The sequence below is a fragment of the Alteromonas sp. Cnat3-28 genome (assembly GCF_022348265.1).
Lineage (GTDB): Bacteria > Pseudomonadota > Gammaproteobacteria > Enterobacterales > Alteromonadaceae > Alteromonas > Alteromonas macleodii.
In genome coordinates this window covers 1-51426 of sequence record NZ_JAKREY010000024.1, presented here as the reverse complement: position 1 = coordinate 51426, position 51426 = coordinate 1, and the positions used below count along the sequence as shown (strand labels likewise).

Genomic DNA, 51426 nt, shown 5'->3' with positions numbered 1-51426 from the left:
TTGCCGAATAAGATTCACTATGCGACAGTGGAAAACTGCACTCAAATGGTACAGCTCCATAGTCGACGGGGCCTGGACCGCAGGCACATGGAATTAAATTCGTGGGGATCCCTCAGGGTCAGAGTACATTTAGGGCCAGAAAAGTACTCTGACCCCATTAATTTTTGCTGTGGTAACCCATCGGCATAAGCTTGATAGAGTGAACTAAGTTTTCACTATGCAATGAAAGGTACGGCACAACCGCTTAATATGCTATCATTGCCACTTGAAATCACCACATTTTGAAAGAATTTTAATACCCTATGGCTTCACTACTCGGCAACTTATTCATTCTTGCAGCTCCTTCTGGAGCAGGAAAATCAAGCCTTATAAAGGCGCTAATGGAAAAGTATGAAAGCAATACAGCTACGCCAATGCAGGTGTCTGTATCTCATACAACACGTCAACCTCGTCCGGGTGAAGTCGACGGCGTGCACTACCATTTTGTGAGCCGAGAGCAGTTTGAAGCGCTGATTGAACAGGGTGTGTTTTTTGAATACGCAGAAGTATTTGGCAATTATTACGGCACATCCCGCGTGACAATTGAACAAACTTTGCACCGTGGTATTGACGTATTTTTAGATATCGATTGGCAGGGCGCGCGCCAAGTCAAAAAGCTTATGCCAGACACATGCGGTATTTTCATTCTTCCGCCTTCACTCGACGTGCTAGAGCAGCGTTTAAACAATCGCGGTCAAGACAGTGAAGAAGTCATTGCAGGGCGTATGGCGCAAGCCGTAGCTGAAATGTCTCATTTCAATGAATTCGATAGCGTAATTATCAACGACGACTTTGCGACTGCGTTAAACGATTTGGAAGCCATCGTGACAGCACAGCGACTTCGCACGGGAAAACAACAAATGCGCCATCAAGTGCTATTGGACGAACTGCTCGGTAGCGCGTAAGCTTAACTTAACAATACGTGTTTTGTTTTAGCATCGAACGATCGCTGCATAAATTGCATGATCTGACTGCTTCAAATTCAAACAAAACGCTAGGATCGCGCCACGTATCTGTGTATACTACGCGGCCGTTTTTTGAATAACTTGCTCAACCTAATTTTCGGAGAAATACATGGCTCGCGTAACTGTAGAAGATGCCGTAGATAAAATTGGTAACCGCTTTGACCTAGTGCTTGTTGCTGCACGCCGTGCACGTCAAATTGCCACTGAAGGCAAAGATCCTATGGTTGACGTTCAAAACGATAAGCCAACTGTTACAGCACTTCGTGAAATTGAAGAAGGTTTGGTAACGGCTGCTACGCTTGAACAAGCAGAACTTCAAGCTCAAGAGCAGCAAGAACATGCTGAATTTGCATCAGTAGCAAACATCCTATCTGATCAATAAAACCTCTTTTTAACGGTTTTATCGGTATTTTAGCGCCAGTGCTTTGAAAAAAGCACTGGCGCTTTGCTTTTGGCGTATTGGCTTCTCGCACAATTAAACGTATTCTTAGGGTTGTAACGTTAGATAAGGGTCACGCTTCACCGTGTATTTGTTTGAAGGTTTAAAGCAGAAAGTTTTAGAGTACTTACCAGCCGACCGCGTTCAGTTGGTACAAGAATCTTTTGTGCTTGCGCAAGAAGCGCATGACGGACAAATGCGTTCAAGCGGCGATCCGTACATTACTCACCCAGTTGCCGTCGCCGGTATTTTGGCTGACATGCACCTTGATCACGAAACGATCATGGCAGCACTCCTTCACGACGTTATTGAAGATACCCATTACAGCAAAGAAGACTTAGCCGACGCTTTTGGCGATACCGTTGCTGAACTGGTAGAAGGGGTAAGTAAGCTAGATAAACTCGCGTTTAGCACTAAACAAGAAGCGCAGGCGGAGAACTTCCGTAAAATGATGATGGCCATGGTGCAAGACATCAGGGTTATTCTTATCAAGCTTGCTGATCGCACGCACAACATGCGCACACTCGGGTCATTACGACCAGACAAGCGCCGCCGCATTGCGCTAGAAACGCTAGAAATCTACGCGCCAATCGCCCACCGCTTGGGTATTCACGACATTAAAAATGAGCTTGAAGATTTAGGTTTTCAGGCCATGTATCCTATGCGCCATCGCGCACTAAAGTCTGCTGTGCGCCAGGCCCGCGGTAATCGTAAAGAGATTATCGAAAACATTCGCGAAGAGCTGAACACTCGTTTAGACGCCTACCAAATTGAGTCGAATGTATTGGGTCGCGAAAAACATTTGTATTCCATTTACCGCAAAATGAAAAACAAAGAACTTATGTTCAATGAGGTAATGGATATTTATGCGTTTCGCATCGTTGTTCAATCGGTAGATAACTGTTATCGCGCCCTCGGTGCTATGCATGGGCTGTACAAGCCTATTGAAAACCGTTTTAAAGATTATATCGCTATCCCTCGAACCAACGGCTATCAGTCGTTGCATACGTCATTAATTGGCCCGCACGGCATTCCTGTGGAAATTCAAATTCGAACCCAGGAAATGAACCAAATGGCAGACAAAGGAGTGGCGGCGCACTGGCTTTACAAAGAGCCTGGCGATAATGGCACCACTGCACAGCTTCGAGCGCGCAAGTGGATGCAAAGCCTGCTTGAGCTTCAGCAATCGGCCAGCTCATCCTTTGAATTCATCGAATCGGTAAAAACCGATCTGTTCCCTGATGAAATTTACGTATTTACACCAGACGGACGTATTATCGAGTTGCCAATGGGCGCAACCGCCGTTGACTTCGCTTATGCCGTGCATTCTGATGTAGGTAATACCTGCGTAGGTGTGCGCGTAGAGCGCAGAAACTTTAGCTTAAGTAAGCCGCTTGAAAACGGTCAAACCGTGGAAATTATTACCTCGCCGAAAGCGAAGCCTAATGCGAACTGGCTAAACTTTGTGGTGAGCGCTCGTGCTCGCACCCGTATTCGCCAGTATCTGCGTAAACAGCATTCTCAAGAAGCGGTGAACATGGGTAACCGTCTACTTCGTCATGCGTTAGGCAGCGTTAAACTAGACGATATTCCAAACGAAGATATCGAACGTGTGGTGGCCGAAACTAAGCATGCTAATTTTGACGATTTGCTAGTAGATATTGGCCTTGGTAACGAGCTAAGCGCAATTGTAGCGCGTCGTTTATTGGGTGAGAGCACAACTGACTTATCAGACAAGAAAGGTAATGTGGCTATTCGCGGCACAGAAGGCCTGCTTGTTCACTATTCTCGTTGTTGCCATCCTATTCCAGACGATGAAATTGTTGCGGTTTTAAGCCCAGGTCGCGGCATGACTATTCACCAAATTGGGTGTAATAATATTCGCAAGCTAACACGCGAAGAACCTCAACGCGTATTGCCCATGCAGTGGGACGACAACCCGCAAGGCGAATTTAAAGCGTCACTGCGTATAGAGTTGTTTAACCATCAGGGCACACTGGCAACTTTAACGAACACCATTTCAGGGTGCGATTCCAATATCATTGGTCTGCAAACTGAAGAGAAAGAGAGTAATATCTACTTTATTGACCTTGAACTTACCACGCACAACCGTGTGCACTTGGCTCGCGTAATGAAGAAAATACGTACCATGCCGGAAGTTCAAAGAGTGTCTCGTCATAGTCAATCACGACACTAATTACTACACTATTTAGGAACTACTATGTCTAAGTCTATTATTCAGACCGATAAGGCACCTGCTGCTATTGGTACTTACAGCCAAGCGGTTAAAGCAGGTACTACCGTTTATCTTTCAGGTCAAATTCCTCTTGTTGCTGAAACTATGGAAATGGTTTCTGACGACTTTGAAGCGCAAGCTGTACAAGTTTTTGAGAACATTAAAGCGGTGTGTGACGCTGCGGGCGGCACTACAAACGACTTAGTGAAGGTGAACATCTTCCTTATCGACCTAGGTCACTTTGCAACGGTTAATGAAATCATGAGCCGTTACTTCACCAAGCCTTACCCAGCACGCGCAGCCGTTCAGGTGTCTGCATTGCCTAAAGGTGCACAAATTGAAATTGATGGTGTAATGGAACTGCCGGAGTAAGCCATGTCACCTGAGCGTTACCAGCGCATAAGACAAGTGCTGGAAAGAAGGCAAACTGATCTTACGGTTTGCCTTGAAAATGTACACAAGCCGCATAACGTATCTGCAGTAGTGAGAACCTGTGATGCAGTGGGTATTCATCGCGTTCACACCGTGTGGGAAAAGAAATATCAGTTTCGTCGCGGCACTGCTATGGGCAGCCAACAATGGGTGCGTCAAACCAATCACGATAATATCAACGACGCGATGGCTGAACTAAAAGGCCAAGGCATGCAGGTGCTGGTAACCCACTTATCTGATACCGCTGTCGATTTTCGTGATATTGATTACACCAAGCCTACGGCTATTTTGTTTGGTCAAGAGAAATACGGTGCCTCTGATGAGGCGAAAGCCGTTGCCGATCACGACATTGTTATTCCTATGATGGGCATGGTGCAGTCGTTGAACGTATCGGTAGCCGCAGCGCTAGTACTTTACGAAGCCCAGCGCCAACGTACTATTGCAGGTATGTATAACACCCAGCAGTTACCAGAAGAAGAGTGCCAAGCATTGGCCTTTCAAAATGGTTACCCGCGTTTGTATAAACTTTGCCAACGCAAAGGTTTGCCTTTGCCTGCTATTAACGCCATTGGTGAAGTGGATGCCGACGATAGCTGGTGGAAAGAAATGCAGATCACAAAAGCAGAAGCAAACGCGCTAGAGGCCGACTAGGGCCTAACCTATTGGTAGCACTTTTAGTTTTGCTCTTACTTGTATAGGGGCCAGCGTAAAAAACTGGCCTAAAGCGTACTCGCCAACCCCTCAACAATCCTTTACACTTCTTTTCCTATAACATGTTGAATAACACCAGCTTGTGCCAATTCAAAGGTTAAATAGTTAATGTTCCAAAAGAAGGATATCGCTTGATGCAAGCACTGGCCACTACACCCATTACTGCGCTTAAAGGCGTAGGCGCAAAGGTGGCAGAAAAGCTTAACAAAATAGGTTTGTTTACCCTTCAAGATATTCTGTTTCATCTTCCTCACCGCTACGAAGACAGAACCCGTATTTATAGCGTGGCAGAGTGCCGCCCGTTTACCCATGTAAGCGTGCAGGGCGAGGTAATGAGCGCCGACATTCAGTACGGCAAGAAGCGCATGCTAGTTGTTAAGCTTAGCGACGGTACGGGTACCATAACCTTACGCTTTTTCCACTTTGGTGCAGTGCAGCGGTCTATTATGACGCCGGGAAACACGGTGCGCTGTTTTGGAGAAGTGCGTACTGGCAAGTGGGGCATTGAAATGATGCACCCCGAATTTAAATTAGTGGATGAAGACGCGCCACCATCAGAAGAATCACTAACGCCAGTTTACCCCACCACAGACGGTGTTAAGCAGTTAACCCTTCGCAATTTAACTGATCAGGCCTTAAAACTACTAGATAAAGGCGCGCTGGCCGACCTACTGCCCGACGGCATTTACGATGACCAAATTAGCCTTAATGAGGCGCTTCATTTGGTGCATCGCCCACCACCCGATGTAGACGTACACGAAATGGAAGAGGGGCTGCACCCTGCTCAGTATCGGTTAATTCTGGAAGAGTTATTGTCACACCACCTAAGTGTGTTGAAAGTACGTAAGCTATCTGACGCGCAGCCTGGTATTCCTATTAAGGTGAATCAGCCGCTTATCGATAAAATGCTCGCTCAACTGCCATTCTCACCAACTGGTGCGCAGGCTCGGGTAGTGGAAGATATTCAAAAAGATATGCAGCATGCGCGGCCTATGATGCGCCTTGTACAAGGCGATGTAGGGTCGGGCAAAACCTTAGTTGCGGCACTGGCCGCGCTATCAGCCATTGGTGCAGGGCATCAGGTAGCGTTAATGGCACCTACTGAGCTGTTGGCTGAACAGCATGCCAATAACTTTCGTGGCTGGCTAGAACCTTTAGGTATTGAAGTAGGTTGGCTTGCCGGAAAGCTGAAAGGCAAAGCCCGCAATGAAGTATTAGCCCGCTTAGAAGCTGGCGATATTCAAATGTTGGTGGGTACTCACGCCATCTTCCAGGAAAGCGTAAATTACCAGCAGCTAGCGCTAGTTATTGTAGATGAACAACACCGCTTTGGTGTGCATCAACGTTTGGCCCTGCGAGATAAAGGCGAGCAGCAAGGTCGCTACCCTCATCAGCTAATTATGACGGCGACGCCTATTCCAAGAACGTTGGCCATGACAGCCTATGCCGATTTAGACACCTCGGTTATTGATGAGTTGCCACCGGGCAGAACACCGGTGCAAACCGTGGTATTACCCGATACACGCCGCGCCGATGTGATAGAGCGCGTACGTCAGGCCTGTAAAGAAAACGGCCGCCAAGCCTACTGGGTGTGTACGCTAATTGATGAGTCGGAAGTGTTGGAGTGTCAGGCAGCAGAAGACGCTGCGGTTACCCTTCGTACTGCGCTGCCAGACCTACACGTTGGTTTGGTACACGGGCGTTTAAAGCCTGCTGAAAAAGCGCAGGTTATGGCCGACTTTAAAGACGGAAAGCTGGATTTATTGGTAGCGACTACCGTTATTGAAGTAGGCGTAGACGTACCTAATGCCAGCATCATGATCATTGAAAACCCTGAACGATTGGGTTTAGCACAGCTTCACCAGCTTAGAGGCCGAGTGGGGCGTGGTGCGGTAGAAAGTCAGTGTGTACTTATGTACCAGAGCCCACTATCGAAAACCGCTACTCAGCGCCTTGGCGTATTGCGCGAATCTAACGACGGGTTTTATATTGCCCAGCGCGATTTGGAAATTCGTGGCCCGGGTGAATTTATGGGTACTAAGCAAACGGGAATGGCCGAACTTAAAATAGCAGACCTAGTACGCGACGCCGCTCTTATCCCTAAGGTTCAGGAAATTGCCTATACCCTTTGGGACAAATACCCCTCTCACGCTCAAGCCATCATTAATAGATGGATAGGGCATAAGGAGCAGTACGGTCATGCTTAATCATGTGCCTTTAATTATTTGTGATGACACCAATAGCGATGACGCTGCATTAATTAGTGCAATCAGCGAAAAGTGGGGTTTTCCTGTTGTTAGCAGCAGTGAAAAGCCTAGCGAAGGCTTGTATTTGCAGGTACAAAACGGCGTGCTAGGGCTTGCCGACGCAGGTGAGAAAAAAGTGAATCCGGTAGAGGTTGATTTTGCTTCGCCGGCAAGTTTGTATCGCAAGCAGTACGGCGGTGGGCGCAAAGAGCCCATTGTTAAGGCCATTGGTCTTAAAGGCAATGAAGCATGGCACGTAGTGGATGCAACGCCTGGGCTAGGTCGTGATGCCTTTGTTTTGGTAAGCGTTGGCTGTAAGGTCACAATGATAGAGCGATCGCCTGTGGTTGCCGCCTTGCTTGAAGATGGTATTCGCAGATTAGCGCTTAGTTTTCCGGAACTTGCAGCTAAAATGTCGCTTCAACATGGAAATAGTGCTGAGGTAATGCAATACTTCACTGGTGAGAATGTGAACGCTATTTACTTAGACCCCATGTTCCCGCACAAAAAGAAGTCAGCCTTGGTGAAAAAGGAAATGCGGCTGTTTCAGCAACTGCTTGGTCATGACCCAGACGCAGATGCGCTGTTACCGCCAGCACTAGAGCTAGCCACGCATCGGGTAGTGGTGAAACGCCCAAACAGTGCAGACGTGCTGGCAGGAATAAAAGCATCAATGGCTATTGAAAGCAAAAAACACAGATTTGATGTGTATTTGTGTCACAAAATCTAGGAGAGTAGCATGATACAAATTGGGGGCACTTTGCCTGAAGTAGATTTTAGCCTTTTAGTAAATGGCGAGATAACCAACCCAGGAACTAACGAGTTGTTTTCAGATAAGCGCGTCGTATTGTTTGCGGTACCCGGTGCATTCACGCCGACCTGTTCTCAAGCCCACTTGCCAGGCTATGTAGCGCTTGCTGATAAGCTTAAAGCCAAAGGTATTGATAGTATTATTTGCTTAAGCGTGAACGATGCATTTGTTATGGATGCATGGGGCAAAGCAAGCAATGCTGAAGAGATCATAATGCTGGCAGACGGCAATGGTTTCTTTACCAAGCAAATTGGCTTAGACATGAACACGGGCAATTTCGGCGGCTTGCGTTCGTTACGTTATTCAATGCTTGTGGAAGATGGCGAAGTGAAAAAGCTAAACGTTGAAGACCCAGGTCGTTTCGACGTTAGCGATGCGCAAACCATGCTAGATAGCCTGTAACACCGAAATTACTGCGTTAATAATATCAAGAGCCCGCAACTAAGGTTGCGGGCTTTTTTCGTTCAGATGTTTGTAAAGATTCGTTAATACCAGTCCGCATAGATAATTACCAGCGCCTTCTGAGTGGGCAACTATCTATGCGAATTGGTATTCTTTACTTATGTGTATGCTGGTCGGGATTTTCATTAAAATGTAATCTATGTATGATCTGGCGCTCTGTAAATAGCGTTGAATATCAGTACGTTCAGTGAAGGTTAATGAACTAACATGCAGTATTCTGTGTCGAAAGTGCAGAAAAAATAAGGGCTAACACACTACGTTACTTAGCATGTGGGCTCGTTCAGTTACCTTTACTTGATTAATGATAATAAGTATCATTTGCGTGAAAAGACAAACGTTTTAGGAATAATTATGACAACAACACTGAAAAAAATGAGTGCTTTGGTACTGGCTTCTGCGGTCACTTTCTCGATGCTATCTTCTCAGGCGCTTGCTAACGGTGCCATTGGCGATCACGTGAACAATCTTCACGCGCACATCGGCGAATATACGGAAGAGGTACATTGGTTAGAAAGCAAGTTTGGCAGTGTTGTTGATGCGTATGAAGCAAAAGATAAATCGCTTAAGACCGATGCACTGATTGAGTATTGGGAAGAGGTTGATTTTCACTCTGCTATTGAAACCCAGTATGTGCCTATTTACGCCTCTATTTGGCAAGGTATTTATGGTGTGAAAGTCGCCATTGATGAAGGCAAGCCTGTTGCAGACGTACGCGTAGAGCAAGAGAAGCTAAATCATGCCTTGTGGCAGGCGTTAGGCGCAGTTAAACTTGCGTCCCAGTATCAAAAGAAAGGCTTAGTGAACAAGGTTCAAACCACCGAAAAAGAACCTACCACAGGCCCTGAAGTTATCGACGATATTAAAACACGTCTTGATCGTGTTGTTGCTAAGTACGCGGAACAGCTTCACGAAGTAGCAACTACACTCGTTCACGATACTTACCTTCAACGATTTGAAGGTGTGGAAGGTGACTTGATTGCGAAAAACGCAGCTTTGGTTGAAGACTTGGAGAAAGACTTTAACGTAACGCTTCCACAAGCTATCTCAAAAGACACTGGCGTTGATTCAGTTCGTAAGGTCGTAGAGTCTATGCAGGCCAAACTTGACCGCGCTCGCGCACTTTTGGTTGAAGTAGAACAAAGTCGTAAAGACGTATTTTAAGGAAGGTGTATGCAACGTAGAACATTCTTACAAGGCTTAGCAGCGGCCGGTGCATTATCTGGTTTGCCGTTTAGTTTTGCTCACGCTATGACACAAACAGGCAGTGTGTCAGTTGAGTCACTGCCTAAATTAGAAGGTGATCTTACACTTTACTTAGGTCGTGGTGAAGGTGGCTTGTACGAGAATGTTCTTAAGGCCATCGAAAAGCGCAACCCAAAGCTTAATCTTAAAATAAGACGCGGCGGCTCTGCGGCATTAGCCAACACCATCGTAGCTGAGACTAAGGCAGGCGTTAAACGCGCCGACCTTTTCTGGGCCGTAGACACGGGCTCGATTGGCATGGTTACTGATGCTGGTGCGGCCAAGCCGTTGCCAGACGACCTTACTGCGCAGCTGCGCGAAGATTTTCAGTACCCGAGCTGGTCACCGGTAACAGGTCGTGTGCGTACACTGCCTTATAACACTGAGCGTGTTAAACCGGAGCAAATCCCTGAAAGCGTTATGGCGTTAGCCGACAGCGATTTAAAAATTGGCTGGGCGCCAGCCTACTCATCGTTTCAGTCTTTTGTCACTGCAATGCGCATTTTAGAGGGCGATAAAGCCACTAAAACATGGCTTAAAGGCATTAATAAGCACTCGAAAAAGTACGCAGGTGAACTTGGTGTAGTGATGGGCGTTGAACGTGGTGAAGTCGATATTGGCTTTGCGAATCACTACTACACCCTTCGCCTTAAATCAGGTAAGCCGAATGCAAACGTAGCGCTTGCGTACAGTAAAAGCGACGCAGGATGCCTAGTAAATGCGTCTGGTATTGTGACATTGAGCGACGGCGACTTGCCGGTTAACTTTATTCGTTACCTGCTTTCGCACGAAGTTCAGTCTTATCTTGCTCGCGAAGCCTACGAAATACCTCTGGTTCAAGGGGTTGAACAGCCGCAAGGCTTAGCTGACCTAAGCACGCTGTCACCGCCTGAAATGGACCTTCGTAAACTGGCTGACTTACGCCCTACACTTAATCTTATGAGGGAAGTTGGCGTACTGTGACAAATTGGCCAAAGTCGTATCCACTGGCACTTCTTATCGCGCTGATGGCTTTATTGCCCGTCGGCGTTTTGTTTTCTCTAGCTCAAGATAGTGCGCAACTTTTCGATACCCATAACCTAAGGGTACTAGCGAACACGGTGTCATTGGTGGTACTTACCATTATTGGCTCTGTACTTATCGGAGTACCGCTTGCCTTTTTAACCGCTTATGTGCAGATGCCATTTAAGCGGTTTTGGCTCATTTTACTTGCCGCGCCATTAGCACTACCAAGCTACATTGGCGCATTTGCGATGTACTTTTCATTTGGCACAGGTGGCGAAATTGAAAACGTACTGGGAATTAGCACGCCACCTATCAGCGGCCTTTGGGGCTCTGCGCTGGTCATGAGCCTTTATACTTATCCATTTGTCATGATGACAACCCGTTCAAGCTTACTGAGTTTAGATGCAAGCTTAGTTAACGCGGCGCGTACGTTAGGGTTAACCTTAGGCGCAAGCTTATGGCGAGTGGTTTTACCGCGTGTTGTGAATAGCGTTGCCGCAGGGGCACTCCTTGCTGCACTTTATGCGTTATCCGATTTTGGTACGCCTGCAATAATGGGTTTTGACACTTTTACCCGTGTTATCTTTGTTGAGTATAACGCCTTCGGTCTTAGTCAAGCCGCTATGCTGAGCCTTCAGCTTATGGTTATTGTTGGGCTTATTCTATTTATAGAAAGTCGTATTAGTGGCGCTCAAGAGCGCCCAGGTAAGCATTTATCGTTGTTTCCTGCTCGCTGGCAGCGAAACCTAATGTTGCTGGCTACTATGCCGGTGGTATTTATGGCTATTGTGCTTCCCCTTGCTATTTTTACGCTGTGGTTAGTGCGAGAAGGCGCCGGCGGTTTTGAATTTAGCTATGCGTGGAACTCAGCTCATGCGTCATTTATTGCAGCGATTGTTGCTGTATTACTCGCCATTCCGGTGGCTCATGCCGCTATTGCCGGAAAAGCTGGACGCTTTATGGAGCGCATTACTTATTTTGGCTTTGGGGTTCCGGGTATCGTAATGGGGACGGCCCTTGTTTATGTTGGCCTGCAGTTGCCCGCGCTCTATCAAACGTTAAGTCTGCTTGTAATGGCTTATGTACTGCGCTTTATCCCACTTGCTGTGGGAAGTGTAAGAAGTACGGCTGAGAATATTGATTCAGGTCTGGTAAAAGCCGCTCGTGTGCTAGGCGCTAGCCCGCGTGAGGCATTTATGCGAATTACGCTGCCGTTAACCCTTCGTGGTATGATAGCGGGCGCAGCGCTTGTGTTCTTAGAAGCCATGCGCGAACTACCTGCAACGCTTATGTTAGGACCTACAGGATTTGAAACCTTAGCTACCTATATGTGGCGAGTTTACGAAGCGGGTTACTTTGGCCGCGCAGCCGTGCCAGGGCTTTTACTTGTTTTATTATCAGGTGTGGGGTTAATTCTCATGCTGTCGGGCGAAAGAAAAGCCCAGTTTACCGTTACCGAGGATGATCGTTCGTAATGCTTAGTGTAAATAATTTGTCTGTGAATTATGGGTCTACCCGCGTTGTCGACAAGTTAAATCTTGAGCTTGGACAAGACGAAATCCTGATGCTGGTGGGGCCAACCGGCTGCGGTAAAACCACCATTTTGCAAGCGTTGACTGGGCTTATTCCTATTTCAGAAGGTGCTATGAGCCTAGGTGAATGGGAAAGTACAGCAAACAAACATGTTCCGCCTGAAAAGCGTAACGTGGGTATGGTGTTTCAAGACTTTGCGTTGTTTCCTCATCTTACCGTTCAGCAGAACGTTTGCTTTCGTTTAAAAGACACTAAGCTGGCCGATCATTGGCTTCAATTATTAGGCCTAGATAACTTCCGCGATGCAAAACCTGCACGTCTTTCTGGCGGTCAAAAGCAGCGCGTTGCGCTAGCAAGAACGCTAGCTCACGAGCCTTCCTTTGTATTGCTAGACGAACCCCTTTCAAACCTTGATGCTGCGCTAAAAGACAGCTTGCGCTGGGAAATTCGCGATGCCTTAAAAAAAGCAGGTGTACCTGCTATTTGGGTAACGCACGATCAAGAAGAGGCGCTAAGCGTTGGCGATAGAGTGGGTATACTTAATAAAGGTGTGCTTGAGCAATTAGACACACCTGAAGCCTGTTACTCTTCTCCTGCCAGCCGTTTTGTGGCGCGTTTTATGGGCGAGGCGAGCTTCTTAAGTGCGACGTTCGATAGCAGCGCAGCAAATACAGACAAAACAGTGGTTACTGATATTGGTAATGTGCCAGGCACACCGCTTCAAGGTGCAAGCGGCAACGTAGACTTGTTGGTACGCCCTGACGATTTAAGCTTAGATGCTACACTTAGTGAAACTAACTGTACGGTTGAATGGGTACGCTACGAAGGCGAAAGTCGGCTTTACGCGGTTGTCTTGGATTGTGGCGACGAGCTTAAAGTACGAGTAAGCCACGAAAATGCTATAAAGCCCGGTACTCGCGCTTTCGTACAGCTAATAACCACACATCCATTGGCCGTTTTTCCTAGAGGTTAATTGTGATCAAGCGCGATGTAATTGTTATTGGTGCAGGAGCTGCAGGGCTTTTTTGTGCGGCGCAGGCCGGCGCGCGCGGACGCAGCGTAGAAGTGCTCGATCACGCTAAAAAAGTGGGCCGAAAAATCCTGATGTCAGGCGGTGGCCGCTGTAACTTCACTAACATGTATGCAGGCCCTGAAAACTTTCTTTCGCAAAACCCTCACTTTTGTAAGTCGGCGCTAAGTCGCTATACCCAATGGGACTTTATTGGCTTGGTTGCCGAGTATGGCATTGCCTACCATGAAAAAACCTTGGGCCAACTGTTTTGTGATGATAGCGCCAAAGAGATCGTCGATTTACTGCTTAATGAGTGCAACAAAGCGGATGTGACAATTACTACTCGTTGCGAGATTCTAAGTGTTGAAAAGAATGAAAGTGGGTACTCACTTACAACCTCGAATGGTGAGTATGAATGTGAATCCCTTGTAATTGCTACCGGCGGTTTAAGCATGCCCAAGCTAGGTGCTACGCCATTCGGCTACAAAATAGCGCAGCAATTTGGTCTTAACGTATTACCTACTCGTGCAGCACTTGTTCCCTTTACCTTGCACGATAAAGATAAAGACACACTGGCAGAGCTTAGCGGTATCGCAGTTGATGTATATGCCAGCTGCAACGACACTACGTTTAAAGAAGCGATGTTGTTTACCCACCGAGGGTTGAGCGGCCCTGCCATGCTACAAATTTCCAGCTATTGGGAAGCGGGTGACAGCTTAAGTATCAACATGCTACCTAACGACGATGCTACGGCGCTTCTACAAACTGCACGCACAGAGACGCCAGACGCATTGCTTGCTACCTGTTTAAATAAAGTATTTCCAAAGCGTATGGTACAGAGCCTTATTGAGTATCATAGTTGGCGCAACGTGCCGGTGAAACAGCTGACTCACGGCGAGTGCGACGCCATTGCTGACACCCTAGAGAATTGGCAAATAAAGCCAAACGGCACAGAAGGATATCGCACCGCCGAGGTTACTATAGGCGGTGTTGATACCAATGACCTATCATCAAAAACCATGATGGCGAAAAATGTCGAAGGCCTGTACTTCATTGGCGAAGTGGTTGACGTTACTGGTTGGCTAGGTGGCTTTAACTTCCAGTGGGCATGGAGCAGTGGTTGGGCAGCAGGGCAGGTGGTTTAGAACCGCACCTACATAGGGCTGAAAAGTACTTGATGGATCGTTAAAGTAATAGTTAACCGTCACTGTGGGCGGAAGGTGGGTTACTTCGCCTAGCTGGTTACCTGTTCCTAATGGGTTATCGATAGCGAAATTAACGTCATGTGTGAACGGTGTTGCGGCTAATACTTCTACGTTAACTCTATCCGTGATGAAATAGGCCGCGGTGAGGCCCAATTGCGTGTTGTTATCAATGGTCAGGCCAAAGCCCAAGTCGTCACCCACGTTAATGTTTGAAGACGATTCATCAGGTGCAACCGTGGCAAAGCCCCCTCGGACAAGAATGTCGCCTTTTTCAAATGCAACTGCACTGGATGCTGAAGCAATAAAGGGAAGGGCGGTTAGTGCTAAAGCTAAGTTTTTCATCGTAGTCTCTCAGTCTGATAATTGAACACAGATAAGACTAAACAGACTTACTTAAAAAGAACTTTCTAGAAGATTAACGTTAGATTAAAAGCCTTCGTTATATAAAAAGCTAAAAACGGCGCAGTATTGCGCTGTAATCAAAACGACATACCAATTGCTAGACCAGCAACCACTGCACTTTTATGATTTCGATGATAGTCGTAATGAAGCTGCGGCGATATGGTAACCCCCGATACTTCAAACTCATACAAAAAGCCTAACCGGGCCACCTCCATTTTATGGCTGCCGTGGAACTCAACGCCAGGGCCTATTTGTGCAATAAAATTATTGGTAATGTGCAGGTCAGCAACAAGCAAGTAGGTATAAGCGTCTAAGTCTTCAAACGCGTATTCAGCCACAAAGCCTACGCCTAAAAAGTCGCTCACACGGTATTCGTAATCGATACCTAGTGTAAAAGCGTTTCCGCACTCTTTTGTGTAAGTGGTACCTACCAATGCAGATAAATGATGGGGTGACGTTTCCCAATGATGAGCATTTCCCTTTGCAACAACAACGGGGGCAAATACCAAGGCAGCAACCAAGCCTAACGCTATTTGAACTCGCATAGTGATGCTCACATAAATTTAACGGTGACTACCTAGAAAGTTTCTTTCTAGCACTAATGAGAGCGTAGGCATCAAACGGCTATTTCACCAATGAACTTTAGTTGAAGTAATCGATAGGCCTAACTTAGTCGGCGTTAGGCGCATAGTTAAGCTTACATCTACCCATAACATCAAAATCTCGCTAAGGTGTCTGAATACAAGCCACCGAAGGAAAGAATAAGATAATGATTGATGAGAAACAGAAGGTACGTTTTTTAGATGCTTGTTCCGAACAGCTTATCGCGCTTTATACAGCCAGCAAAAACGGTAAAAAGGTCGATGCTGAGAAATATCGAGTACAAGGGTTTATGCACGCTGGCGAGCTTCTAGGGATAATTACCAATGAACAGGGCAAGGCGCTGATTGCCGACTTACATGTACAGGTTTTTGGTGAAACTATTGATGAGCGAGCGACAAGAAAACGTAAACTTAATGCGCTAAAAGAATCTGATCCCGATGCATATATTGAGATTCCCGCCATTGAAAGACGTTAATTTAAGTTAAGCAAAGTTACCTAAACCGACTTTGCGAGATTCTCGTTTCTAAGACTATACTTTGCCCCACACTATGATAAAAAAGCTGTAAAAAGAGGTTGCAGCTAGTTCGAAGCAGGGATGAAAACAAAGTTTAACAAGAGGCAACCCGTGCTTAAGCAGTTAGTTTACAGAAGTCAGTCGATGGTAAAAATTGATGAAAATGAACTTCTTAAAATAACAAACGATTCACTGCCATTTAATGCGAAAAACCACATTACAGGTATTCTTTTGTTTGATGGGGAATACTTCTTTCAAGTGCTTGAAGGAGATTGTGAGAAGGTAACGGGCTTTTCGAACATATAAAAACAGACAGTCGTCACAGCAACATTATGAAAGTGACCGAAATGGTCATTCACAAACGCGATTTTGGAGATTGGCATTTAAGAACGCTTTCTGTCGCAGAAGGAAGCCGCTGCTATTGGTTACCTTCGGACATTAATATTAGCCGGGAAAGCCGGATATTTGCGCTTCTCAACAGCTTTGCTTCTGGGAAATGGCGAACTTGTTTAAGTGATAACGCGCGCAAAAACGTAAGAGCTAACGTTGCGACGTCAGAGAAAGCAGTTAAACCCTTCGAAAACTCTGACATTCAGTTTGCCTTTCAGCCTATTGTGGATACCTACAGAGCTCGTGTCTCTTCAATTGAAGCCCTAATCAGAAGTAACGATGGGAGATACCCTGAGACTATTTTGGAGGAGCTGGTTGGGCCGGAAAAGTACGATTTTGACCTGAAAAGCAAAGCTATAGCAATTAAGCAAGGCGCTGCGTTGCTATCTTCAGACCAGTCTTTATCCATCAATTTATGCCCCAGAGCGATTACCTCCACCGTCAACGTCGCAGACTACCTTCACGAATTGGTTAAACGCAATAAATTGAAACCACAGCAGCTTGTTATTGAAGTTACCGAAACAGAAATAATCAGCGAAAGTGACACATTTTACCAAGCAATAGAGCAGATCCGTTCACGAGGCATGAGAGTCGCTATAGATGACTTCGGCGCAGGGTACGCAGGGTTATCGTTACTCGCAGACTTCACACCAGACAAAATTAAATTAGATAGAAAAATAACGACAGGCATTCACGAAAGCGGGCATCGACAAGCAATAACCGAGGCTGTACTCGAGTTTGCCAACTCTATGGGAATTCCCTTGGTGGTAGAAGGCGTCGAAACGATTGATGAGTGGCTGTGGTTGCAGCATGCGGGTGTACAAAGATTTCAGGGGTTCTTGTTCGCAAAGCCCAAATTAAATGGTGTTAGTGGTATTGATTTTTCCTTCGACGGCGCTAGCAGCTAACTCCGCATAGGAAAAATATACATTTCTTGTCATTCCGCAGGATATTTTTCAGCGTTCTCACATTTTTAAACTAAGCTTAATGGGTGTGAGTTTTTATACCAGAATATAAATACTCATAACTCATCTTTGTGTAATAGCCGTACAGGGATATTTTTGCTACACGGATTTAGCTGCGGTACCAGTAGGAAGCAAATCTATGGCATGTGGAGTGTCGCGTAATTTTGTTCGCTTGTTGTTTGGGTTGATTTTGCTGACGTTCGGCACGTTTGCCAATGCAGCGTGCGTCATTAATGCTGAAAATGGTACTTCTGATACTGATACCGATAGTGCTCTGTCTATCGTACTTAAAGAAGGTGCACAGCGACTTTCGTTAAGCTGCGATGTCAACGCGACTCACGTTCTCTATTTCCCAAGAAACTACCTTTCTTATAATCAGCTGTATGACAGCGAGATGCAAAAAGTCCCCAAGTTAACCGGCGCATTTGAGTCCTATGCAATAGATAATACCCATAAGCGTCTATTTTTGGATATTAACTCTCAGGTAGAGCGACCTGTCAGGCTAAATATCGCTACGTTAAATGATTTTCAGACGTTGGCGTCAATACATACCTTCACATTGAGCTTGTTCATCGGCTTTTGCTTAGCGTTAACCTTGTACGTTGGAATGCTGGGAACAAGTATGCGCAACTACGGCTTTTACTCCTACAGTTTCTATGTGCTCAGTGCGGCAATTTTCTTTTTGCTTCAAGAAGGGTTACTGAACATTGCGTTTCCCCATGTCGCCTTTTTCTCGAACTTTAAACTGCATCTGTTATTCGCAGGGATCACGGTATTTGCTGCGGTAAAGTTTCTTGATCAACTACTCGATTTCAAAGCACTGCTAAAAGTATGGCAGCGCCAGTTTATTCTGGGAATGGCGTGTTCGGCACTGGCACTTTCATTTGTGCAGATCATTCTGTCCACTTCTGATGCGATGAGAGTAAATAGTACGCTAAGTCTTATCACGCTGATAACAATGACCTGTACGCTATCAAGCTGTGTTTACGCCGCCTACCGCAAAGTACATTGCTCAAACTTAGTATTAATGGGTATTGCTGTCATGGTGTTTTCCATGATGTTTCGATTGGTTTTTTCAGACGTGTCAGCGTTTATGTACCGCTACGGACTTATTGTGGGAATAACTATTGAAGCGTTTATTTTTGCTATTGCCACGTCGAGAAAAGTAAAAAAGCTCGATGACGACAGGCTTAGTGCATTCAAACGTGCGTCTACAGATTCCCTGTGTAAAGTGCTAAACCGCAGTGGATGGGAAGGAATAGCACAAAGTCTGCTTACTAACTTCAACAAGGAGGGAGGATATTTGACCTTGCTATTTATCGACGTTGATAACTTCAAGGAGATTAATGATCATTACGGGCACCATTGCGGCGATAAAGTGCTGCAGGTTATTGCTAAAATTCTGCTGAGCCGATGCCGAGACCAAGATGCAGTAGGGCGCCTTGGCGGCGATGAATTTGTGGTGCTAAGCCACTGTTACAGTGAAGGACAATCTGAGCGCTTGGCTGCGCGCATAGAAGCCAGTCTTCTGGAAAGGGATATTAGAACCGATAACGTTGTTATTTCTGTTACGGCAAGCGTAGGCACATACATCACAAATGAACGCTGCAAAGATCTCACCACTCTGTTAAATAAAGCAGATAAACTGATGTACAGCGTTAAGGAGAAGCATAAGACGGCTCAATTGGCGTCTTCTTAATTAACCTTCCAGCAACGTATCACACCCGCAGTGTATTAGGGTCATTTAAGCTGCGCTTTCGCTATATTCTTTACGGCCTTAGTCAAGTCGGCAAGCGCTGCCGATTCAAGGGTTGTCCAATGCCAAAATAACGGTACTCCAAGCTCTTTTTGAGGAAATAACGGAACGAGATCGCCTTCGTTAACCTCTTGTTCAACTTGAAGCGTGGGTAGCAAAGCCCACACCACGCCATCTAGCGCCATTTTGACAAAGCCATGAGACGATGGATACCAATGACAAGTTGTAAAAGAGGGGGCTATGTTTAAACACTCTCGTTGATAATCAGTCAGCAAAGTCACATCGTATTCGTCGTACAGCAAACCCGGTGTACTCATCACGCTCTGGGGGGATATTTCTTTATGCAGGTATCGCTCAATGAAGCGAGGCGATGCATAAAGTTGATAGCGCATGGTTCCCAGTCTTATAGATTGCCCACCGGTAACGGGTGTACCTGTTTGGCTAATGCAAGCCATTACACGGCCTTGCTGTAATATGTCTCGGGTTTGAGTTTGATCCGCATTAACAATATGAATCGGGTTGGCACGCTTATCACTAAACGCGGCCATTACTTGCGAGAACCAGGTAGCCAGCACATCGTTATTCACGGCAACGCTTATAGGTGCAGCCGACGCTTCTAATCCACTTTGTATATTCAGCGCTTCTTCTAATACGCTTACTTTTTGAATATGCGCCAGCAGCTCTTTTCCCAGTGGCGTAGCGCGAAGCGGCTTGGTGCGAACCATCACTGGGCCACCGACACTCTGCTCTAGCCGTTTTATTTTTTGCGATACCGCCGACTGGGTGAGGTTTAGGGCCTGTGCACCTTTTTCAAATCCGCCGTAGCGTAACACTTCATGAAAGCATCGAAGCGCGTCGTAATCCAACATTAATGACTACCTGTGAAAAGAAGGTTATAAGTATTAATTTTGCTTATTCAAGACAAATATCATTAATTTAATTTAGTCTTTCAAGGTGTATAAAATCAAGCCAATTATTCAGCATGTAACCTTAAACCGCGTTACAGCTATGGCGTTTGAACTTATTTACACTAAGAGGCATTTATCATGTTGGCGGCAGCAACAAGTGGTTTCGTGATGGGCGGTACCCTAATTATTGCAGTAGGCGCACAAAACAGTTTTTTGATTGAGCAATCGATGAAGCGACAGTGGACAACCTTGTTTGTCCTGCTGTTTATCCTAAGCGATGCCATCTCAATAAGTTTAGGTGCGATGGGCTTTGGCTTGCTATTGCAGGAATACCCAATGCTGGTGTCTATCACCAAGTGGGCTGGTGTGGCGTTCTTACTGTGGATTGCTTTTAACAAAATAAAATCATCTTTGGCCAACGACGCGCTTGTTTTAGAAATGGCGAAAAAGCAACTGTCGTTCAAAAAAGCACTGCTCATCGCGTTGGCAGTAACCTGGTTAAACCCCCACTTTTACCTAGACACTTTATTGTTGATGGGAAATTTAGCTAGTCAGTGGCAAGAAAATAAATGGTGGTTTGTGGGTGGAGCTATTGGTGCATCTGTAGTTTGGTTCGTAGGTTTGAGTACCTTAACCGCACGTTTTGCGCACCATATGCAGCGCCCTAATTTCTGGCGTTGGTTTAACCGTCTTAATGCTGCGGTATTAGGTATGGTAAGTATTCAGTTGGCGAGTTTGTAAGGCAAAAGCGCTAAATAGCAAAATATTACGACGCGTCGAGTACGCTTTATGATGTAAGACGGTACGCTACGCACCTGTGATAGTTGACGATGAGCGCGAAGAGAGGGATAGACTGGTGAGCTGGATTTATTTGATTGTGGCGGGCCTTCTGGAAATTGGTTGGCCTGTTGGACTAAAAATGTCACAAGAGGCGGAAACCCGCGTAATGGGTATTTTACTTGCGGTTGGGTTTATGGCTGCCAGTGGTTTTTGTTTATGGATGGCGCAAAAACAAATTCCAATTGGAACGGCGTACGCTGTGTGGACAGGAATTGGCGCCGCGGGCACATTTTTAGTGGGTGTTATGTTTTATGGCGACCCCTCGTCATTGGCACGATATTTCGGCGTAGCGCTTATTGTTGCAGGAGTCGTTGTCTTAAAGTTGGCCCACTAAAGTTAGGTCCAATTACAAAAAAGCCCGTTAGCTTAGTGCGAACGGGCTTTGTTTTTTAAGCGGGTGGTCAGGTTTTAGTGATATCCAAGTTGGTTTCTAAGCTCTGCCATAAAGGTTTCGATACGTTCAGCATTCTTGCCTAAATCACTTTTCCCTACTCGTGATTTGCTGCGGATATCAACCAGCGTGTCGTCGCTTTTAGCGGTTAGACGAATAACTACGTCGTCTTTAAAACCAAACCACGCTGTGGTGTCGGTGGCTTCTAAGGTGTTCGGCAATGCGCCTTCATTAACGCGTTCCCATCCAAGCGCCTCTATGGCTTTTTCTGCAGCGATGAAGACCTCATTTGCAGGTTGCGGCAGCAATTGAGTTTTAATTTCAGGGTAAGCTTCTAGTTGCTGCTTAGTGACTTCACCGCCTTCGTAAGCGATGGAGTTAGGCGCACCTTCGCGTAGCGGAGCAATTGCAACGAACTCCGGCGGATTAGTGACATCGGTAGTAATGTCATGGATCGGAGGAACTGCGCTGGCTTTGCTCATCATGCTCACCGGCATTCCCACAGCAACCAGGGCAAGAATGGCACAGATAAAGGTGCTTCCCCAACTAACGTTTTTACGGTTAATCAAAACCTGCAAAATAATGAGTATCAACGCTGCGCCGCCCACATACACGCCAAATCGCAGTGAAGTAAATGCGGTGCCTAAACTCACACCGGCATACTGATAAAGGGGGCCGGGTAATACCACCATAAGGAAACCGACAATACTGGTAAGGGCAATGAGTGCTTTCAAGTGAACTCCAAAGTTATTATTTTATTTTTACTAAGCTACTTTAACAGTGAACGTTGCGTTTTGGATTACCTTCTAGCAATAAAATCGGTACTAGGCCAATATTTAACATGTTTGTACACTAGGGCTGTTGGTCTTTAACGTACATCAAAGACCAGCAGGCCCTGGATGAACCCTATTTAAAGCAAGGTAATGAGTTTTGCAAAATCAGCCTGATGCTAGCGAAGCTTACGTGCTTCAAGCCGAACTACTTGTTGATACGTTATCGACACAAAAGCCGCTTTTTCAACGTGGTGTGAGCGAGTATGAGCTCATTGAGATTTTGAAAAAAGCGCCATATCACTTTTTTGATGACGCTTCGTTACGAGAGCCTTTAATGCTCTTTAAAACCCATTTCATTGTGTTTCACGCCCTTTATCAACTTAAACGAAGTTGGATAGAGCAGGGCGAAGGCGTGCTAGACATTCATACTCTTAATATTAAGCTAAACCAAGAAAGTGCCCACAGCGACAATGATAAAGAAAGCCAAGATAAGGTTGGAGCAATAACCGAAGCTGATGCCTTAGCTGAATACTACTTAGACTGGGGCAATTTTGAGAAGGCCGACAGAAAAAGTGTAGATGCACTGCTCAATGCGTTTTGGCATCGCATGGCCTCAGGAAACGCGCACACCTTTGAGCAGGAAGATATTGCTGATGCCCACGCGCTTCTGGGCCTGCCCCAAGATGAACATGTTTCTTTGTCGGTACTAAAACGAGTATATAAAAAAGCCCTGCAGTTGGTTCACCCTGATAAGGGAGGAACGCAACAGGAAGCCCAAGACGTCATTCACGCCTACCAGTTATTGCTGGGTTATTATTCGTTAAAATAGAACGTAAAGTGCATTGTGATTTCGCTTTATTCGTATAACGTATACACGCTCAGGTATTTGACCGACAACTTCAGTAATTTCAACTTCATTGACTTTTATTATCATCTATAAATGCGCACAATATGACCTATAAGAGCGTAGATCCGTATCAATGATCGCTTAACTATGCCACTTCAAAACCAATTATCGCAGTTTCAGGCTTTGAAATGCGCTAGATAATTCGGTGCACTGGAAGCAATAAGCTTTAATTTTAAAATTGGATATGCAGAGCAAAGGCCGTGTTCTGTACAAAAAGTTATTGGGAAATAGAAAATTTATGAGTCGCATTTTTTATGTTACTGCAGCATTAATAACCCTTGTCGGCGTTATTGGGTGTTCGAATGAAGGCGAGCAAGCACAGCAAGGTATGCCTGCACCCTCAGTATCGGTAGTTACACTGAAACAAGAACCTGTAGTACATGAAATGGTGTTACCGGGCCGAGTAAGCCCGTCTCGTCAATCTCAGGTGCGTCCTCAGGTAGATGGTGTTATTACGGAGCGCTTGTTTGAAGAAGGCGCACATGTAGAAAAAGGACAGCAGCTTTATCAAATTGACGAAGCCCGTTATCTAGCACAGTTAAATAGCGCAAAAGCCGATTTGAAAAGCGTTCAAGCGAACCTTAAAACGTTGGAAGCAAAGGCGCGACGCTATGACGACCTTGTTGCGCAAAACGCGGTAAGCAAACAAGAATATGACGACGTAATTGCTCAGAAAGATCAAGCGCAAGCGGCAATTAGCGTAGCTGAGGCAGCTGTTGACGTAGCGAAGGTTAACATGGGTTACACCAAAGTGTACGCCCCAATCAGCGGACGTATTAGCCGCTCTTTTGTTACTGAAGGTACCCTTGTTACTACGAACCAATCTCAGCAACTTGCAACCATTACACAGCTTGACCCAGTTTTCATTGATATGCAGGAGTCAGGTGCGTCAATTATTACGCTTCGTCAGTCAATGAGAAACCAAGGTTCGATGGATGTTGAATTAACGGTAGATGAAGTAACAGGCAAGCGTTACGACCAAACAGGCAGCGTTAAATTTTCTGAGGTAACGGTTGATGAGACCACAGGGTCTGTAACACTTCGTGCTGAAATGCCAAATCCAGATGGCGTATTGCTGCCTGGCTTGTTTGTGAAAGGCCACGTCATTACTGGACGCGAAAATGCGCTGCTTGTTCCTCAACGCGCAACGACACGCCAACCAGACGGTTCGCTTTCAGTTTATGTTGTTAACCAGAACAACGAAGTAGAAGGTCGTACCTTGGAAATAGGCAAAATCTATCGAGACCAATATGTTGCCCTAAGCGGTGTGAGCGAAGGCGAAAAGGTAATTGTAACTGGATATCAGAAGGTGAAGCCTGGCGCGAAAGTTAATCCGTCAGAGTGGCAACCATCATCACGTGGCTCACGATAGCAAACAAGGGATTTAAGTAATATGGCTCGTTTCTTTATAGACAGGCCCGTGTTTGCATGGGTGCTGGCAATTATCACAATGATGGCGGGTGTGCTGGCAATTACCTCACTCCCCATTGAACAATATCCCAAGGTGGCACCGCCCTCGGTGACTATCTCAGCAACGTATCCTGGAGCATCTGCAGAAACCGTAGAGAACTCGGTTACTCAGGTAATAGAACAAAGCCTGACGGGAATTGATAACCTACGTTATTTCTCGGCAAGCAGTTCGAACAGCAGCATGTCTATTACGCTCACTTTTGAGCCTGGTGCTGACCCTGATATTGCGCAAGTACAAACTCAGAATAAGGTGCAGGGTGCACTGCCGCTGTTGCCTACTCAGGTACAGCAACAAGGGGTAACCGTAACTAAAGCAAATAGCGCATTTGCATTGGCAGTTGGCTTCTATTCTGAAGACGACTCAATGACGCAATATGACCTGAGCGATCTGTTAGTTTCTCAATTTCGCGACCCGATTTCCCGTGTTAATGGTGTGGGAAATGTACGGGTATTCGGTGCGCAGCGTTCAATGCGTATATGGTTAGATCCAGATAAACTGTACAGCTACAATCTTACACCTACTGACGTTCAAGGCGCTGTTCAGGTACAAAATACTGATGTGTCTGCTGGTCAACTAGGTGGTATGCCTGCAATAGAAAATCAGCAAATCAACGCGACAATTCAAGCGCAGAGTCGCCTTCAAACCGTTGAAGATTTTGAAAACATCGTACTTCGCGTAAATACCGATGGTTCTCAGGTTCGCGTGCGTGACGTTGCGCGTGTTGAACTGGGTGCGCAAAGCTACGACGTTATTGTTCGATACGATCGCAAGCCTGCATCAGGTATGGCGATAAGCCTTGCCTCTGGCGCAAACGCACTAGATACCATTAAGGCAGTAAAAGCCCGAGTTGAAGAACTGCGCTCGAATTTGCCAGATACAGTTAAAGTGGTTTACCCGGTTGATAGTTCTCCTTTTATCGAGCTTTCTATCGAGTCGGTAGTTCATACGCTTATTGAAGCGGTAGTACTGGTATTCTTGGTGATGCTACTGTTCCTTCAAAACTGGCGTGCAACGTTAATCCCTACCATTGCGGTGCCAGTGGTATTGCTCGGCACCTTTGCTGTGCTACTGGCATTTGGCTTTAGTATTAACGTGCTAACCATGTTTGCTATGGTACTTGCTATCGGCCTGCTCGTAGATGATGCCATCGTGGTGGTGGAAAACGTTGAACGTATTATGGAAGAGGAAGGTCTCTCACCTGCCGAAGCCACTAAAAAGTCGATGACTCAAATCACAGGTGCACTTGTTGGTATTGCGGCCGTGCTTTCAACGGTATTTATCCCAATGGCGTTCTTCAGCGGCTCAGCAGGCGCTATTTATCGTCAGTTCTCGGTTACTATCGTGTCGGCTATGGCATTTTCGGTATTGGTCGCCATTGTCCTTTCACCGTCTTTGTGCGCCACGTTATTGAAAAAGCATCCGGAAAACCATGACAAGAACAAAGGCTTCTTTGGCTGGTTTAACCGCACGTTTAACAAAGGCCGCGATCGCTATCAAAAGACAACAACTCACATGGCGCAACGCTTTAAGCGCTATTTCGTTGTTTATGGTTTGCTGGTAGGTGGTATGGCATTTATTTTCAGCCAGCTTCCTGGCGCGTTTCTTCCAGATGAAGACCAAGGGCGTATGATGGTGTTGGTAAGCACACCGCCTGGTGCAACAGCTGGCCGTACGCTCGAGTCTATCAAGCAAGTGGAAGACTATATTCTTGAACAAGAACAAGACGCGGTTAACGGCATGTTCGCGGTTGTGGGCTTTAGCTTTGCGGGTCAGGCGCAAAACGCGGGTATGGCTTTCTTAAACTTCAACGACTGGAGCGTAAGAGACGAAAATAATTCTGCGTTTGCAGTGATGAACCGAGCTTTTGGCGCGTTTAGCCAAATTCAAGATGCCTCAGCCTTTCCTATAGTGCCTCCGCCTATCATGGAACTAGGTAATGCAACGGGCTTTGATATGCAGCTGGTCGACCGTGGTGGAAATGGTCACGAAGCGCTGATGAATGCGCGTAATCAGCTGTTGGGCATGGCAGCGCAGAATCCAAAGCTGGCTGGCGTTCGCCCCAATGGTTTAAGTGACGTACCTCAATTTAAAATCAATATTGATAGCGAGAAAGCGTCGGCACTTGGATTGAATTTAAGTGAGATCAATAACGCGCTTCAAATAGCGTGGGGGTCCAGCTATGTAAATGACTTTATTGATAAAGGTCGAATAAAGCGTGTTTACATGCAGGCAGATTTGCCTCATCGCATGACCCCTGAAGACTTGGATAAGTGGTTTGTTCGCAACAGCGACGGCGAGATGGTGGCGTTTAACACGTTCTCGACCACTGAATGGGTTTATGGCTCACCTAAGTTAGAGCGTTTTAACGGCGTGTCGTCTGTCAATATTCAAGGTAGTGCTGCTGAAGGTATCTCTTCGGGTGAAGCAATGGCTGAAATGCAGAAATTGGTTGAGCAGTTACCGCCAGGCTTCGCAATTGAATGGTCAGGCCTATCTTATGAAGAGCAAGAAGCAGGCTCGCAAGCGCCTATGCTTTACGCACTATCAATCTTGATTGTTTTCTTGTGCTTAGCGGCCCTGTACGAAAGCTGGTCTGTGCCATTCGCCGTTATGTTAGTGGTGCCTTTGGGTATTCTCGGCTCTGTAACCGCTGCGTTTATTTTCAACTTGCCGAACGATGTGTACCTGCAAGTAGCGTTTTTGACTACCGTAGGTTTGGCGGCGAAAAACGCTATTCTTATTGTCGAATTTGCAAAAGAACAGTACGAAAACGGCGAAGATTTAATGACTGCGGTTTCAAATGCAGCCTCTCAGCGTTTCCGCCCAATTCTAATGACGTCAATGGCGTTTATTTTGGGAGTAACGCCGTTAGCACTAGCTAGCGGAGCAGGCGCAGCCAGCCAAAATGCAATAGGTATTGCGGTTATGGGTGGTATGTTCGCCGCTACCTTCTTGGCGATTTTCTTCGTGCCCATGTTCTATGTGCTGGTAGAAAAACTCTTTCACAGGGAAGACAAGTAACAAGCAAGTGCGCTAGAGTGGGAAAAACTTTTCATTTTTGAATAGGGATATCGGTAATGACCACCGTTGTTTTTTCTCACGGCAAAGAAAGCGGTCCATGGGGCAGTAAAATAACAACGCTTTCAAATGTAGCGAGCGATATGGGTTTTGGCGTAGAGAGTATTGATTATCAAGATCTCGACTGCCCGGAAGCTCGCCTAGCGCGACTTAAAGAGTTTATTGCTGAAAAGTGCAATGATGTTGTTCTGGTTGGCTCAAGCATGGGCGGCTATGTATCACTTGCCGCAGCAAGCCAAATCTCGGCACGAGGCGTATTCCTTATGGCTCCTGCACTGTATTTGCCAAACTACGAAATTCAACGGTTCCCCTACGACGGCTACGTGAGCCTAGTGCACGGCTGGAATGACGATATCGTGCCTATCGAAAATAGCTTAAAGTATGCGCGCCATCAAAAAGCTCAGCTCTTGTTACTTAATGACGGCCATCGCCTAGCGAATAGCAAATCTGTTATTTCTCCGTTTTTCAGAAATTGGTTGGAAAAATTTCGATACTAATGATGAATCGGTAAGCCTACGACCAATCGCTTATAGTTCACGCTTAAGCAAATGCGGGAAAGCGCCTGTTTTTATGGCATGATGAGTTATTGCTTAAAACAGGGCAGATGGAAATGACATTTAGTTTACCTCAAGCGCCACAATGGTCGTCGCTGATAAAGTCTGGTTGCCGTGTCTTTGTTGGCGGAAATGCCTCGGTGCCGCATGCACTAGTGCAGCATCTCATTGATAACAGCGAAGGGTTTAGCGACATCGAGCTGGTTCATATGCTGGCTTTAGGCGACACCCGATGGGTGAAAGAAGAGTATAAAAACCTCTTTAAAGCGAATACATTCTTCATTGGTGGCGAAGCCATGCGTAAGGCGGTCGATGAGGGCCGCGCTGACTATACCCCCGTTTTCCTGTCTGAAATATCAAGCTTATTTAGCGACGGTACGCTAGCACTGGATGCTGCGCTGGTTAACGTAAGCCCACCCGATGAATTCGGCTATTGCTCACTAGGTCCTGCTGTCGATATTGCTATGTCGGCAATCAGACAAAGCAAAAAGGTCATTGCTCAAATTAATCCTCAGGTGCCAAGAACCGCCGGGCACTCTTATATTCATATCAGCGAAATAACGGCCTGCATTGAAGCCGAAGAGCCGCTTGTGGAAGTAACGCCGCCGCCTATCGATTCGGTGGCAGAGCGAATTGGTCAGTATGTTTCAATGCTGGTGGATGATGGTGCAACGCTGCAATTTGGTATTGGGAAAATACCGAGTGCCACCCTTAAATATCTGTGTAACCATAAAGACCTAGGCATTCACAGCGAAATGCTCACCGACAGTATTATTGAACTGTTGGAGTCGGGCGCTATCACCAACAAGAAGAAGACTTTCCACCCCGGTAAAATTGTTACTAGCTTTGCTATTGGTACTCGCCAGCTTTACGATTTAATCGACAGCAACCCTCACATCGAGTTTTATCCAAGTAGCTACGTAAACAAACCCACCAATATTGCCAAGAACGATAATATGGTTGCCATTAATAGTGCGCTTGAAGTGGATTTAACCGGTCAGGTCGTCGCCGATTCATTGGGCTACGACTTTTACAGTGGCATAGGCGGGCAAGTTGATTTCGTAACGGGCGCGTCTATCAGTAAAGGTGGGAAAGCGATTATAGCGCTGCCTTCTACTGCCAAGAATGAAACCATTTCCCGTATCACACCCCGTATCAGTGAAGGGGCGGGTGTTGTTACTTCGCGGGGGAATGTTCAGTACGTGGTGACCGAATACGGCATAGCATCGCTTAAAGGCAAAAGCATTCGAGAGCGTGCATTGGAACTTATTCGTGTGGCACACCCCAAATTCCGTGCAGCGCTCTTAGAAGAAGTAAGACAGCATTATTGGGTGCCTCATTATCAGGAAAAGTACCCAACCGATATTCCTGAGCTGGGTGCTATTCAGCTTAAAAAACTGAATATTCAGGGGGAAACCTATTACATGCGCCCGCTGAACCCCGCCGATGAAAGGCGTTTGCAGGAATTCTTTTACTCCCATACGAAAGAAACACTAAGGCTGCGTTACAACTACGACCCGAAGCAAATGTCGCGCGAAAAGTCGTGTAATTTAGTGTCGGTGGATCAAAGCTCAGATGCTGCGTTATGTATTGTAAGGCAAGAAGGCTCCCGTATTACCATTCACGCAGTAGGGCGTTTTTACTTCAATCCAAATGACAATACCTGTGAAGCAGCGTTTGTTACCCGTGAAACCCAGCAAGGGAAGGGGATGGCAAGCAGGCTGCTAAACGAATTGATCAACGTTGCGAAAAAACGAGGCATTGCAAAGATGATGGCCTACGTGCGTGGCGACAACAGCCCGATGATTGCCATTTTCGAGCAAGCGCAATTTAAACGGAAGTTCACTGGCGACCCCAGTGACATAGAGTTAGTACTAGATGTGGCATCACTCGCATGACAATTAAAATTTTTCGCGGCAAACACGGCACTAAACACGACTTAGGGAAAGATCATCCCGAGTCACCGGATCGCCTGTTCGCCATAGACGACCAATTACTGTCTTCTGGACTCGATATGGTGTGTGAGCACGCTGATGCTACGCCTATTGCTGAAGCTTATCTTAAGCTAGCCCACGACCCTTACTATGTGAAAAGTGTGTTTGAGCATGCGGCTCAGTCCATATTTAGCGACCACGAAAAAACGCTCTATTCCGAACGCAAGGATAACGTGGCATGGTTAGACGAAGATACCGGCTTGATGCGACACAGCTTAAATGCAGCACTTGAGTCGGCTGGTGCGGGATGTAATGCGGTGGATTGGGTTATGGAAGGCAGTGACAGGCAGGCGTTCTGCGCGACAAGGCCGCCAGGTCATCACGCTACATACGACAGCGCCATGGGCTTCTGTATTTTTAATAACATTGTTATAGCTGCGCGCTATGCCCTTCAAAACTATGAACTAAAGCGCGTTGCCATAATCGATTTTGATGTTCACCACGGAAACGGTACCGAGCAAATTGTTGCTGGCGATCAACGCATCATGCTTTGCAGCAGTTTCCAGCATCCTTTTTATCCACACAGTGGTTCACCGGTGTCGGCAAGTAATATTCTTTCTGTGCCGCTAGAAGCAGGCTCTACAGGTGAAGTATTTAGAGAAAAAGTTCAACACTGGTTTAACGCATTGCGCAACTTTCAACCTGAGCTGATTTTTATCTCAGCGGGTTTTGATGCCCACGCAGAAGATCCTATGGCGCATTTGCGACTGGTGGAAGACGATTATTTCTGGATTAGCCAACAACTTCGCGCAGTGGCTGACGAGTGTTGTCATGGTCGCATAGTCAGCATGTTAGAAGGCGGCTACGATTTAAGTGCATTAGGCCGCAGTGTGGTGTCGCACCTTAAAGGTATGAGCCGCCCTATTGAAGAAACTCAATAGGGTCTCATAGCAAGTGAATTATCGTGTTGTTAATTCAACGGGTAAACACGGTAATAGATACCAGCTCAACACCGGTGCATCAGCCTCCATTTAACTTAGGCTATCCATCGTGTAAGCATGTAAAGGCCAGCACCTAACATGGCAAGGTTTTCGGTAAGCGAGATAAACCCAAGAGGAAGGTCTGAATTACCGCCCACACAGGCGCACTTAAGTTCACGTTTATCGATATATACCGCTTTAATAACTGAAACTGCACCTATTGCACCGATAAAAATAGAAACAGGTGAAACCAATAGTGCGGGAAGCCCCGCTAGCATACCAAGCCCAGCAAGCGCTTCTGCGAAAGGGTACACATACGCGTACCTTACGTGCTTCATTGCCAGTAAGTCATAAGTAATGAATTGATTTGAGAACGCTACAATGTCCTGTAGTTTTTGTAATGCGAGGATCACCATGGTGATGCCAATGAAATTCATTATGAAAGGTTCAATACCTGTCGGGAGTCCACCTTTTAGCATGAGCGCAAATACCACAAGGGCGGCTAAAGAAAAAATCACAATGATAGGTGTGTAGCGCGAACCGAACTCACTTTCTTGCTTCAAATTGAAATAATCTCGTAAGTCATCATAGCCACCAATTCGCTTATCATCGATAAACGTTTGCGGCGTGGTTTTCACATTATGCTTCTCTTTAAAAGCGTCGGTTTCACTTCGGTTGGACAAGTGATGGTCTTCAACATCGTAGCCCTTTCTTTCTAGCAAATCTTTCGACTTAAGTCCGAAGGGACAAATGTGTTCAGGGGTAACCATGCGATAAAGAACGGCGCGCTTTGACATTGTGGACTCCTTGTAAACCTTTCACGAAACGGCATCTAGTGCGCAAAATATGCGCGCCTTCTGCCATATTTATAGTGATATCACGATATACAAAGATAAGTTACATAATCCATGCCAAGGGTTTAACAGAAGCATCCAGTTGCATCAGTGTCAATTACCGCACCGTTGTAGGGGAGTTGTGTGGTATAGCTTACAACCTGTTCGACAAGGTTCTTTCCGGTAAAGCATCCGTAGCCCGTTGCGTATGGACCTAAATAGCGAAGCTGATTTTGCATGTCTAAAACTATAAGCGCGGGCACTGCATCAAGCATAGCGGCGAGTTCCGGTACGTCTTCTATATTCACTCTGACTTGATGAAAGTCATTTCCTAGCTTTGTTAATAGCTGAGTTTGGTGAGGTGTAGTTAACGTTTCACAGTAGCAACGAGACTGCGTTCCCACATGAATAACAGAACCAGGGGCAATGTTTTGTTCGTTTAGTAGTTCGACAAGTGAAGCGTCAAAATTAGGCGCTGTTGTGCGGTGAAGTAGATCACCATTTGGGTCGAAGGAAGAAAGCTGGCGCTGACCGTAAACCAATAAGGCGGTGAGTAAACTCACCGCCCATAACAACAAAAGTATCCAGCTTGTTTTTTTATGCATAACTCAAATGCCAACAGCGTGCTTTTAGCGCTTTTGGTTAAAGCTTAAATCGCTCGATAGCACTGCGCATGCGTTGAGAGATTTGTGACAACACCTCAACTTCGCCTGCCAGCGATTCAGCGGTAGCCAGTTCCTCAGAAGTGAATTCGCTTAATCGCGCCGTACTTTGCGCTATAGAAAACGATGCGGTTTCTTGCTCTACCGCTGATGTCGCTATTTCGGTCATGCTTTCGCTCGCTTCGCGAATTTTCTGCATGATCTGGGTCATGGCTGAAGTGGCGTTATCGCTCGATACAACGGCTTCATCAACCAGCTGAATGCAGGTTTGCATTTGTTCGACTGAACTGGCGGTTTGGGCAACTAGCTGCTCAGTAATACTTGTGATTTGGTCTGCACTTTCTTTTGAGCGAATAGCCAAAGTGCGTACTTCATCGGCAACAACGGCAAAACCTCTGCCGTGTTCCCCTGCGCGGGCTGACTCGATTGCTGCGTTCAACGCAAGTAAGTTGGTTTGCTCGGCAACGGCGGTGATGGAGCGCATTGCGTCAGAAATATGCGCGCACTGCTCGTTAAGCGCCGAGTTTGTCTGCGCTGCCGCATTTAATGTGTTGCGCAGCGAATCTATGGTGCGGCTTGTGTTGGAAATAGAGTCGCGCGTAGTCTGCGAAGAACTTTGTGCCGCAGAGGCTTTGTCGCTGGCAAGGGTTGTTTGTTCGGTAGACAGCTGCATCGTTTGTGCGATTTCTTCTGACGATGCCGATACCATGGCAATCTCTTGGTCAGTGTTTCTGCTGATTTCAAACATGTTGTTTGCCGCCAGCTCCATCTTGTCACAGCCTCTAACAACTTCGTCTGTTAAATTTGAAGCAAGCTCAATTAATGCTTTTACTTGGTCGATGAGCTCTGCGAAAGGTCTCACAATCTTGTGGCCTCGGTTAAGTTCAATAGATAAATCGAGTCTACCGTCACCCTTTTGCATGGTCTCAATAGCTAAGCGCAGTTCAGCCGCACCGGCACCTTCTTGGTGACTTTGTTTAGCCATGTACATCAAAACACCGCCCTCAGAAAGCGCGAATACGGCGTGCATCAGCAAGATAGGAAAGGTTACGTGACCTTCTTCAAAAATAAATAACGGCGCGCCGCCCGCTTGTAAAAAGAAGAACGAAATATGATGGACAGCAACAACTGCGGTGCCGGTTGCAACCACTTTCCAGTCTCTAAAGTAGGAAAGAAATGCCAGAAGAACAAAGATTTCAAAGTGGACTTCAATTAACCCGAATGACTGGTGGATGTGGAGGGCTGTTAGCAGTTGAACACCGATAGCCATCGCATGGCGACTTATCGCTGAATAGGGATTTTGCAAACTAAGTACAAGTGGTACGGCAGCAATTGGAATACCAAGAACAAATGCAGGAAGAATCTCGCCAGTATAAAAACCGATGCCAATCGCAATTAGCAGTTGGATAACAATTACAACGCGAAAAATCTTGTGACCTTCTAGGAGCCAAGGATACTGCATGCCAATCTCCGACAAGTATTTGGGATTAAGTGTAGGTTAAAAATAAGGGGTGTGCTAACTTCGCCACAGTTTACGTAAGTCACGGTTTTTACGCCATTTAACTTTTGTATAGAAGTTACTGTTATTAAAAAAGTTTAATCTTCGAATGCCTAAATAAGCTAAAGGACACAATCATGCCTGCCATCGCCTTTCTTTCTACTGACCACCTTGAAGACTTCTTTGTGTACGACGAGCTTTTGATCCCGTTTTTCAATGATAACGGTTGGTCTGTAGAAACCATATCTTGGCATAGTCAGTCAGAGAACTGGGATAGGTTTGACTACGTGATTGTGCGCAGTACGTGGGATTATCAGCAGCATCCAGAGGCCTTTCTGGCTTGTTTGACTCAAATTGATGCGTCGAGCGCAACCTTGCTCAATCCATTGCCTCTTATGCAGTGGAATATTGAAAAGCACTACTTAAAAGACCTACAGGACAAGGGCGTGCCTATTGTAAGGACACGGTGGAGTAATGCATTTAATAACAGTGTTATTGATGAGGCCTTTTCCCATTTCAATTGCGACACTGTGGTGGTTAAACCTACGCTTAGCGCTAATGCTGATGATACGTTTAAGCTCTCGGTCTCAAATTGGCATGAACAGCAACAGGCGCTTTCTGATACGTTTAATCAACGTGATTACATGATTCAACCTTTCTTAAATAGCGTGGTTGAAGAAGGGGAGTACTCGCTTTTCTATTTTGGCGGGAAGTACAGCCATGCCATTAAAAAGGTGCCGCAGAAAGGCGATTTTCGCGTACAAGAAGAACACGGGGGGAGCTTACATCCCGTTACCGTAGATGAAGAACAACTAGATATTGCCCAGAAGGCACTATCAGCAATGCCTTGCGAAGCACTTTATGCACGGGTTGATTTAGTCAGGCAGGACAGCGGCTGGGCGATAATGGAACTTGAACTTATTGAGCCCTCTCTCTACTTCAATTTAGATGAACAGTCTCCCCTGCGCTTTGTCGACGCATTGATAAGCTTTCATTTGAATAGAGCCTAAGCGTAAAATAAATGAAAAGTGAAGCCAGCAAATTATAGGTTTGCTGGCTTACTGATAGGAAACTAACGATCTAATTTAGTGCTAACGCAGCGTCTTCTCAGTTCGTCCCTGCTTTATCGTCCTGTTTCTGCTTGATTCAGAATTCTTAACTTGAGCACGGCTAACTGAAGAAGTCCTCGCCCGCTCAATTCGTCTTGGCTTACTGCTCTCTCGAGCCACCGGCTTGTTTTGCGGACTCGTTCTTTCAAATCGCTCTCGATTTATGTTTTGTTTAGCTGGGCGTTTTAGCGTGTTTTCTCTATTAGCATATCGCTTCGACTCTGACGGCGTTGATATCCGAGCGGGTTTGTCCTGCTTTAACTGGCTTAGCGTCCGGTCTCTAGTCGGCTTCTCGCTTCTGCTCGCCGCTTGATTGCGTTTTAGCGCGTGCTCAATGGATTGTTTGCGGCTTACCGAGTCTTGTTTGTTCTGAAAACGACTTTCTCTAAGTGGCGTTACCTGTTTTGGCTCAATAGTGCGTCTTACAGTCTTGGTATTTTCGGTACGCGCGATGGGTCTTACGGTATTTTTGTCATTGTGGCGTTTCGATGTGTTTACCGTGCTAACGTGTTTATTAGACAAGTGCTTTGCCCGCGACACACCCGCATGTTCATATCGCGAAGGCGCATTGTGAACTACTTGAGTAGAGTAACGCGCACGACGATGCACCGTGTTGTGTTCCCAGCGACGATAGTCTCGGCTTATTACGCGTTTTCTTGGGCTACCGTGATAATACCGGCGTACAGGCTCGCGGTGAATAACCACATGGCGGTTATGCCAGTGCACGCTGCCAAAGAAAAAGAACGTAGAAAGATGAATACTAGGAGACCAATAGACATTGCTGTGATGATGATAGCTTACGTGATGACGCCAGCGAACTGGTGAAGTTGTGTGCCACCAGTGACCGTACACAACATGAGGGTCGTAATAAGGCACATACACCACTTCCCGCTGACGGGGCTCAATGTAAATTATGTCGCGAGTAGGCTCACGTTCCCGTTCAACTTCAATGTAGTCATTGGTCACCAGATTACCGGTGTTGAGGGCGTGTTGTCGAAGCACCTGCACGCGGTCTAGCACACGGCTTTGATCAATTAATACGTTATCACCAAGTTGCTGTAACCACTGAAGATCATTCGCCATGGTGTTGAGTAAGTCGGTAAAAGGAGCGAGTGCTTTTACGCTGGGATCCCAGTTAACACTCGCCAGCACATTTTCCACCTGCTCCGGGGTTAAATGCTTGTTGCTATGGCGCCAGCGGTCGGCTGCAACTACATCAAGCGGGTAGGTAGCCGCAATCAGTATGTGAGTAAGCAGGGTATCAGGATAAAGCGCAATGGGCGCAAGTACACTGTCTAATTCAGCGTCGGAATATTGCTGCGTTGACGCAGAAACATGTGCAAGGTTGGCGTTCGACTGGGCGATGACAGGTAGCGCTGAAACACTAGACAGTGCGACAATCACAGATAAGGTTATGTTTTTCATACATTCTCCTTAGCGCATGAGCAACGGCTTTTCGCGCGCTAAATGGTAAGTCTGTATACGTTATAACCAGTCTATGATTAACCCAAGCTGAATAGAAAACGCCCACATTGGTGTGGGCGTTTTTAAGGAACTCGTCTATTTGAAAACGTGGGGGTCGAAAGCGTGCCCAAGCTTTTCTGTTTTCGTCTTTAAGTAATGCTTGTTGTCTTTGGTGATACCGTGGTCAATAGGCTTACGTGCAACCACGTCTATACCAAGCGCTTTTAGTGCTGCCAACTTTTTCGGGTTGTTTGTCATAAGCTCAACATGCTTCACATTCAGCGTATCTAGCATCAGCTTGCAGATATCGTAACTTCTTAAATCGGCGTCAAATCCAAGATGTTCGTTAGCTTCTACCGTGTCCATGCCGCTATCTTGAAGGTTGTAGGCGCGAATTTTATTTAAAAGACCAATACCGCGACCTTCTTGGCGAAGGTATAAAAGCACACCGTGACCATTATCGACGATATTTTGCATGGCTTTTTCTAATTGAAAGCCACAGTCACAGCGAGTGCTAAATAAAGAATCGCCTGTTAAGCATTCTGAATGGATACGAATTGGCACTACGTCGTCTTCTTTCCACTCTCCATAAGAAAGGGCAACGTGTTCTTGGCCGCTGGCTTCAACAAAGCCGTGTATTTTAAAATCACCCATGCGAGTGGGTAATTTTGCGGTACTGACATATTCGTATTTAGGCTGTTTGCTACTCATGTTACTTCTACACTTTGGACAGTAGGCAATAAGTGGGGATGACTTCTTTTTTTGCAAGTCTACCATTTTATTATACGCGAGTTGACGCTAGTGCTATCACTTTTTTCGTAAGACGTATATTAAGTGCAGTTATTAAAGTGGCGTAAACTCTCGCAGCGGGGCAGGCTTTGCAACGCTATAGCCTTGGGCAAAATCAACGCCCATTTTGCCAAGTTGTGCCATGGTGCCTTCATTTTCAACGAATTCCCCGACGGTTTGCATACCCATGGCTTTCGCTACATCATTGATTGACGCAACCATAGCCGTGTCTACACTGTCGTTCAGCATATCCTTGATAAACATACCGTCAATCTTTACCTGATTAACCGGCAAGCTTTTGAGATAACTGTACGAAGAGAAGCCGCTGCCGAAGTCGTCTAGGGCAAACGAACACCCAAGGCGATTAAAGGTACGCATAAAGGCAAGGGTGTCCTCCATTTTTATAATCGCTACCGACTCGATCACCTCGAAACAGATCTTGTTGTAAGGAATATTAAAGGTTTCGAAAGCGTTTAAAATGAATAACGTAAAATCTCTGTCTGCTAATGAATGGCAGTTGAGGTTTATACTGCATCGCCTTAACTCAGCGAGATGTTCAGGGTTTTCAGACAGCCATTTGAACGTATTTGTGACTACCCATTTGTCGACATTTACATTCATTTCAAAGCGCTCGGCCGTGGGTAAAAAATTAGCGGGCTCAACAATTTTTCCGTCTTTTTCCCTTAGGCGCAATAGCACTTCATAATAGTGACCATCGCTGGCTTTGCTCAAAGGTCGTAATGACTGGTAATAAAGTTCAAAGCGCCCTTCTTCCAAGGCGTTGTTTATAGAAGAGACCCAGTCCAGCTCACGCTGATAGCGCTGCATGCTCTCATCATCTTTATTATATCTATGCACCTGATTTCTGCCTTGCTCTTTGGCAAAATAACAGGCGGCGTCAGCCATGCTTAAATACTGCCCTGAGCTAACGTTACTATCATCGCATACGACCATGCCAATACTTACGCCTAAGTTGAATATTCGGTTATCCCACATGAACCGATAGGCCTGTACTGCATTGAGAATTTTCACTGCATTGAGATAAACCGCATCAGCATCTAAATCTGAATAGATAACGCCAAACTCATCACCCCCGAGTCTTGCTAGCTGCGCGTTGGGTAGCAGCGTATTTTCAATCAGGCGGGCGACGTCTTTTATGAGTACATCTCCCGCTTTGTGACCGCAGGTGTCGTTAACGACTTTAAATCGGTCTAAATCTAAAAAGAGTAGGCACACAGGTAACGCGCTGTGGTTATGTACTTTTTCCTTGAAGACAGATTCAAATTGCCGTCTGTTGTATACGCCGGTTAGTGAGTCGTGAGTGGCCAAATACTGAAGGCTTAAATCGGATTGCTTTTTTTCCGTGATATCAATAATTGAGCCGTACAGGTAAGTTCCTTCATCGTTCTCGCGGATCTGGCAAGACAATGAAAACCAGAACTCTGTGCCGTCCCGACGTTTTCCCCGTATCTCTTTTCTGGTGACGTGGCCTTGCTGTGATATCTCACCTAACAATACATGTCTATCTTCTGGTGATGCGTAAAAGGCTTTTGTGCTTGCCCCCTCGCTAAGCATTTCTTCCTCATTCTCATACCCAAACACCATGCACATCGCAGGGTTAACTGAAATTAGCTTACCGTCCCAGGTTGATGTGTAGTGTCCTTCAGCGGAGTTTCGGAACAAGTCATAAAAGTGATTTAAGCTAGAAATTGTTTCAGCTTGAGAGGAGAGCTTATGTTGATAGAGTACCTGCTCTTTTGTGATGACCGCAAATCCAAAACACAAGAAACCCAAGGTTAAGAAAAACAGCATTCCCATTGCGACATCGACAGTATAAATAAGGTCGCTGAAAAGGTTTTGGGTCACCAAAGCGTAAAACGCAAAGAAAGATAGCCAGGCCAGAATATAAGTGGTGCTGACAACACTACTGCCTTTGTCTTTAAAGATAAGAGCAAGGGTAACGTGATACAAACCCATCGCCGCTGTGAGTATAAGCAGCGTGATTGTGACCATATAAGCATTTACGGTAAAACAGTAAATGGTAGCAGCGATAGGTAGAGCATAATTTAGCAGTCTTAAAACAAAAGGCACACGAGAGAACAGGTGATGAGTCACTTTTCCAATACACAGTAGTAATACGCCGAAGCATACGACGTAAAAATGCTCGCTGGCGTTAGTCAGGCTAGGCCAAAACGCGAGGCCACCCTCTGTAATGAACAATAATGCAATAAGCACCAATGACGACATGGTGAGCCAGAAGCGGGTAGGGATACGCTGATATAAGTAGGAAAAAAGAAAATAGGAAGCAATGAGTGCCATCACACCCGACACAGCACCAAGCAAAGTCAGCATATTAGTGTCATGTTGAGTAAGCAGGTCTCGCTCCCATAGTGACATTGGAAAGTACTTTAGCCCCTCGTCTTTCACTGCGATTAGTAACCGAGCGTCTTGGTATGGTTGAAGGGTGAAAGCAAGCCTGATATTTGGAAGCGGTTGTCTTAACGAATAGTCACCTTTACCGGCTTGATAACGGTACGATTTTATAATTCGCTGGCTGCTGTCTAGAAGATAAATCTGCAAATCATCAACGTTTAGACGGTCGATATTAAGCACTAAGGGAATGGCACTATAGCCAGAGTGGACAAGCTCTGTTGAATACCACACACGTTCTGTTGAAGAAGCCGTTGCTGTTGGTGTTTTTGTGGAGCTTCCCGTCAATACATCAAAATAGGTTGCGCTATTAGGTGCAATTGATACCCGTGCATAATGGTTGATGATTTCCCTTTCGAAAGACTCATCGATAACAAGCCGCGGGCTGGCAAAGGCGTTTATGCTTAGAACCACCCAACTAATGAGCAAAGCTGCAACGTACTTTGTTAGCTGGGAGATTGGCACTAGCATGATCCTTGAAGCGCTAATTATGTGTTTTCTATAGAATAATACTAGTCTGTCCTAAAAGCCAAACAGAAAGAAAAAGGCACGGTAATACTTACGTGTTTTGAAGATACTGGTAGATCGCATTCGGTGATTGTTGAGTGCCTACCGGTTCTAGCCATATCGCCTCGCAAAGCCACTCAATGCATAGTATGCATTGAAAATTTGTATTGCTGGGTTGGGTGGTAACAAGCGCCTGAAAGCGATCGGCTCCCCAATCTGCGTCGGATAGTGAAAAGTGAAAAATTTCACAAAACTGCTCTGCCCACTGCTGAGTTTTAAGAGGCGTTAAAGGTAATGCAACGCGGATTTCTACGCTTTGTTCGTTAACCACGGCGTGCTGTTGAATGTCTTCTTTGGTGAGATTTTGCATAGAACTTATCAATTCGCTGGTTATTGTAAACCTGCTTGCTTTATAAAGTGTATATAGTACAACACAAAAACAATAGCGTTAATCTAAGCGTATTAAGGACGGGGTATGCTAACACTTCACCATTTAAATAACTCTCGCTCGCAGCGAATTTTGTGGCTTCTTGAAGAGCTAGGCGTAGAGTACAAAATAGAATTCTATCAACGAGACAGTAAAACAAACCTTGCGCCAGATTCATTGCGCGCTGTTCATCCGCTGGGACGCTCTCCGGTGCTTACTACGCCGCACGGTGCTATTGCCGAGTCTGGTGCTATTGTGGAATACCTTGTTCGCCACCACGCTACAGACGCATTTTCTGTACCTCAAGACCCAGAGGCACTTCAACAGTATTGGTTTTGGCTGCATTTCGCTGAAGGTTCGCTAATGCCGCCACTAGTGGCAAACTTAGTGCTGGAGAAAGCGCGTCAAAAAGGTTCGAAGCCTTTCTTTATTAAGCCAATTACTAACAAGCTGATAGACGGTATTTTAAATGCCTATTATGGCCCTAATTTAGCGCAGAGCTTACGCTATGTGGAATCTTACTTATCGAAAAATACTTGGTTTGCGGGTGACGCACCCAGTGGCGCTGATGTTCAAATGATATTTCCGTTAGAGTCGTTGGTAGCCAGCGGGCGTGCGAAGGACTTTACTGCCATTCAAGGTTACGTAAAACGGGTTCATGCCAGAGAAGCCTACAAAGCTGCGCTTGAGAAAGGGGGAGAATACGCTTACGCCTAGTGTGTTTATCTCTACTGCGTGCACTTTTACTTTGTGCAAACTGCGGCCAGCTGGAAAACAGAATCTAGTTGGCCTGCAAGCCCTCAGTGCTCTCGATTTATGTAATCATCAATAAGCTGGATAAAAGCCTCACCATAGCGTTCGAGTTTGGTTTGGCCTACGCCGCTTACATCAAGCAAGGTGTTGCGCGTAGTGGGGAGTTTACACGCCATATCCACTAAGGTGGCGTCACTAAATACCACATACGGCGGCACTTCATTTTCTTCGGCCAACACTTTGCGTAAGTGCTTAAGACGGGTGAACAACGTTCGGTCGTAGTTAGCAGGCGCTTGTTTTGCTTTTTTCTTGTCGGGCTTAAATTCAAGTCGCGGAACGGCAAGCTGAACCGCTACTTCACCTTTCAGCACAGGCCGAGCGGCCTCGGTTAAGCGCAATGCGGCATGGGCGGTAATATCAACGCGTATAAGGCCTTTATGAACAAGCTGGTTGATAATGTTGTGCCAGTAGCTATCCGATTTATCTTTACCTATGCCGTACGTGGAAAGCTGGTGGTGACCTGCTTCCTGAAGGCGCCTAAGCTGCTTGCCTCGCAAGACATCAATGACATACTGGCTAGAGGCTTGCTGTGAGAGCCGAAGTACACACGACAGTACTTTTTGTGCAATCACCAAACCGTCGATCATCTTAGGTGGGTCTAAGCAGATATCACAGTTGCCGCAGGCGCTGTCGCTAAACTGAGAGAAGTAGTTTAACAATACTTGTCTACGGCAGGTTTGCGCTTCTGAAAAGGCTTCCATAGCCGCAAATTTTTGTAACTCTATTTGGTTTCGCTCGGCTATTTCACCTTGCTCTATCCATTGTTTTACGCGGGCTGCGTCTTTTTCGTCGAACAATAGTAAAGCTTCAGACTCCAAGCCGTCTCGCCCCGCTCGGCCGGTCTCCTGATAATAGCTTTCAACACTGCGCGGAACATCGTGGTGAACCACATAACGCACGTTCGATTTGTTGATACCCATGCCAAAGGCAACGGTGGCCACCACAATATCAATTTTATCGTTAAGGAACTGGCGTTGTACCAGCTCTCGCTCGTCGTTGTCCATACCCGCGTGATAGGCCGCGCAGCGAAAACCTTGTCTGAATAATTTAGCGTGCAGGTCGTCGACTTTAGCGCGACTGTTACAGTAAATAATGCCGCTACCTTCTTGCTGTTTTACGTAAGCAACAACTTGATCAAAGGCTTTGTACTTGCTCATTACGCGGTAGCGGATATTAGGTCTGTCGAAGCTGCCTTTATAAACCAGCGGGTTGTTAAGGTTTAGCTGCGTCAGTATGTCTGCTTGGGTCGCTGAATCTGCAGTCGCTGTGAGTCCAATAACAGGAATAGAGGGGAAGCGAGATTTTATTTGCCCCAGAGCGCGATAATCCTGCCTGAAATCGTGCCCCCAATGGGAAACGCAGTGCGCTTCATCAATGGCAAATAAGGCAATGTCGGCGTGCGCAAGCGACTGCTGAAAATAGTACTGCATTAAACGCTCAGGCGACACGTAGAGCAAGTCGAGCTTTCCTGCTTGAAGTGCGTCATTTATGCGTGCTTGTTCGTCTGCTTCTAGCGTTGAATTGAGATAGGCAGCTTTTACGCCCAGCGCTTTAAGCTGTTCTACTTGGTCCTGCATAAGCGATATAAGCGGTGACACAACAATAGCGGTGCCTTGGCGCACTAACGCAGGAATTTGATAGCACAGCGACTTGCCACCACCTGTTGGAAGCAAAACAAGTGCGTCTTTACCTTCACATACTTGGTGAATGACTTCGCCTTGACCGTCGCGAAAAGCATCGTAACCAAATACATCTTTTAAGATGGTTTCTGGTGTTTTTACACGTTGCGTTTCTGGCGCTAATTCTGATGGAGCTATTGCAGTTGTCATGGCGCTGGATTTTACGCGTTTTTGGCGACGTCTTCACGGGGCAATTTAAAAAACTAGACTAAAATTCAGCGATAGTCCTGATCAGACGGGCAGCAGCTCTTATAATTTATTTTGATTCAACATCATTGGTTGGATGAATTTCCGTCAAACTTACGTTCGGTAGTAATGTTGCTTATAAGCACATTACAAATATCAATTCATCAAGGAAAGCGAGTGGATAACAAAACGACTAATAAAGACGAAGCTAAGGGCAGCGAAACACTAAACCATGAACTAATGATTAAACATGTAATTGCGCTTTTTCGTGATACTATGCCGTTTAACCAGTTGCTGGGCTTGGAATTTGTTACTGAAGGAGAGGGGCTGGATACACAGATCTCCCTGCACCTTGATTGGCAACCAGCGCTGACCGGCAATCCAATGCAAAAAATCCTACACGGCGGTGTAACAGCGACTATGCTAGACACCATCGGTGGTTTAGTTTCAATTGTAGAAACCATCAAACAAACCGCACGTGAACACCTTGCGGACCTTCAAGTTAGATTGCCCACCATGGGCACAGTCGATATGCGCGTTGACTACTTAAGGCCGGGAAGAGGCGAGCGCTTTGTTGCGACAGCCACGATTATACGCAAGGGCAGTAAATTAGTGGTTTGCAGAATGGAATTGCACAACGAAAAAGGCGATCATATAGCCTTTGGCACGGGTACATATATGCTGGGATAGCAGTGTCTTAATAGGTTTGCATCATCCCACAATGCCTGTTGTTACGTTGTGCAAAGGAAGTGAGCGGTATTAACGGGAGGTGTAGCATGGCAGAGCCATTACCAGATTTAATTGAAGAGATTGTTACCGAAAGTATGGGTGACGATCCGGCGACCTTGTTAGCGACCCTTGCGGGACAAGACGAGGTATACATCGCATCACTGTTAGAATCGTTGCCCGTAGAAAAACGTTTGGCGGTATGGGAAGGCATTCCTCGCGACCGTAAGCTCGACGTATTGGTTGAGATGCGTAGCGACCCCCGTGAAATTCTTATCGACAATACGCCGCACGACGAATGGGCGTCTATTTTTGCTGATATTGACGCAGAAGATTTACTGGAACTACTCGATTCATTGCCAAAACGCCTTGTCGATATGGCCTATGAATCACTTGATTCTAAAGAGCGTAAGTACTTCAGAGAAGCGACACAATTCCCCGATAACCAAATAGGGCACTGGGTTAACCACGAGCAGTTAGTGTTACCTTCGAACGCGAAAGTGCGCGAAGGGCTACGCTTATTAAGACGTGACATACCTCAGCATTGTGACAGCATTTTTTTGGTGAACCGCTCAGGTCAATTTTCCGCGCTGGTTAAAATTAGCCACCTCTTCAATGCGCAAGATCACGTGTCGCTATTCGACTTGTCAGAAGAAAGTGTGACGACCATTCAAGGGGCTGACGACACTATGAATGCGTCGCTACTTGTTCAACGTTCTGGGCTTGCGTCGCTGCCGGTAGTTGACGAAAACAACAAGCTTCTCGGCCGATTAGATGTGACCTCTGCAAGTGAGTTGGTTAACGAGTTTTACGAACGCCAAGTGATGGCTTCGGCCGGTATGGATGAGGACGAAGATTTATTCTCGCCTGTGGCCAAAAGTGCGAAAAATCGTGCCCTTTGGCTTGGCATTAACTTGCTTACCGCATTTTTAGCTTCGTGGTTTATTGGATTGTTCGAAGGCACCCTTCAACAAGTGGTTGCCCTTGCGGTACTGATGCCGGTAGTGGCAAGTATGGGAGGCATTGCAGGTAGTCAAACGCTAACCCTGATTGTACGCGGCTTGGCGTTGGGGCAGGTCACGCCTGCCAACTTACGAGCGCTGATGGTGAAAGAGCTTAAAGTAGGCGGCGTTAATGGCGTGATTTGGGCCTTAGTCATTGGCGTTGTTGCTTATTTCTGGTTTACCGATGCCATGTTAGGGTTGGTTATCTGTTTGGCCATATTGTTCAACATTGTAGCCGCCGCACTTGCAGGCGTGTTTGTACCTGTAATATTGGACAAGCTGAAAATAGACCCAGCACTGTCGGGGTCGGTCATTTTGACTACCGTAACCGACATTGTAGGCTTTGTAGCATTCTTAGGTTTGGGCACACTGTTTCTGCTGTAGCACCATTCCCGCGATAAACCTTGTCCTGTTTTTTCATGACGAACGCATCTTAGGCCCCATTGAATGAGCACATTTAGTGGGGCTTTTTCATTTTTTGTTAATTGCGTTTCATTAATTATGCCGCTTGTTACACGTCCTTTGCCGCATTGGAAACCGTTAAGGGTTGTGTATTCACCTAACCTGATAAACAATACGCGCCTTCTTCCCCCGAATATCGTTGGAGTCAGTCTTGTCTAAGCAAGCCAGTGCTGCTCAAGTCGGCGTTATTTGTGCAATTGCCGCATATAGCATGTGGGGTGTTGCACCTGTTTATTTCAAACAGTTGATGGTATTGCCGGCTGCTGAAATCCTGATGCACAGGGTAATTTGGTCTGTGGTGCTTTTGGTTGGGCTTATAGCCGCGCTAAAGCAGTGGCCCAAAGTGGGCGCCGCCCTTCGCAATAAGCGCGTTATGCAGATTTTATTCGTTGCTGGCTTGTTACTCGGGGCGAATTGGCTCTTGTTTATTTGGGCAATTAATAACGACCATATTCTTGATGCAAGCCTTGGCTATTACATCAACCCTCTTATCAACGTATTTTTAGGGCGACTTTTCTTAGGTGAAAGGTTGCGTAACTTACAGCGTGTAGCCGTTGGGCTTGCCGTTATTGGCGTGGCTATTCTTATTTTCTCTTACGGCCACGTGCCGTGGATTGCTCTGGTGCTTGCGGGAAGTTTTAGCGTGTATGGCTTATTGCGCAAGCAAGTGGCTGTAGACTCGCTACCCGGCCTGTTCATTGAAACTTTAATGCTCTCGCCATTCGCTATTATTTACTGGGTCTTCTTTGGCTCTGAGTACAGTAACTTATTTAATAACGACGCCACACTAAATACCCTTATTTTAGCGGCTGGCATTGTAACTACCGCGCCACTACTTTGTTTTACCGCTGCAGCAAGGCGCATTATGTATTCAACGCTGGGCTTTTTTCAGTACATTGGCCCAACGCTTATGTTCATACTGGCGGTTTACCTGTACGGCGAACCACTTGAAGAGTCGCGCTTGGTAACCTTCGGCTTTGTGTGGTTTGCGCTTATCTTGTTTAGTGCCGACTCGCTAGTTAATTACCGCAGTCAGCGTAAAGCGCGAAAGCTAGCGGTGGAGTAGGGGCTTTTGCGCACAAGTCATTTTTAAGCGTCGGACAGCTAAGCGGCAATGGATTGAGTGACAAGCTAAAGCAGTGAAGCTTGCTCTTGCTGAGGAACATCTGGTGGTTCGCACTTCACTTGGTTGCGCCCACTATTTTTGGCGGCATAAAGCTGCTTGTCGGCAAGGCTTAGTAGCTTATCTACGCGCTGAGTGTGGGCGCCACTTACCCCAATACTGCAGGTCACTTTAATGTCGCTTTTAGGCAACTGAATAATTTCCGCTTCCACCACTTTTCTGAAGTCGTCTAAACGCTCACAGGCTTCTTTTAGTGGTGTTGATGGCATGTATATACAAAACTCTTCACCACCAAAGCGGGAGATAATTTCGTCTGGAAAATAAAACTCAATAAGGGCCGCCATGGCTTTTAGCACAATGTCACCTGCGTCATGGCCATGGGTATCGTTTATCGATTTGAAAAAGTCTAGGTCAATAAGGGCGAGAGCGTGATCCTCAGACAGGTTTTGGTGTTGCACAGTAACCATGTAGAAGAAGTGGCGCCTGTTAGGCAAACCTGTTAAATAGTCGGTGTTGGCCACACGGCGAATTTCTTCAACGCTCTCTATATATTCTACGTTCTGCATCACGCGACACAAGAACTCTTCATGACAGTAGGGAACTCGCAAGAAGTCATTTGCACCACTCTTAATAAAGTGCGCAGACATTAACATGCCTTTGCCTCCAGCAACGCCCATAATTGCCAGCTGCTCTTTCGAAAAGGCTTTTCTTAAACTGGCGACAAAGTGCGTGCCTGTCATATCAGGTAACGTGTTGTCAGTGATAACAAGACGTACGTTTTTGTGTTCAGACAAGCATTGCATAGCGTCTGTAGCCGTTAGGCATTCAAACGCAATAAAATTGTGGCGCTGAAGTAATGAAACGGTTTTTGAGCGCAACACCCGATTAGTGCTTACCACGACGACGCCGGTAGACTTGTTTTTTTCTAATCGGCTATTAAGACGATTGAGGTAGTCGTAGTTCTGCGAATTTTCTTTGGGAATGTAATCAACAACGTCACGCTCTAGGACTTTATCGCGAATAGCGCTATCTAAACTTTCTGTTGTAGCAATGGTGGGAATGAAAGACTCAACCGTAAAGTCGATGGCTTCGCCCTTTGGTGCATCGGGAAGCGAGTATGCAACAATAGCAGACAGAAAGGTTTCCGGCATATTTTGCGAAAACCGTGCTTTGCCTTCAGTCAGCGACGTTGCGCCAACGGGGGTAAGACCTGCCCGGCGTACTAATTTCGCTATAAGTTCAAGGTTGCCTTCACCATTTTCGATGATCAGCACGTATTGCTGCATACATTTCAACTTAGGTTTAGGCTACCTTGCCTATTAATAATGTTACGCTTTCTCCAGCTTTGCGTAAGCAAGTACCAGCCATTTGCTGCCAAATTCGTCGAAGTTTACTTGAACTCGACCGTGCTCACCACTCCCTTCGTAGTTAAGTACGATCCCTTCGCCAAATTTACGGTGTACAACTCGCTCACCTAAACTAAAGCCTGTTTCTTCAAAACTGGCGTGCGACGTTGCTTGGCTAAAGCGGTTGTGCACGGGCCGCGAAATAGTCGATTTTAGCCTTACTTCTTCAACGCAGTCTGCTGGCATTTCGCGAATAAATCGAGAAGCAGTATGATACTTATCTTGGCCATAGAGTCGACGACTTTCTGCATAAGTGATATACAACTTTTGCATTGCCCTGGTCATACCAACATAGCAAAGTCTGCGTTCCTCTTCCATTCGACCTGGCTCGTCGTTGGTCATTTGGCTAGGGAACATGCCTTCTTCTACACCTGCTAAGAATACCAGTGGAAATTCAAGGCCTTTAGCAGTGTGAATGGTCATCATCTGCACGGCATCCTGGTCTTTATCCGCCTGGGTTTCACCTGCTTCCAGCGACGCATGAGCTAGAAAGGCTGCCAGAGGCGACATTTCTTCGGCTTCTTCAGGCACGATAAATGTTTTACATGCAGTAACCAATTCTTCTAAGTTTTCTAGACGTGCTTGGGCCTTTTCTCCGCGCTCTGCTTGGTACATGGCGTACAAACCAGACTGGCGAATGGCTTTATCGGCTTGTTGGTCAAGGGGCTCATCTAACGTTGATTGCTCTAGCTCAGTAATGAGCAACACAAAGCTTTGCATAGCGTTTAGCGCGCGGCCTTTAAAGCCACCTTCATTAATGAGCAACTGACACGCCTGCCACATTGAACAGTTGTGCATTCGCGCGGTGTCGCGCACTTGCGATAAGGTTTTCTCACCAATACCGCGACTTGGGGTGTTTACTACACGCTCGAAAGCTGCATCGTCGTGCGGGTGGCTTACCATGCGCATATAGCCAAGGGCGTCTTTAATTTCTTGGCGTTCGAAGAAGCGCAGACCGCCGTATATGCGATACGCCAGCCCTTCGTGTAGCAAGGCTTCTTCCAGTACTCGAGACTGGGCGTTGTTTCGATAAAGAATGGCGGTATCAGTAAGGGCGTTGCCTTGATTAAGCCAATCTTTGATTTTCGAAACAATAAAGCGCGCTTCATCTAGCTCGTTGAAACCCGCATATACAGAAATCAGCTCGCCTTGCGCGTCTTCCGTCCAAAGCTCTTTCCCTAAACGGCCCGTATTGTTGTCGATAACCGTGTTCGCCGCTTTAAGAATGTTTCCTGTAGAGCGGTAATTCTGCTCAAGGCGAATAGTAGTAGGCTCGTTGAAGTCTTTCAGGAAGTGCTGAATATTATCTACGTTTGCGCCGCGCCAGCCGTAAATAGACTGATCGTCGTCGCCAACAATCATAATGTTATTATTACCACCACTACACAGCATACGAAGCCATGCATATTGGATATTGTTGGTATCTTGGAATTCGTCTACCAACACTGCACGGAAACGACGTTGATAGTGGGCTAATACTTCTGGGTTTTTAGCCCATAATTCATGTGCGCGTAGCAACAGTTCAGCAAAATCTACCAAGCCTGAACGGTCACAAGCGTCTTGATATGCCGCATAGACTTCGCGCATGGTCTTTTGAATATGATCGCCGTGGGTTTCAATGTGCTGAGGGCGCAAGCCTTCGTCTTTGTTGCCATTTATGTACCACTGAATTTGACGAGGCGCCCAATGCTTTTCGTCCAGGTTCATGGCCTTCAGAATGCGGCGAATAAGTCGATATTGATCGTCCGAATCAATTATCTGAAAATTCTCAGGCAAGTTGGCTTCTGCATGGTGCGCTCGTAGTAAGCGATGCGCAAGCCCGTGGAAGGTACCAATCCACATATTGTGCAGGCTGCGACCCATCAACGACTCTATTCGGCCGCGCATTTCTTTGGCTGCTTTATTGGTAAAGGTTACTGCCAAAATAGAAAAAGGGGCGATGTTTTCGACTTCCATTAACCACGCAATGCGATGCACTAATACGCGGGTTTTACCACTGCCCGCGCCAGCCAAAACTAGGGCGTTAGATAGTGGGGCTGCTACTGCTTCACGCTGTTTGTCGTTTAGCTCGTCTAGCAGTCGAGATACATCCATAGTGTGGTACCTGTTAGTTAATAGTGTTATACATTCAGCAGCGCGCTATTATGCCACCTGCCTGTTGATTTATACAGTCCAGTTTTTCCCAATGAAGATAAACTTCAACGGCATTATACGTTCGTGTGCAATCATGATTTTAAGTATTATTTAATGAAAGATACGAGCGCTCTGAACGTTCTATTAAGTTAATGGAAGCACTCGGTTAGACGCAGCGAGAGAGCAGAGTGCTTTAACGATGTATACATGTACGATACGGTTATTAGCTATAACGAATTAATTCGATAAATTGATCGAATTATGCGCTTGGTCGGTATCACATCGGTATTGCATCACATCAAACTCAGGTAAACTTTTACGCGTTCCCTTTTGTCAGCATAGATATGCCCAGCAAGGAACAAGTTTAGATTGCTTACCCAATTTTCTGATAGAACACAGCATTTTTATATAACGGGACATGCTCATGACCGCACTTACAACGCCCATCGATTTTTGGTCTACGCTGAAACAAGAAGCGCAAGTTGTTGCTGAAAAAGAGCCTTTGCTGTCTAGCTATGTGCATGCCAGTGTTCTTGCACATCACAACTTTGAATCGTCGCTAAGCTTTATTCTGTCGAACAAAATGGCAGACGACGTCATGCCTGCGCTCGCCATTCGTGAAGTTTTCGATGAAGCTTACTTACTTGAGCCTGGCATCAGCGAAGCGGCAATTGCTGACATTCTAGCGATTAAGGCGCGGGATGCGGCGGTCAACGATTACCTCACCCCCTTACTTCACTTCAAAGGTTTCCATGCTGTGCAAGTACACCGCATGGCGCATTACCTTTGGGTTCATGGGCGTCATCAGCTTGCTTTATTCTTACAAAGCCGCAACTCTGCAAGCTTTGGTGTAGATATCCACCCTGCTGCGCGTATTGGTAAAGGCGTCATGTTTGACCACGCAACTGGCATTGTAGTGGGCGAAACTGCAGTGGTTGAAGACAACGTATCTATTTTGCAGAGCGTTACATTAGGTGGTACCGGTAATGAGTCGGGCGACCGTCACCCTAAAATTCGCCAAGGCGTGTTAATTGGCGCTGGCGCCAAGATCCTTGGAAATATTGAGATAGGTGAAGGCTCAAAAGTAGGCGCAGGTAGCGTTGTACTTAATAGTGTTCCCGCTCACGTTACTGTAGTGGGTGTTCCAGCTAAAGTGGTTGGGAGACCGGTTTGTCAAAGCCCATGTGAATCCATGCGCCAAAACGTACTAGAAGATAACTCCCACGTATAAAATTGGGGTCAGTGTCTGAGGGATCCCCACGAATTTAATTTCATATGCCTCCGGCCCAGGCTGCGTCAACTATGGAGCTGTACCATTTGAGTGCAGCTTTCCACTGTCGCATAGTAAATCGTATTCGACAAGCGACAGCC

44 protein-coding genes and 1 pseudogene are annotated in these 51426 nt (G+C 46.2%); 31 read left to right on the top strand and 14 right to left on the bottom strand.

What is annotated here, in order from left to right; translation table 11 throughout:
- The first annotated feature begins 302 nt into the window (after positions 1-302).
- The 13 genes from gmk (at position 303) to MHM87_RS17955 (ending at position 14278) form a co-directional block, all read left to right on the top strand.
- The gene (gene gmk, locus MHM87_RS18015) at positions 303-944 is read left to right on the top strand and encodes a guanylate kinase (protein WP_014947804.1); all 642 of its coding nucleotides are present in this window, start codon (positions 303-305) and stop codon (positions 942-944) included.
- 169 nt (positions 945-1113) lie between these two features.
- Positions 1114-1386, top strand: a complete 273-nt coding sequence (gene rpoZ, locus MHM87_RS18010) for a DNA-directed RNA polymerase subunit omega (RefSeq protein ID WP_014947805.1) — start codon at positions 1114-1116, stop codon at positions 1384-1386.
- A 142-nt stretch (positions 1387-1528) separates the two neighbouring features.
- Complete coding sequence (gene spoT / locus MHM87_RS18005) at positions 1529-3640, top strand: bifunctional GTP diphosphokinase/guanosine-3',5'-bis pyrophosphate 3'-pyrophosphohydrolase (RefSeq protein ID WP_239260487.1); 2112 nt, start codon at positions 1529-1531, stop codon at positions 3638-3640.
- A 24-nt stretch (positions 3641-3664) separates the two neighbouring features.
- The gene (locus MHM87_RS18000) at positions 3665-4051 is read left to right on the top strand and encodes a RidA family protein (RefSeq protein WP_014975316.1); all 387 of its coding nucleotides are present in this window, start codon (positions 3665-3667) and stop codon (positions 4049-4051) included.
- A 3-nt stretch (positions 4052-4054) separates the two neighbouring features.
- Positions 4055-4762, top strand: a complete 708-nt coding sequence (gene trmH / locus MHM87_RS17995) for a tRNA (guanosine(18)-2'-O)-methyltransferase TrmH (protein WP_014975317.1) — start codon at positions 4055-4057, stop codon at positions 4760-4762.
- A gap of 194 nt (positions 4763-4956) precedes the next feature.
- Positions 4957-7029 (top strand): ATP-dependent DNA helicase RecG, encoded by a 2073-nt coding sequence (gene recG, locus MHM87_RS17990; protein ID WP_014975318.1) that lies wholly within the window; start codon positions 4957-4959, stop codon positions 7027-7029.
- The gene (locus MHM87_RS17985; protein ID WP_168462690.1) at positions 7022-7798 is read left to right on the top strand and encodes a class I SAM-dependent methyltransferase; all 777 of its coding nucleotides are present in this window, start codon (positions 7022-7024) and stop codon (positions 7796-7798) included. The genes recG and MHM87_RS17985 overlap by 8 nt, the downstream gene beginning before the upstream one ends.
- Before the next feature lie 9 nt (positions 7799-7807).
- A complete protein-coding gene (locus MHM87_RS17980) occupies positions 7808-8281 on the top strand; it encodes a peroxiredoxin (RefSeq protein ID WP_061093922.1) in 474 nt (157 codons plus the stop codon).
- Between the two features lie 411 nt (positions 8282-8692).
- Complete coding sequence (locus MHM87_RS17975) at positions 8693-9502, top strand: hypothetical protein (RefSeq protein ID WP_014947811.1); 810 nt, start codon at positions 8693-8695, stop codon at positions 9500-9502.
- Between the two features lie 9 nt (positions 9503-9511).
- Positions 9512-10546, top strand: a complete 1035-nt coding sequence (locus MHM87_RS17970) for an extracellular solute-binding protein (protein WP_168462691.1) — start codon at positions 9512-9514, stop codon at positions 10544-10546.
- On the top strand, positions 10543-12063 hold the full coding sequence (locus MHM87_RS17965; protein ID WP_014975321.1) for an iron ABC transporter permease: 1521 nt from the start codon (positions 10543-10545) through the stop codon (positions 12061-12063). Before MHM87_RS17970 ends, MHM87_RS17965 begins: the two co-directional genes overlap by 4 nt.
- Positions 12063-13094: an ABC transporter ATP-binding protein gene (locus MHM87_RS17960; RefSeq protein ID WP_239260485.1), complete on the top strand. Its 1032-nt coding sequence runs from the start codon at positions 12063-12065 to the stop codon at positions 13092-13094. Before MHM87_RS17965 ends, MHM87_RS17960 begins: the two co-directional genes overlap by 1 nt.
- 2 nt (positions 13095-13096) lie before the next feature.
- A complete protein-coding gene (locus MHM87_RS17955) occupies positions 13097-14278 on the top strand; it encodes an NAD(P)/FAD-dependent oxidoreductase (RefSeq protein ID WP_239239400.1) in 1182 nt (393 codons plus the stop codon).
- Here the strand turns inward: MHM87_RS17955 and MHM87_RS17950 are convergent.
- Both MHM87_RS17950 and MHM87_RS17945 read right to left on the bottom strand, forming a co-directional pair.
- Positions 14270-14680 (bottom strand): annotated as a pseudogene (locus tag MHM87_RS17950) (OmpW family outer membrane protein); the annotation flags it as partial. The gene MHM87_RS17955 and the pseudogene MHM87_RS17950 overlap by 9 nt on opposite strands.
- 137 nt (positions 14681-14817) lie before the next feature.
- On the bottom strand, positions 14818-15285 hold the full coding sequence (locus tag MHM87_RS17945; protein WP_014947817.1) for a hypothetical protein: 468 nt from the start codon (positions 15283-15285) through the stop codon (positions 14818-14820).
- 224 nt (positions 15286-15509) lie between these two features.
- Between MHM87_RS17945 and MHM87_RS17940 the strand changes: the two genes are divergently transcribed.
- From MHM87_RS17940 to MHM87_RS17925, 4 genes are all read left to right on the top strand, one after another.
- Positions 15510-15818 carry a hypothetical protein gene (locus MHM87_RS17940; RefSeq protein ID WP_061093934.1) on the top strand — a complete coding sequence of 103 codons (309 nt, stop codon included), beginning with the start codon at positions 15510-15512 and terminating at the stop codon, positions 15816-15818.
- 150 nt (positions 15819-15968) lie between these two features.
- Positions 15969-16163, top strand: a complete 195-nt coding sequence (locus MHM87_RS17935; protein WP_239260483.1) for a BLUF domain-containing protein — start codon at positions 15969-15971, stop codon at positions 16161-16163.
- 26 nt (positions 16164-16189) lie between these two features.
- Complete coding sequence (locus tag MHM87_RS17930; protein ID WP_239260481.1) at positions 16190-17155, top strand: EAL domain-containing protein; 966 nt, start codon at positions 16190-16192, stop codon at positions 17153-17155.
- A 208-nt stretch (positions 17156-17363) separates the two neighbouring features.
- The gene (locus tag MHM87_RS17925; protein WP_239260479.1) at positions 17364-18911 is read left to right on the top strand and encodes a diguanylate cyclase; all 1548 of its coding nucleotides are present in this window, start codon (positions 17364-17366) and stop codon (positions 18909-18911) included.
- A 41-nt stretch (positions 18912-18952) separates the two neighbouring features.
- Here MHM87_RS17925 and MHM87_RS17920 read toward each other — a convergent pair whose 3' ends face one another.
- On the bottom strand, positions 18953-19837 hold the full coding sequence (locus tag MHM87_RS17920) for an ArgP/LysG family DNA-binding transcriptional regulator (protein ID WP_039226907.1): 885 nt from the start codon (positions 19835-19837) through the stop codon (positions 18953-18955).
- A gap of 177 nt (positions 19838-20014) precedes the next feature.
- Between MHM87_RS17920 and MHM87_RS17915 the strand changes: the two genes are divergently transcribed.
- Together MHM87_RS17915 and MHM87_RS17910 are read left to right on the top strand one after the other, a co-directional pair.
- Positions 20015-20617 carry a LysE family transporter gene (locus MHM87_RS17915; RefSeq protein WP_014975330.1) on the top strand — a complete coding sequence of 201 codons (603 nt, stop codon included), beginning with the start codon at positions 20015-20017 and terminating at the stop codon, positions 20615-20617.
- A 115-nt stretch (positions 20618-20732) separates the two neighbouring features.
- Positions 20733-21050: a multidrug efflux SMR transporter gene (locus MHM87_RS17910; RefSeq protein ID WP_014947823.1), complete on the top strand. Its 318-nt coding sequence runs from the start codon at positions 20733-20735 to the stop codon at positions 21048-21050.
- Positions 21051-21124: 74 nt separating this feature from the next.
- Here MHM87_RS17910 and MHM87_RS17905 read toward each other — a convergent pair whose 3' ends face one another.
- Positions 21125-21841 (bottom strand): DUF1499 domain-containing protein, encoded by a 717-nt coding sequence (locus MHM87_RS17905; protein ID WP_014975331.1) that lies wholly within the window; start codon positions 21839-21841, stop codon positions 21125-21127.
- Positions 21842-22037: 196 nt separating this feature from the next.
- Here MHM87_RS17905 and MHM87_RS17900 point away from each other — a divergent pair, with 196 nt between their 5' ends.
- The 6 genes from MHM87_RS17900 (at position 22038) to MHM87_RS17875 (ending at position 30765) form a co-directional block, all read left to right on the top strand.
- Positions 22038-22709 carry a DNA-J related domain-containing protein gene (locus MHM87_RS17900; RefSeq protein WP_239260477.1) on the top strand — a complete coding sequence of 224 codons (672 nt, stop codon included), beginning with the start codon at positions 22038-22040 and terminating at the stop codon, positions 22707-22709.
- A 316-nt stretch (positions 22710-23025) separates the two neighbouring features.
- Entirely contained in the window at positions 23026-24159 is a 1134-nt protein-coding gene (locus MHM87_RS17895; RefSeq protein ID WP_239260475.1) for an efflux RND transporter periplasmic adaptor subunit, read from the top strand.
- Positions 24160-24180: 21 nt separating this feature from the next.
- Positions 24181-27279: an efflux RND transporter permease subunit gene (locus MHM87_RS17890; RefSeq protein WP_014947827.1), complete on the top strand. Its 3099-nt coding sequence runs from the start codon at positions 24181-24183 to the stop codon at positions 27277-27279.
- 56 nt (positions 27280-27335) lie between these two features.
- A complete protein-coding gene (locus MHM87_RS17885; protein WP_014947828.1) occupies positions 27336-27833 on the top strand; it encodes an alpha/beta hydrolase in 498 nt (165 codons plus the stop codon).
- A gap of 113 nt (positions 27834-27946) precedes the next feature.
- The gene (locus MHM87_RS17880; RefSeq protein WP_014947829.1) at positions 27947-29788 is read left to right on the top strand and encodes a bifunctional acetyl-CoA hydrolase/transferase family protein/GNAT family N-acetyltransferase; all 1842 of its coding nucleotides are present in this window, start codon (positions 27947-27949) and stop codon (positions 29786-29788) included.
- The gene (locus tag MHM87_RS17875; protein ID WP_014947830.1) at positions 29785-30765 is read left to right on the top strand and encodes a histone deacetylase family protein; all 981 of its coding nucleotides are present in this window, start codon (positions 29785-29787) and stop codon (positions 30763-30765) included. Before MHM87_RS17880 ends, MHM87_RS17875 begins: the two co-directional genes overlap by 4 nt.
- Before the next feature lie 95 nt (positions 30766-30860).
- Here MHM87_RS17875 and MHM87_RS17870 read toward each other — a convergent pair whose 3' ends face one another.
- The 3 genes from MHM87_RS17870 to MHM87_RS17860 form a co-directional block, all read right to left on the bottom strand.
- Entirely contained in the window at positions 30861-31601 is a 741-nt protein-coding gene (locus MHM87_RS17870) for a glutaredoxin (protein WP_239260473.1), read from the bottom strand.
- A gap of 122 nt (positions 31602-31723) precedes the next feature.
- Positions 31724-32242 (bottom strand): DUF6436 domain-containing protein, encoded by a 519-nt coding sequence (locus tag MHM87_RS17865; RefSeq protein WP_239260471.1) that lies wholly within the window; start codon positions 32240-32242, stop codon positions 31724-31726.
- A gap of 37 nt (positions 32243-32279) precedes the next feature.
- Entirely contained in the window at positions 32280-33761 is a 1482-nt protein-coding gene (locus MHM87_RS17860) for a methyl-accepting chemotaxis protein (protein WP_239260470.1), read from the bottom strand.
- Positions 33762-33934: 173 nt separating this feature from the next.
- On the opposite strand from MHM87_RS17860, the gene MHM87_RS17855 reads away from it, so the two are divergent.
- Positions 33935-34807, top strand: a complete 873-nt coding sequence (locus MHM87_RS17855) for a hypothetical protein (RefSeq protein ID WP_239260468.1) — start codon at positions 33935-33937, stop codon at positions 34805-34807.
- Positions 34808-34888: 81 nt separating this feature from the next.
- Here MHM87_RS17855 and MHM87_RS17850 read toward each other — a convergent pair whose 3' ends face one another.
- The 4 genes from MHM87_RS17850 to MHM87_RS17835 all read right to left on the bottom strand — a co-directional run bounded on the left by MHM87_RS17850 (position 34889) and on the right by MHM87_RS17835 (position 40466).
- Positions 34889-36331, bottom strand: coding sequence for a DUF3300 domain-containing protein (locus MHM87_RS17850; protein ID WP_239260466.1), 1443 nt, complete (start codon positions 36329-36331; stop codon positions 34889-34891).
- Between the two features lie 135 nt (positions 36332-36466).
- Positions 36467-37081 carry a GTP cyclohydrolase II gene (gene ribA / locus MHM87_RS17845; protein ID WP_014947836.1) on the bottom strand — a complete coding sequence of 205 codons (615 nt, stop codon included), beginning with the start codon at positions 37079-37081 and terminating at the stop codon, positions 36467-36469.
- Positions 37082-37213: 132 nt separating this feature from the next.
- On the bottom strand, positions 37214-40060 hold the full coding sequence (locus MHM87_RS17840; protein WP_239260464.1) for an EAL domain-containing protein: 2847 nt from the start codon (positions 40058-40060) through the stop codon (positions 37214-37216).
- An 88-nt stretch (positions 40061-40148) separates the two neighbouring features.
- On the bottom strand, positions 40149-40466 hold the full coding sequence (locus tag MHM87_RS17835; RefSeq protein ID WP_239260462.1) for a hypothetical protein: 318 nt from the start codon (positions 40464-40466) through the stop codon (positions 40149-40151).
- Between the two features lie 105 nt (positions 40467-40571).
- On the opposite strand from MHM87_RS17835, the gene MHM87_RS17830 reads away from it, so the two are divergent.
- The gene (locus MHM87_RS17830; RefSeq protein WP_014975342.1) at positions 40572-41240 is read left to right on the top strand and encodes a glutathione S-transferase; all 669 of its coding nucleotides are present in this window, start codon (positions 40572-40574) and stop codon (positions 41238-41240) included.
- Between the two features lie 83 nt (positions 41241-41323).
- Here MHM87_RS17830 and recQ read toward each other — a convergent pair whose 3' ends face one another.
- Complete coding sequence (recQ, locus tag MHM87_RS17825; RefSeq protein WP_239260460.1) at positions 41324-43165, bottom strand: DNA helicase RecQ; 1842 nt, start codon at positions 43163-43165, stop codon at positions 41324-41326.
- A 213-nt stretch (positions 43166-43378) separates the two neighbouring features.
- On the opposite strand from recQ, the gene MHM87_RS17820 reads away from it, so the two are divergent.
- The 3 genes from MHM87_RS17820 (at position 43379) to rarD (ending at position 46459) form a co-directional block, all read left to right on the top strand.
- Entirely contained in the window at positions 43379-43891 is a 513-nt protein-coding gene (locus MHM87_RS17820; RefSeq protein ID WP_052247383.1) for a thioesterase family protein, read from the top strand.
- A gap of 86 nt (positions 43892-43977) precedes the next feature.
- Positions 43978-45315 carry a magnesium transporter gene (locus MHM87_RS17815; protein WP_014977961.1) on the top strand — a complete coding sequence of 446 codons (1338 nt, stop codon included), beginning with the start codon at positions 43978-43980 and terminating at the stop codon, positions 45313-45315.
- Positions 45316-45544: 229 nt separating this feature from the next.
- Positions 45545-46459, top strand: coding sequence for an EamA family transporter RarD (rarD, locus tag MHM87_RS17810; RefSeq protein ID WP_014977962.1), 915 nt, complete (start codon positions 45545-45547; stop codon positions 46457-46459).
- Between the two features lie 65 nt (positions 46460-46524).
- Here rarD and MHM87_RS17805 read toward each other — a convergent pair whose 3' ends face one another.
- Both MHM87_RS17805 and uvrD read right to left on the bottom strand, forming a co-directional pair.
- On the bottom strand, positions 46525-47802 hold the full coding sequence (locus MHM87_RS17805; RefSeq protein WP_239260458.1) for a diguanylate cyclase: 1278 nt from the start codon (positions 47800-47802) through the stop codon (positions 46525-46527).
- Between the two features lie 42 nt (positions 47803-47844).
- Positions 47845-50016 carry a DNA helicase II gene (uvrD, locus tag MHM87_RS17800; RefSeq protein WP_014977964.1) on the bottom strand — a complete coding sequence of 724 codons (2172 nt, stop codon included), beginning with the start codon at positions 50014-50016 and terminating at the stop codon, positions 47845-47847.
- Positions 50017-50479: 463 nt separating this feature from the next.
- Between uvrD and cysE the strand changes: the two genes are divergently transcribed.
- Positions 50480-51286, top strand: coding sequence for a serine O-acetyltransferase (gene cysE, locus MHM87_RS17795; protein WP_014947845.1), 807 nt, complete (start codon positions 50480-50482; stop codon positions 51284-51286).
- Positions 51287-51426: the final 140 nt, after the last annotated feature.

What these genes read in the sequence shown, in the direction of transcription:
- gmk (WP_014947804.1), top strand. Translation starts at nt 303, where the DNA reads ATGGCTTCACTACTCGGCAACTTATTCATTCTTGCAGCTCCTTCTGGA.
- rpoZ (WP_014947805.1), top strand. Translation starts at nt 1,114, where the DNA reads ATGGCTCGCGTAACTGTAGAAGATGCCGTAGATAAAATTGGTAACCGC.
- MHM87_RS18000 (WP_014975316.1), top strand. Translation starts at nt 3,665, where the DNA reads ATGTCTAAGTCTATTATTCAGACCGATAAGGCACCTGCTGCTATTGGT.
- trmH (WP_014975317.1), top strand. Translation starts at nt 4,055, where the DNA reads ATGTCACCTGAGCGTTACCAGCGCATAAGACAAGTGCTGGAAAGAAGG.
- recG (WP_014975318.1), top strand. Translation starts at nt 4,957, where the DNA reads ATGCAAGCACTGGCCACTACACCCATTACTGCGCTTAAAGGCGTAGGC.
- MHM87_RS17985 (WP_168462690.1), top strand. Translation starts at nt 7,022, where the DNA reads ATGCTTAATCATGTGCCTTTAATTATTTGTGATGACACCAATAGCGAT.
- MHM87_RS17980 (WP_061093922.1), top strand. Translation starts at nt 7,808, where the DNA reads ATGATACAAATTGGGGGCACTTTGCCTGAAGTAGATTTTAGCCTTTTA.
- MHM87_RS17975 (WP_014947811.1), top strand. Translation starts at nt 8,693, where the DNA reads ATGACAACAACACTGAAAAAAATGAGTGCTTTGGTACTGGCTTCTGCG.
- MHM87_RS17970 (WP_168462691.1), top strand. Translation starts at nt 9,512, where the DNA reads ATGCAACGTAGAACATTCTTACAAGGCTTAGCAGCGGCCGGTGCATTA.
- MHM87_RS17960 (WP_239260485.1), top strand. Translation starts at nt 12,063, where the DNA reads ATGCTTAGTGTAAATAATTTGTCTGTGAATTATGGGTCTACCCGCGTT.
- MHM87_RS17945 (WP_014947817.1), bottom strand. Translation starts at nt 15,285, where the DNA reads ATGCGAGTTCAAATAGCGTTAGGCTTGGTTGCTGCCTTGGTATTTGCC.
- MHM87_RS17940 (WP_061093934.1), top strand. Translation starts at nt 15,510, where the DNA reads ATGATTGATGAGAAACAGAAGGTACGTTTTTTAGATGCTTGTTCCGAA.
- MHM87_RS17930 (WP_239260481.1), top strand. Translation starts at nt 16,190, where the DNA reads ATGAAAGTGACCGAAATGGTCATTCACAAACGCGATTTTGGAGATTGG.
- MHM87_RS17920 (WP_039226907.1), bottom strand. Translation starts at nt 19,837, where the DNA reads ATGTTGGATTACGACGCGCTTCGATGCTTTCATGAAGTGTTACGCTAC.
- MHM87_RS17915 (WP_014975330.1), top strand. Translation starts at nt 20,015, where the DNA reads ATGTTGGCGGCAGCAACAAGTGGTTTCGTGATGGGCGGTACCCTAATT.
- MHM87_RS17895 (WP_239260475.1), top strand. Translation starts at nt 23,026, where the DNA reads ATGAGTCGCATTTTTTATGTTACTGCAGCATTAATAACCCTTGTCGGC.
- MHM87_RS17890 (WP_014947827.1), top strand. Translation starts at nt 24,181, where the DNA reads ATGGCTCGTTTCTTTATAGACAGGCCCGTGTTTGCATGGGTGCTGGCA.
- MHM87_RS17885 (WP_014947828.1), top strand. Translation starts at nt 27,336, where the DNA reads ATGACCACCGTTGTTTTTTCTCACGGCAAAGAAAGCGGTCCATGGGGC.
- MHM87_RS17880 (WP_014947829.1), top strand. Translation starts at nt 27,947, where the DNA reads ATGACATTTAGTTTACCTCAAGCGCCACAATGGTCGTCGCTGATAAAG.
- MHM87_RS17875 (WP_014947830.1), top strand. Translation starts at nt 29,785, where the DNA reads ATGACAATTAAAATTTTTCGCGGCAAACACGGCACTAAACACGACTTA.
- MHM87_RS17870 (WP_239260473.1), bottom strand. Translation starts at nt 31,601, where the DNA reads ATGTCAAAGCGCGCCGTTCTTTATCGCATGGTTACCCCTGAACACATT.
- MHM87_RS17865 (WP_239260471.1), bottom strand. Translation starts at nt 32,242, where the DNA reads ATGCATAAAAAAACAAGCTGGATACTTTTGTTGTTATGGGCGGTGAGT.
- MHM87_RS17860 (WP_239260470.1), bottom strand. Translation starts at nt 33,761, where the DNA reads ATGCAGTATCCTTGGCTCCTAGAAGGTCACAAGATTTTTCGCGTTGTA.
- MHM87_RS17855 (WP_239260468.1), top strand. Translation starts at nt 33,935, where the DNA reads ATGCCTGCCATCGCCTTTCTTTCTACTGACCACCTTGAAGACTTCTTT.
- MHM87_RS17850 (WP_239260466.1), bottom strand. Translation starts at nt 36,331, where the DNA reads ATGAAAAACATAACCTTATCTGTGATTGTCGCACTGTCTAGTGTTTCA.
- ribA (WP_014947836.1), bottom strand. Translation starts at nt 37,081, where the DNA reads ATGAGTAGCAAACAGCCTAAATACGAATATGTCAGTACCGCAAAATTA.
- MHM87_RS17840 (WP_239260464.1), bottom strand. Translation starts at nt 40,060, where the DNA reads ATGCTAGTGCCAATCTCCCAGCTAACAAAGTACGTTGCAGCTTTGCTC.
- MHM87_RS17835 (WP_239260462.1), bottom strand. Translation starts at nt 40,466, where the DNA reads ATGCAAAATCTCACCAAAGAAGACATTCAACAGCACGCCGTGGTTAAC.
- MHM87_RS17830 (WP_014975342.1), top strand. Translation starts at nt 40,572, where the DNA reads ATGCTAACACTTCACCATTTAAATAACTCTCGCTCGCAGCGAATTTTG.
- recQ (WP_239260460.1), bottom strand. Translation starts at nt 43,165, where the DNA reads ATGACAACTGCAATAGCTCCATCAGAATTAGCGCCAGAAACGCAACGT.
- MHM87_RS17815 (WP_014977961.1), top strand. Translation starts at nt 43,978, where the DNA reads ATGGCAGAGCCATTACCAGATTTAATTGAAGAGATTGTTACCGAAAGT.
- MHM87_RS17805 (WP_239260458.1), bottom strand. Translation starts at nt 47,802, where the DNA reads ATGCAGCAATACGTGCTGATCATCGAAAATGGTGAAGGCAACCTTGAA.
- uvrD (WP_014977964.1), bottom strand. Translation starts at nt 50,016, where the DNA reads ATGGATGTATCTCGACTGCTAGACGAGCTAAACGACAAACAGCGTGAA.
- cysE (WP_014947845.1), top strand. Translation starts at nt 50,480, where the DNA reads ATGACCGCACTTACAACGCCCATCGATTTTTGGTCTACGCTGAAACAA.